General features: G+C 73.5%; 54 protein-coding genes, 5 pseudogenes and 1 riboswitch (2 of these 60 only partly in view). Of the genes and pseudogenes, 24 read left to right on the top strand and 35 right to left on the bottom strand.

All coding sequences use genetic code 11. The features are described from left to right. Positions 1 to 327, bottom strand: partial view of a TetR family transcriptional regulator gene (locus Q3W68_RS16660; protein WP_302906300.1) — the 5' portion only. 411 nt of this gene lie to the left of the window's left edge; 327 of the gene's 738 nt are visible here — the first part of the coding sequence; the start codon lies at positions 325 to 327; its stop codon lies off the left edge, out of view. Between the two features lie 47 nt (positions 328 to 374). Here Q3W68_RS16660 and Q3W68_RS16655 point away from each other — a divergent pair, with 47 nt between their 5' ends. The 5 genes from Q3W68_RS16655 (at position 375) to sigJ (ending at position 3,992) form a co-directional block, all read left to right on the top strand. Next, on the top strand, positions 375 to 1,274 hold the full coding sequence (locus Q3W68_RS16655) for an alpha/beta hydrolase (protein WP_302906299.1): 900 nt from the start codon (positions 375 to 377) through the stop codon (positions 1,272 to 1,274). Positions 1,275 to 1,400: 126 nt separating this feature from the next. Next, positions 1,401 to 1,679 carry a hypothetical protein gene (locus Q3W68_RS16650; RefSeq protein ID WP_302906298.1) on the top strand — a complete coding sequence of 93 codons (279 nt, stop codon included), beginning with the start codon at positions 1,401 to 1,403 and terminating at the stop codon, positions 1,677 to 1,679. A 291-nt stretch (positions 1,680 to 1,970) separates the two neighbouring features. Continuing rightward, the gene (locus Q3W68_RS16645; RefSeq protein WP_302906297.1) at positions 1,971 to 2,444 is read left to right on the top strand and encodes a carboxymuconolactone decarboxylase family protein; all 474 of its coding nucleotides are present in this window, start codon (positions 1,971 to 1,973) and stop codon (positions 2,442 to 2,444) included. A gap of 108 nt (positions 2,445 to 2,552) precedes the next feature. After that, positions 2,553 to 2,936, top strand: a complete 384-nt coding sequence (locus Q3W68_RS16640; protein WP_302906296.1) for a DoxX family protein — start codon at positions 2,553 to 2,555, stop codon at positions 2,934 to 2,936. Positions 2,937 to 3,071: 135 nt separating this feature from the next. Further along, the gene (sigJ, locus tag Q3W68_RS16635; RefSeq protein WP_302906295.1) at positions 3,072 to 3,992 is read left to right on the top strand and encodes an RNA polymerase sigma factor SigJ; all 921 of its coding nucleotides are present in this window, start codon (positions 3,072 to 3,074) and stop codon (positions 3,990 to 3,992) included. Positions 3,993 to 4,080: 88 nt separating this feature from the next. On the opposite strand, the pseudogene Q3W68_RS16630 reads toward sigJ, so the two are convergent. Continuing rightward, a pseudogene (locus Q3W68_RS16630) lies at positions 4,081 to 4,239 on the bottom strand (transposase); the annotation flags it as partial. Positions 4,240 to 4,243: 4 nt separating this feature from the next. On the opposite strand from Q3W68_RS16630, the pseudogene Q3W68_RS16625 reads away from it, so the two are divergent. From Q3W68_RS16625 to Q3W68_RS16605, 5 genes and pseudogenes are all read left to right on the top strand, one after another. After that, positions 4,244 to 4,417 (top strand): annotated as a pseudogene (locus Q3W68_RS16625) (response regulator transcription factor); the annotation flags it as partial. Positions 4,418 to 4,482: 65 nt separating this feature from the next. Then, positions 4,483 to 5,214: a histidine phosphatase family protein gene (locus Q3W68_RS16620; protein WP_302906294.1), complete on the top strand. Its 732-nt coding sequence runs from the start codon at positions 4,483 to 4,485 to the stop codon at positions 5,212 to 5,214. Beyond that, positions 5,198 to 6,061, top strand: coding sequence for an NAD(P)H-hydrate dehydratase (locus Q3W68_RS16615; protein ID WP_302906293.1), 864 nt, complete (start codon positions 5,198 to 5,200; stop codon positions 6,059 to 6,061). The genes Q3W68_RS16620 and Q3W68_RS16615 overlap by 17 nt, the downstream gene beginning before the upstream one ends. A gap of 147 nt (positions 6,062 to 6,208) precedes the next feature. After that, complete coding sequence (locus Q3W68_RS16610) at positions 6,209 to 7,693, top strand: S8 family serine peptidase (RefSeq protein ID WP_302906292.1); 1,485 nt, start codon at positions 6,209 to 6,211, stop codon at positions 7,691 to 7,693. 106 nt (positions 7,694 to 7,799) lie between these two features. After that, entirely contained in the window at positions 7,800 to 8,300 is a 501-nt protein-coding gene (locus tag Q3W68_RS16605) for a hemerythrin domain-containing protein (protein WP_302906291.1), read from the top strand. 66 nt (positions 8,301 to 8,366) lie between these two features. On the opposite strand, the gene Q3W68_RS16600 is transcribed toward Q3W68_RS16605, so the two are convergent. Beyond that, on the bottom strand, positions 8,367 to 9,173 hold the full coding sequence (locus Q3W68_RS16600; protein WP_302906290.1) for an SDR family oxidoreductase: 807 nt from the start codon (positions 9,171 to 9,173) through the stop codon (positions 8,367 to 8,369). Between the two features lie 105 nt (positions 9,174 to 9,278). Continuing rightward, a riboswitch (ZMP/ZTP riboswitch) is annotated at positions 9,279 to 9,368 on the top strand. An 18-nt stretch (positions 9,369 to 9,386) separates the two neighbouring features. Between Q3W68_RS16600 and Q3W68_RS16595 the strand changes: the two genes are divergently transcribed. After that, positions 9,387 to 10,823, top strand: a complete 1,437-nt coding sequence (locus tag Q3W68_RS16595; RefSeq protein ID WP_302906289.1) for a glycine hydroxymethyltransferase — start codon at positions 9,387 to 9,389, stop codon at positions 10,821 to 10,823. Between the two features lie 57 nt (positions 10,824 to 10,880). On the opposite strand, the gene Q3W68_RS16590 is transcribed toward Q3W68_RS16595, so the two are convergent. From Q3W68_RS16590 to Q3W68_RS16565, 6 genes and pseudogenes are all read right to left on the bottom strand, one after another. After that, entirely contained in the window at positions 10,881 to 11,132 is a 252-nt protein-coding gene (locus tag Q3W68_RS16590; protein WP_013286617.1) for a hypothetical protein, read from the bottom strand. Positions 11,133 to 11,159: 27 nt separating this feature from the next. After that, positions 11,160 to 12,503 (bottom strand): PLP-dependent aminotransferase family protein, encoded by a 1,344-nt coding sequence (locus tag Q3W68_RS16585; protein ID WP_302906288.1) that lies wholly within the window; start codon positions 12,501 to 12,503, stop codon positions 11,160 to 11,162. A 1-nt stretch (position 12,504) separates the two neighbouring features. Continuing rightward, a complete protein-coding gene (locus Q3W68_RS16580; protein WP_302906287.1) occupies positions 12,505 to 13,650 on the bottom strand; it encodes an alpha-hydroxy acid oxidase in 1,146 nt (381 codons plus the stop codon). A gap of 169 nt (positions 13,651 to 13,819) precedes the next feature. After that, positions 13,820 to 14,737, bottom strand: a pseudogene (locus Q3W68_RS16575) (alpha/beta hydrolase); the annotation flags it as partial. Next, positions 14,734 to 15,957 carry a cytochrome P450 gene (locus tag Q3W68_RS16570; protein ID WP_302906286.1) on the bottom strand — a complete coding sequence of 408 codons (1,224 nt, stop codon included), beginning with the start codon at positions 15,955 to 15,957 and terminating at the stop codon, positions 14,734 to 14,736. The gene Q3W68_RS16570 and the pseudogene Q3W68_RS16575, both read right to left, overlap by 4 nt. A gap of 66 nt (positions 15,958 to 16,023) precedes the next feature. Beyond that, positions 16,024 to 17,307, bottom strand: coding sequence for an SGNH/GDSL hydrolase family protein (locus Q3W68_RS16565; RefSeq protein WP_302906699.1), 1,284 nt, complete (start codon positions 17,305 to 17,307; stop codon positions 16,024 to 16,026). Between the two features lie 312 nt (positions 17,308 to 17,619). Between Q3W68_RS16565 and Q3W68_RS16560 the strand changes: the two genes are divergently transcribed. Genes Q3W68_RS16560 through Q3W68_RS16545 form a run of 4 tightly spaced genes read left to right on the top strand, consistent with a single transcriptional unit; the run spans position 17,620 to position 21,457 of the window. Next, entirely contained in the window at positions 17,620 to 19,182 is a 1,563-nt protein-coding gene (locus Q3W68_RS16560; RefSeq protein WP_302906285.1) for an AMP-binding protein, read from the top strand. Further along, entirely contained in the window at positions 19,179 to 20,399 is a 1,221-nt protein-coding gene (locus tag Q3W68_RS16555) for an MFS transporter (protein ID WP_302906284.1), read from the top strand. The genes Q3W68_RS16560 and Q3W68_RS16555 overlap by 4 nt, the downstream gene beginning before the upstream one ends. Before the next feature lie 36 nt (positions 20,400 to 20,435). Further along, entirely contained in the window at positions 20,436 to 20,828 is a 393-nt protein-coding gene (locus Q3W68_RS16550; RefSeq protein WP_302906283.1) for an MmcQ/YjbR family DNA-binding protein, read from the top strand. Continuing rightward, a complete protein-coding gene (locus Q3W68_RS16545; protein WP_302906282.1) occupies positions 20,825 to 21,457 on the top strand; it encodes an HAD family hydrolase in 633 nt (210 codons plus the stop codon). Before Q3W68_RS16550 ends, Q3W68_RS16545 begins: the two co-directional genes overlap by 4 nt. Here Q3W68_RS16545 and Q3W68_RS16540 read toward each other — a convergent pair. Then, a complete protein-coding gene (locus Q3W68_RS16540; RefSeq protein WP_302906281.1) occupies positions 21,414 to 21,917 on the bottom strand; it encodes a dethiobiotin synthetase in 504 nt (167 codons plus the stop codon). The genes Q3W68_RS16545 and Q3W68_RS16540 overlap by 44 nt on opposite strands. 109 nt (positions 21,918 to 22,026) lie before the next feature. Here Q3W68_RS16540 and Q3W68_RS16535 point away from each other — a divergent pair. Next, a pseudogene (locus Q3W68_RS16535) lies at positions 22,027 to 22,722 on the top strand (SGNH/GDSL hydrolase family protein). Positions 22,723 to 22,840: 118 nt separating this feature from the next. On the opposite strand, the gene Q3W68_RS16530 reads toward Q3W68_RS16535, so the two are convergent. The 13 genes from Q3W68_RS16530 to Q3W68_RS16470 all read right to left on the bottom strand — a co-directional run bounded on the left by Q3W68_RS16530 (position 22,841) and on the right by Q3W68_RS16470 (position 35,706). Beyond that, the gene (locus Q3W68_RS16530; protein WP_302906280.1) at positions 22,841 to 24,181 is read right to left on the bottom strand and encodes a hypothetical protein; all 1,341 of its coding nucleotides are present in this window, start codon (positions 24,179 to 24,181) and stop codon (positions 22,841 to 22,843) included. Positions 24,182 to 24,184: 3 nt separating this feature from the next. Continuing rightward, complete coding sequence (locus tag Q3W68_RS16525) at positions 24,185 to 25,150, bottom strand: alpha-ketoacid dehydrogenase subunit beta (RefSeq protein WP_302906279.1); 966 nt, start codon at positions 25,148 to 25,150, stop codon at positions 24,185 to 24,187. After that, entirely contained in the window at positions 25,150 to 26,121 is a 972-nt protein-coding gene (locus Q3W68_RS16520; RefSeq protein WP_302906278.1) for a thiamine pyrophosphate-dependent dehydrogenase E1 component subunit alpha, read from the bottom strand. Before Q3W68_RS16520 ends, Q3W68_RS16525 begins: the two co-directional genes overlap by 1 nt. Beyond that, on the bottom strand, positions 26,118 to 26,915 hold the full coding sequence (locus tag Q3W68_RS16515; RefSeq protein WP_302906277.1) for a DUF3050 domain-containing protein: 798 nt from the start codon (positions 26,913 to 26,915) through the stop codon (positions 26,118 to 26,120). The genes Q3W68_RS16520 and Q3W68_RS16515 overlap by 4 nt, the downstream gene beginning before the upstream one ends. 2 nt (positions 26,916 to 26,917) lie before the next feature. Then, positions 26,918 to 27,841, bottom strand: a complete 924-nt coding sequence (locus Q3W68_RS16510; RefSeq protein ID WP_302906698.1) for a phytanoyl-CoA dioxygenase family protein — start codon at positions 27,839 to 27,841, stop codon at positions 26,918 to 26,920. Positions 27,842 to 27,894: 53 nt separating this feature from the next. Beyond that, complete coding sequence (hppD, locus tag Q3W68_RS16505) at positions 27,895 to 28,995, bottom strand: 4-hydroxyphenylpyruvate dioxygenase (protein ID WP_302906276.1); 1,101 nt, start codon at positions 28,993 to 28,995, stop codon at positions 27,895 to 27,897. A 60-nt stretch (positions 28,996 to 29,055) separates the two neighbouring features. After that, entirely contained in the window at positions 29,056 to 30,318 is a 1,263-nt protein-coding gene (locus tag Q3W68_RS16500) for a beta-ketoacyl synthase (RefSeq protein ID WP_302906275.1), read from the bottom strand. Beyond that, entirely contained in the window at positions 30,315 to 31,934 is a 1,620-nt protein-coding gene (locus Q3W68_RS16495; RefSeq protein ID WP_302906274.1) for a class I adenylate-forming enzyme family protein, read from the bottom strand. The genes Q3W68_RS16500 and Q3W68_RS16495 overlap by 4 nt, the downstream gene beginning before the upstream one ends. Then, positions 31,931 to 32,431: a hypothetical protein gene (locus Q3W68_RS16490; protein WP_302906273.1), complete on the bottom strand. Its 501-nt coding sequence runs from the start codon at positions 32,429 to 32,431 to the stop codon at positions 31,931 to 31,933. Before Q3W68_RS16490 ends, Q3W68_RS16495 begins: the two co-directional genes overlap by 4 nt. Before the next feature lie 116 nt (positions 32,432 to 32,547). Beyond that, positions 32,548 to 33,678, bottom strand: coding sequence for a beta-ketoacyl synthase (locus tag Q3W68_RS16485; RefSeq protein WP_302906272.1), 1,131 nt, complete (start codon positions 33,676 to 33,678; stop codon positions 32,548 to 32,550). Further along, the gene (locus tag Q3W68_RS16480; RefSeq protein WP_120569630.1) at positions 33,671 to 33,916 is read right to left on the bottom strand and encodes an acyl carrier protein; all 246 of its coding nucleotides are present in this window, start codon (positions 33,914 to 33,916) and stop codon (positions 33,671 to 33,673) included. The genes Q3W68_RS16485 and Q3W68_RS16480 overlap by 8 nt, the downstream gene beginning before the upstream one ends. Further along, positions 33,916 to 34,179, bottom strand: a complete 264-nt coding sequence (locus tag Q3W68_RS16475) for an acyl carrier protein (RefSeq protein ID WP_018784085.1) — start codon at positions 34,177 to 34,179, stop codon at positions 33,916 to 33,918. Before Q3W68_RS16475 ends, Q3W68_RS16480 begins: the two co-directional genes overlap by 1 nt. Positions 34,180 to 34,359: 180 nt before the next feature. After that, positions 34,360 to 35,706 carry a class I adenylate-forming enzyme family protein gene (locus tag Q3W68_RS16470; protein ID WP_302906271.1) on the bottom strand — a complete coding sequence of 449 codons (1,347 nt, stop codon included), beginning with the start codon at positions 35,704 to 35,706 and terminating at the stop codon, positions 34,360 to 34,362. 309 nt (positions 35,707 to 36,015) lie between these two features. Between Q3W68_RS16470 and Q3W68_RS16465 the strand changes: the two genes are divergently transcribed. Then, positions 36,016 to 36,453: a GNAT family N-acetyltransferase gene (locus Q3W68_RS16465; RefSeq protein WP_302906270.1), complete on the top strand. Its 438-nt coding sequence runs from the start codon at positions 36,016 to 36,018 to the stop codon at positions 36,451 to 36,453. A 123-nt stretch (positions 36,454 to 36,576) separates the two neighbouring features. Further along, on the top strand, positions 36,577 to 36,705 hold the full coding sequence (locus Q3W68_RS16460; protein WP_256451508.1) for a hypothetical protein: 129 nt from the start codon (positions 36,577 to 36,579) through the stop codon (positions 36,703 to 36,705). 9 nt (positions 36,706 to 36,714) lie between these two features. On the opposite strand, the gene Q3W68_RS16455 is transcribed toward Q3W68_RS16460, so the two are convergent. Genes Q3W68_RS16455 through Q3W68_RS16420 form a run of 8 tightly spaced genes read right to left on the bottom strand, consistent with a single transcriptional unit; the run spans position 36,715 to position 44,470 of the window. After that, complete coding sequence (locus Q3W68_RS16455) at positions 36,715 to 37,962, bottom strand: beta-ketoacyl synthase N-terminal-like domain-containing protein (protein WP_302906269.1); 1,248 nt, start codon at positions 37,960 to 37,962, stop codon at positions 36,715 to 36,717. A 55-nt stretch (positions 37,963 to 38,017) separates the two neighbouring features. Next, positions 38,018 to 39,289 (bottom strand): beta-ketoacyl synthase, encoded by a 1,272-nt coding sequence (locus tag Q3W68_RS16450; RefSeq protein WP_302906268.1) that lies wholly within the window; start codon positions 39,287 to 39,289, stop codon positions 38,018 to 38,020. Beyond that, positions 39,286 to 39,696, bottom strand: a complete 411-nt coding sequence (locus tag Q3W68_RS16445; protein WP_018784080.1) for a cupin domain-containing protein — start codon at positions 39,694 to 39,696, stop codon at positions 39,286 to 39,288. Before Q3W68_RS16445 ends, Q3W68_RS16450 begins: the two co-directional genes overlap by 4 nt. Further along, positions 39,693 to 40,400, bottom strand: a complete 708-nt coding sequence (locus Q3W68_RS16440) for an SRPBCC family protein (RefSeq protein WP_302906267.1) — start codon at positions 40,398 to 40,400, stop codon at positions 39,693 to 39,695. Before Q3W68_RS16440 ends, Q3W68_RS16445 begins: the two co-directional genes overlap by 4 nt. After that, positions 40,397 to 41,905, bottom strand: a complete 1,509-nt coding sequence (locus Q3W68_RS16435) for an acetyl/propionyl/methylcrotonyl-CoA carboxylase subunit alpha (RefSeq protein WP_302906266.1) — start codon at positions 41,903 to 41,905, stop codon at positions 40,397 to 40,399. The genes Q3W68_RS16440 and Q3W68_RS16435 overlap by 4 nt, the downstream gene beginning before the upstream one ends. Then, a complete protein-coding gene (gene accB / locus Q3W68_RS16430; RefSeq protein ID WP_302906265.1) occupies positions 41,905 to 42,390 on the bottom strand; it encodes an acetyl-CoA carboxylase biotin carboxyl carrier protein in 486 nt (161 codons plus the stop codon). The genes Q3W68_RS16435 and accB overlap by 1 nt, the downstream gene beginning before the upstream one ends. Next, positions 42,390 to 44,120, bottom strand: a complete 1,731-nt coding sequence (locus Q3W68_RS16425) for an acetyl-CoA carboxylase carboxyltransferase subunit alpha (protein ID WP_302906264.1) — start codon at positions 44,118 to 44,120, stop codon at positions 42,390 to 42,392. Before Q3W68_RS16425 ends, accB begins: the two co-directional genes overlap by 1 nt. Next, positions 44,117 to 44,470: a TcmI family type II polyketide cyclase gene (locus Q3W68_RS16420; RefSeq protein ID WP_302906263.1), complete on the bottom strand. Its 354-nt coding sequence runs from the start codon at positions 44,468 to 44,470 to the stop codon at positions 44,117 to 44,119. The genes Q3W68_RS16425 and Q3W68_RS16420 overlap by 4 nt, the downstream gene beginning before the upstream one ends. Positions 44,471 to 44,882: 412 nt before the next feature. Between Q3W68_RS16420 and Q3W68_RS16415 the strand changes: the two genes are divergently transcribed. From Q3W68_RS16415 to Q3W68_RS16390, 6 genes and pseudogenes are all read left to right on the top strand, one after another. Next, positions 44,883 to 45,725, top strand: coding sequence for a BTAD domain-containing putative transcriptional regulator (locus Q3W68_RS16415; protein WP_302906262.1), 843 nt, complete (start codon positions 44,883 to 44,885; stop codon positions 45,723 to 45,725). A 62-nt stretch (positions 45,726 to 45,787) separates the two neighbouring features. Continuing rightward, positions 45,788 to 46,135, top strand: coding sequence for a TcmI family type II polyketide cyclase (locus Q3W68_RS16410; RefSeq protein ID WP_128139073.1), 348 nt, complete (start codon positions 45,788 to 45,790; stop codon positions 46,133 to 46,135). A gap of 1,068 nt (positions 46,136 to 47,203) precedes the next feature. Next, positions 47,204 to 47,446 (top strand): annotated as a pseudogene (locus Q3W68_RS16405) (DUF4332 domain-containing protein); the annotation flags it as partial. A 261-nt stretch (positions 47,447 to 47,707) separates the two neighbouring features. Further along, the gene (locus tag Q3W68_RS16400) at positions 47,708 to 48,910 is read left to right on the top strand and encodes a low temperature requirement protein A (protein WP_302906261.1); all 1,203 of its coding nucleotides are present in this window, start codon (positions 47,708 to 47,710) and stop codon (positions 48,908 to 48,910) included. A gap of 108 nt (positions 48,911 to 49,018) precedes the next feature. Next, positions 49,019 to 49,225 carry a hypothetical protein gene (locus Q3W68_RS16395; RefSeq protein ID WP_013286658.1) on the top strand — a complete coding sequence of 69 codons (207 nt, stop codon included), beginning with the start codon at positions 49,019 to 49,021 and terminating at the stop codon, positions 49,223 to 49,225. Between the two features lie 183 nt (positions 49,226 to 49,408). Next, the gene (locus Q3W68_RS16390) at positions 49,409 to 50,368 is read left to right on the top strand and encodes a TIGR03557 family F420-dependent LLM class oxidoreductase (RefSeq protein ID WP_302906260.1); all 960 of its coding nucleotides are present in this window, start codon (positions 49,409 to 49,411) and stop codon (positions 50,366 to 50,368) included. 58 nt (positions 50,369 to 50,426) lie between these two features. On the opposite strand, the gene Q3W68_RS16385 is transcribed toward Q3W68_RS16390, so the two are convergent. The 4 genes from Q3W68_RS16385 to Q3W68_RS16370 form a co-directional block, all read right to left on the bottom strand. Continuing rightward, positions 50,427 to 52,523: an amino acid transporter gene (locus Q3W68_RS16385; protein WP_302906259.1), complete on the bottom strand. Its 2,097-nt coding sequence runs from the start codon at positions 52,521 to 52,523 to the stop codon at positions 50,427 to 50,429. Between the two features lie 63 nt (positions 52,524 to 52,586). Beyond that, positions 52,587 to 53,024: a hypothetical protein gene (locus tag Q3W68_RS16380; protein ID WP_302906258.1), complete on the bottom strand. Its 438-nt coding sequence runs from the start codon at positions 53,022 to 53,024 to the stop codon at positions 52,587 to 52,589. Between the two features lie 96 nt (positions 53,025 to 53,120). Beyond that, positions 53,121 to 53,891 carry a DUF5995 family protein gene (locus tag Q3W68_RS16375; RefSeq protein ID WP_302906257.1) on the bottom strand — a complete coding sequence of 257 codons (771 nt, stop codon included), beginning with the start codon at positions 53,889 to 53,891 and terminating at the stop codon, positions 53,121 to 53,123. A gap of 114 nt (positions 53,892 to 54,005) precedes the next feature. Next, positions 54,006 to 55,035, bottom strand: the 3' portion of a protein-coding gene (locus Q3W68_RS16370; protein ID WP_302906256.1) for a helix-turn-helix transcriptional regulator. It continues 1,910 nt past the right edge of the window; only the last 1,030 of its 2,940 coding nucleotides appear in the window; the start codon falls outside the window, past its right edge — the gene reads right to left on this strand; its stop codon occupies positions 54,006 to 54,008.

Below are 55,035 nucleotides of genomic sequence, written 5' to 3'. Positions count from 1 at the left end.
CGGCGCCTGCACGAGCAGGGTCATGTCGCGGACCAGCATGAGCAGCGTGTCCCGGTGGCGCAGGTGCACGTCGAGGAACGCCTCGATCGCCCGCCAGCGCACCGTTTCCGCATCACCGGCGGCCTCCGCCTCATTCAACGCCTGCTCCAGTTCGTCGAGCACCGGACCGGTCAGCTCGTGGAGCACCTCCTCCTTGGCGGCGAAGTGGTAGTAGAGCGCGGCCTTCGTGATGCCGACCCGGTCGGCGATCTCCTGCATGGAGGTGGCCCGGTATCCGCGCTCGGCGAACAGCGCCGCCGCGACCGTCAGGATGCGCTGCCTCGTCATGCCACTGCTCCCTACCGCAGGTAAGTACGGTTGCTATCATACTGACCATGGGTCAGTTCACTGCGGTCGACCTGTCCTTCCTGAGCGACGGTGGCCGGCGAGGCGGTCGCCTGTACCGGCCGGAGGGGTCGCATCCGGTGCCGTGCGTGGTGATGTGCTCCGGCTTCGGCAGCACCATGGACCGGCTCCACACCTGGGCCGAGGTCTTCGCCGCCGCCGGACTGGCGGCGTTGGCTTTCGACTACGGCAGCTTCGGACGGAGCGAGGGCGATCCGCGCCAGGTCGTCGACATCGACGGCCAGCTCGCCGACGTGCGGGCGGCGGTGGCCTGTGCCCGGGCCGACCGGGGCGTCGACGCCGACCGGGTCGTCCTGTGGGGCAACTCCCTGGGCGGAGCCCACGCGATCACCGCGGCGGCCGGCGACCCGCGGATCGCCGCCGTGGTGGCGCAGATCCCGTTCAACGGGTTCCCGCGCCGCGCCGAGGGCCGATCGACGGCTCAGAGCCTGCGGCTCACGGCGGCCATCCTGTGGGACGCGCTCCGGGGCAGGCTCGGCCTGACACCGCACTACATTCCACTGGTCGGCGAACCGGGCGAGATCGCGATCACCAACGCGGCCGCGGCCAAGGAGCACATCCGCACCCTGTCCGGCGAGGACTCGCTGTGGCGCAACCAGGTGGCGCCCCGCGCGACCCTGCGGATGATGCGCTACCGCCCCGCGGACGCGGCCGCGCGGCTGGCCGTGCCATTGCTGGTCTGCCTCGCCACCGACGACGCGGAGACGCCCGTGGAGTTGAGCAGCCAGCTCGCCGAGCGCGCGCCGCACGGGACGCTCAAGCTCTATCCAGGTACGCACTTCTCCTTCTACACCGACCCGCGAACGCGGCGGATCGTCGCGTCGGACCAGATCGCCTTCATCAGGGAAGCGCTCGGTCTTGCGTCCTAGCCGTCCCCTCCGCCGCTGCGGACAGGCCCGTGGCCGGGGCATCGGCAGCGGCGACCGGATCCGTCCCGACGGACACCCGGAGCTGAGTCTGTCCATAGAGCACAGTCCGATCGTCAGGATCAACTCATGCGCGTCCTGATCGTCTCCGCGCCCCTGATCGGTCACGTCTTTCCGCTCGTCCCGCTGGCCGTCGCGCTGCGCGACGCCGAGCACGGCGTGCTGGGGGCCACGGCTGCCGAGGGGCTGGACGTGGCCCGCTCGGGGCTGCCGGTGCGCGACGTGGCGCCGGCGTTCGACTTCGGGCGCATCGCGCGGGGGCGATGCTGCGTCATCCGCTGCTGGCCCGCGCCGAACTGGCCGGCCGGGGCGGCACCCGGGGCGCCGGGGCCCTCTCCGGCACGGTGAAGGACCAGCTCGCCGACGGTTGCGCCGCAACGTGCGTCCGCACGACCAGGGTGTCTATGACGGCGATCTGGCGACGGCTTGCCCGGTCGAGGGTCATGGGTCCGTGTTGCCAGGCTCATGCGGCGATTGCGACGCGGTTGCGTGCGACGAGCGTTGACACCCCGTGCCGGCCCGGCCAGATGGTCGGCGCCGGCGAAGGCGAGGCGAGCGTCACACCTCGCCGCCGTCACAGGCTGGCGGGCTGCCCTGTCTTGGAGGGGTGACAGGAAATACAACTCTCAGGAGCGCACGATGGATGCTCGTCTGAACCTCTTCGGCAGCCCGGTCGCGGGCAAGTCCCTGAAACACATCATCGCGGCAGGTAAGGCGCTCGCGGATTCGACGCTGCCGGCCGCGACGCGCGAGCTGGTGATGCTGCGCGCCAGCCAGATCAACGGCTGCGCAGTCTGCATCGACATGCACAGCAAGGACGCCGCAGCCGCCGGGGAAACCGCCGTCCGTCTCCACCTGGTCGCCGCATGGCGCGAGGCCACGGTCTTCACCGAGGCCGAACGCGCCGCCCTGGAACTGACCGAGCAGGGTACCCGTGTCACCGACGCCGCAGGCGGCGTCACCGACGAGGTGTGGGCCATCGCCGCCAAGCACTACTCCGAGGACGAACTCGCCGCACTGGTCACGTTGATCGCCCTCATCAACGCCGTCAACCGCGTCAACGTCATCACCCGGCAGCCCGCCGGTGACTACCAGGCCAGCCAGCACGGATAACGATCAAGGCACAGCCGGATGTCGCCCGGCGTCGGTGACGCCGCCGGGCACCGATCGTCATTCCGGTCTGAGGACCGACTTCCCACAACCCCTCATGGAAGAGATCTCATGAACCTGGCTTTGTGGATTTGCGCCGGACTGCTGGCCGTCGTTCTCCTCATCGGTGGTGTCGGCAAGCTGATCGTGCCTCGGGAAAAGATGGCCGCCATGCGCAATGCGGGATGGACCGCGGATTTCAGCGTCCCGTTCCTGAAAGTCCTCGGGGCCATCGAGGTCCTGGGGGCGATTGGACTGATTCTGCCCGCCGTGACCGACATCGCGCCGCTTCTGGTGCCGATGGCGGCGGTCGGTGTGGTGGTGTTGATGGTCGGTGCGATGGTCACGCACCTGCGACGTGGTGAGGCCAGGTCGGCGGTGGGAAACCTGGTCTATCTCGCCTTGGCCGCGTTCGTGGCGTGGGGCCGCTTCGGCCCCGAGTCCTTCACCGGTTGACCGGGTGGAAGCGGGCGGTTGAACGTCGACGTCGTGGACGCGGGTGTGGCGGAATGGCCGCAAGGCCCAGCCGGGTCGCTCGGGCAGACAGGTGGGCTCCGCCGGGAGCCTCGGTAAGCGAGTGGGAAGGGTTCCATGCCGGGATCAACCGATGAGAGAAGGGCTGCCGGTTACCGGCCGCTGCTCTTCTCCATCGCCTACGGGATGACCGGGTCCGTGGGTGACGCCGAGGACCTCGTACAGGACGCGTTTCTCGGCCTGACTCGCGCCCGTCAGGAGGGAACCGAGATCGTCGATCCGAAGGCATACCTGACCACGGCGGTGACGCGGCTGGGGATCAACTACCTGCGTTCGGCGCGGGTGAGGCGGGAGACCTACGTGGGCAACTGGCTGCCCGAGCCGGTCGTCCTGCCCACCGACAGGCCCGGGCCGGCCGAGCACGCCGAGCTGGCCGACTCGCTGTCGATGGCGTTCCTGGTGTTGCTGGAGGCCCTCTCGCCGGTGGAGCGTGCGGTGTTCATGCTGCGCGAGGTGTTCGGGTACGGCTACGCCGAGGTGGCGAGGGCCACCGGCAAGACCGAGGCGAACTGTCGGCAGATCTTCGCCCGCGCCCGGCAGCGCGTCGCCGCCGGAGGGCAGATGATCGCCTTCCGCTCGTCGCCTCCGGAACGGCGAGCGGAAGGCGAGCAACTCGCCCGCAGGTTCTTCGCGGCCGCCGCGGGCGGCGACATGAACGCCCTGCTGGGCATGCTCGCACCCAACGTGGCGCTGCACGTCGACACTGGTGGCAAGGCGCAGGCCTTCGGAAAGCCGCTGGCCGGACGCCTGCCCGTGGTGCGGCTGCTCCTCGGCGTGTTCCGCCGGGCCGGGATCCTGGGAGTTTGCCTCCGGCCAGCCTGGGTCAACGGCCGACCGGGCGCCGTCAAGTTCGATGCCGACGGCAGCGTCACCGGCGTGATCGAGCTCGACATCACCGACGGTATGGTCCAAGCGATTCACTCGGTGGCGAACCCCGACAAACTCGCTCACATTCGGTTGAATCCAAACGAAGCGTGAGTTCGGAGGTGGGCTTCCCCTGAGATGTGGACACTCTCAGACTGGATGTTGGTCCCGAGGAAGGGGCGTCTTTACCACTTCGGTCTTCTGACACGTAGGCCAGAAACACCCCGACTTGGCGGTTCTCGACCCGTCCGGCGGTGCCGGTGTACTGCCGCTGGACACCGACCGAGCACACCCCTTCCTTGAGGAACCCCGTCTCGTCGGTGACCAGCACCGCGTCGGGGTGGCCGAGCTGCTCGATCAGCCCGCTGGCCGGCGGCCTGAGCAACGCCGAACTCGCCGAGGCGCTGCACCTGTCCGAGGCGACGGTGAAGACGCACGTCGCCCGCATCCTCGCCAAGCTCGGTCTGCGCGACCGGGTCCAGGCGGTGGTGGTCGCCTACGAGACGGGCCTCGTCAGTCCCGGTACGCCGGAGGGCTGACCGGTCGGGCAGCGCCACGCGTCCGGCGCGGTTATCCCCGGTCGAGCCCGGGTACCGGGAGCCGCATGGCGGAGTTGGCATCGCTCTGGATCGTCCGGCACGGCGAGAGCACGGCGAACGTCGCGGCCACGGCGGCCGAGACGTCCGGCGCCGAGCTGATCGACCTCACCCACCGCGACGCGGACGTGCCGCTGTCGTCCACCGGCGAGGAACAGGCTCGGGCGACCGGCCGCTGGCTGGCCGGGCTGCCGGACGCGCGGCGGCCGGACGTGGCGGTGGTGTCGCCGTACCTGCGGGCGGTGCGGACCGCCGAGCTGGCCCTCGGCGGCACCGGGATCCCGGCGAGCGTCGATGAGCGGCTGCGCGACCGGGAGCTGGGCATCCTCGACGGGCTCACCGGCCACGGCGTGACCCGGCGCTACCCGGAGGAGGCGCAGCGGCGTACCCGGCTCGGCAAGTTCTACTACCGGCCGCCCGGCGGCGAGTCCTGGACCGACGTGGCGCTGCGGCTGCGGGCGCTGCTGGGCGACCTGCGCCGCGACCACGAGGGGGGCCGGGTGCTGCTGTTCGGCCACGACGCCCTGGTCTTCCTGCTGCGCTACCTGGTGGAAGGGCTCACCGAGGCGGAGCTGATGGCGCTGACCCGCGAGCAGGTGATCGCCAACTGCTCGGTCACCGGCTGGCACGCCGACGACTCCGGCCGGCTCGTGCCGGACGTGTTCAACGACGTCGCCCACCTGCACCGCCAGGGGGCGACACCCACCAGGGAGGACGAGGTCCATGCCGAGCCGGTCTGACGTGATCACCCCCGGGCTGTTGCGGGACTGGGCGCTGCCGGTGCCCACCGGCGGCAAGGAGGCGCGCGGCACCGTGCTGGTGGTCGGCGGTTCCCGGTTCACCCCGGGCGCGGTGCTGCTCGCCGGGGTGGCCGCGCTGCGGGCCGGCGCCGGCGTGCTCCAGCTCGCCGCGGCCGAGTCGACCGCCGCGGCGCTGAGCATCCAGGTGCCCGAGGCGCTCGTGGTCGGCCTGCCGGAGACCGACGACGGCGCGGTACGAGGCGACCCGGGCGACCTGCTCGGCGGGCTGGTCGCCGAGGCGGACGTGGTGGCCGTCGGCCCCGGCCTGAAGGACATCGACGCCACCGGGGAGCTGCTGCGCCTGGTCCTGGACGCGGCCGGCCGGGAGACCGCGCTGGTGCTCGACGCGTACGCGCTCGGTGCGCTCAGCCACGCGCCGGACCTGCTGGCCGGGTCCGGCCGCAAGGTGGTGCTCACGCCCAACCTGACCGAGGCCCAGCACCTGCTGGGCCGCGATCCGGGCGAGGACCTGGACGCCGAAGCGGTGGAACTGGCCGGCCGGTACGACGCGGTCGTGTCGCTGTACGGGCACATCGCGACGCCGGACGGCCGGGCCTGGCGGGAGGAGAGCGGGGACGCCGGGCTGGGCACCTCGGGCAGCGGCGACGTGCGGGCCGGGCTGCTCGCGGGCCTGCTCTCCCGGGGTGCCGACCCGGCGCAGGCGGCCTGCTGGGCGGCGTTCGCGCACGCGGTGAGCGGGCAGCGCCTGGTCCCCCGGTACGGGCGGATCGGCTTCCTCGCCCGGGAGCTGCTGGACGAGATCCCGTACACGATCGCCACGGTCTGACGATCCACTTCACGGGTGTGCGGGACGTGTAACACCCGGGTGCGCTGCGGCGCTGGTCCGGGCGAGGCCGGTACTTCGCCGTGCCTCCGCCCGGACCGCAGCCCGTTCAGGGGTGCGGTCCACCCGCACGAACCCCTGGGAGTCTGTGTGAACAATCTCCGTCGCAAGACACTCGCCGCGGCGTCCGCAGTGACGCTCGGCGCCGGGCTCGCCCTCACCGGCGGCACGGCGCCGGTCGCGGCCGCCGGACCGGAGACCTCGTATCTGGTGCTCGCCCCGCAGGGCAACGGCACCGCCAAGGCCGCCGCCCGCGTGGCGGCCGCCGACGGCACCGTGGTGGCGGCGTACGACAAGATCGGCGTGCTGGTCGTGCGCTCGTCCGCCCCGGACTTCGTCACCCGGGTGGCGGGCGCCGGCGTCGAGTCGGTCGCCTCCACCGCCGGCCTGGGCACCGCCCTGGACGAGGGCGAGACGGTCGAGGTGCCGGCCGCCGCCGTCGCCGCGGCCACCGGCGACCCGACCGCCGAGCCGCTCTACGACCTGCAGTGGGACATGGACCAGATCCGCGTCCCGCAGGCGCACGCGGTGACCGGCGGCAGCCCGTCGGTCGTGGTGGGTGTGCTGGACAGCGGCATCTCCAGCAGCCACCCGGACCTGGCGACCCAGATCGCCAAGGACAAGAGCGCCTCCTGCGTGGGCGGCGCCCCGAACACCGCCGAGACCGCGTGGAACCCCACCACCAGCGACCACGGCACCCACGTGGCCGGCACCATCGCCGCCGCCGTCAACGGCGTCGGGGTCACCGGTGTCGCGCCGGGCGTGAAGGTCGCCGCCGTCAAGGTCGTCAACGACGACGGCTACATCTTCCCGGAGGCCGCCGTCTGCGGCTTCATGTGGGCCGCCGAGCACGGCTTCCAGCTCACCAACAACAGCTACTACATCGACCCGTGGGAGCTGAACTGCCGAAACGACGCGCGGCAGCGCCCGGTGTGGAAGGCCGTGCAGCGGGCCCTGCGCTACTCGCAGTCCCAGGGCGTGCTGCACGTCGCGTCCGCCGGTAACTCGAACTACGACCTGGCCCACAAGATCACCGACACCGGCAGCCCGAACAACGGCACGCCGGAGGAGCGCGAGAACCTCACAAACGCCTGCCTCGACCTGCCGGCCGAGGCGCCGGGCGTGGTGACGGTCGCCGCCGTCGGCCCGACCGGTGAGAAGAGCTACTACTCCTCGTACGGCCAGGGCGTGATCGACGTGACCGCGCCGGGTGGCGACACCCGGTTCCGGACCCAGGGCGCCCGCTCGACGTCCGCCGACGGCATCCTGTCCACCACCTTCAACACCGCCACCCGCACCAACGGGTGGGGCTACAAGCAGGGCACCTCGATGTCCAGCCCGCACGCCACCGGCGTCGCGGCGTTGGCGCTGTCCGCGCACCCGGGCATGAGCCCGGGCCAGCTGGCCTCGTTCCTGGAGCGCACGGCGGTGGCGAAGGCCTGCCCGTCGGGCGTCTACAACCCGGTGCCGCTGATCCCGGCGGGCCCGAACGCGTACGACGCGACCTGCTCCGGCGGGAACCGCAACGGGTTCTACGGCGCCGGCGTCGTGGACGCGTACAACGCGGTGAAGTAACTCCGACCCGCGTGGACCGGGCCCGGCGTTATCGCCGGGCCCGGTCTGTTTGTCCTGGTCGGGCGGCGGGTAGGGGGGCAGCGTCAGCCGACTTAGGAGGTAACCGGTGTCCACCGACGCGATCGTCCTGCTCAAGGAGGACCACAAGGAGATCCGTCGCCTGTTCAAGGCCTTCCAGGAGGCCGAGGAGGGGCCGGCGAGCAAGCGCGGGAAGATCGTCACGCAGATCCTCGAAGCTCTGACGGTGCACACCTACCTGGAGAACGAGGTGATGTACCCGGAGGTCCGCAAGCTGGTGCCCGACGTCGAGGACGACATCCTGGAGTCGTACGAGGAGCACCACGTCGCGGACGTGCTCTGCTTCGAGCTGTTCACCATGGACGCCGACGACGAGCGCTTCAACGCCAAGACGACGGTGCTGATCGAGAACGTGCTGCACCACGTCGAGGAGGAGGAGCAGGAGTGGTTCCCGAAGGTGCGCGAGGCGCTCGGCCGTAACCAGCTGCAGGAGATCGGTCAGCGGATGCTCGACCTGCGGCCGAAGGCGCCGAAGACGCCGACCGCCCCGAAGGCGCTGAAGAAGTCGCTGGACGCCGTGGTCGCCTGACACCGGCCGCACGACGCGAGCGGGACCGCCCCTTTCCCTCGGGGCGGTCCCGCTCACGTAGCGGGCTCAGTCGCCCGAGCCGGGCTCGGCCATCTTGCGGTGCTGCTCGGCCTTCAGCCGATCCGGGATGATCTTGCCGGCGGCCACCTGGATCTTGTTGACCAGCGAACCGGCGGCGACCTTGTGCTCCCCCTTCATCAGCGCCTCGAACGCGTCCTCGGCCACCTTGCGGGGGTCGTCCTTGGGCCCCTGGCCGACCCGCGTGTCCTCCATGTCGGCCCGGTCGAAGAACTCGGTGTCGGTCGGGCCGGGCATCAGCGAGGTCACCGTGACGCCGCTGTCCTTCAGCTCGTTGCGCACCCCCTCGGCGAAGGACTGCACGAACGACTTCGAGGCGTTGTAGACCGCCTGGTACGCCCCGGGCATGGTGGCGGCGATGGACGAGGTGAACAGCACCCGCCCGGCGCCCCGGCGGACCATGTCCGGCAGCAGCAGCTTGGCCAGGTGCACCGTCGAGCGGACGTTCAGGTCGATCACGGTCAGTTCGTCGGCCAGGTCGGTGCCGCCGACGAAGTCCCCGCCCGCGCCGCGCCCGGCGTTGAGCGCCAGCGCGTCGACCGGGCGGCCCAGGCCGGTCACCTCCCCGGCCAGCCGCTGTACGCCCTCGGGCGTGGCCAGGTCCACCTGGACCGGGTACACCTCCGGGCCGCCGTCGCGCCGCAGGTCGCCGGCCGCGCGCTCGATCGCCGCGTCCTCGGCGGCGACCACCACGTCGTACCCGTGCTCGGCGAACTGGACCGCGAGCTCGTACCCGATGCCGCTGGACGCGCCGGTCACCACGGCGAGCGGCCGTCCGGTGCTCGGTGTGGTCATGGTCGTGCCTCCTCTCCCCGGGCCGGGTCGGGGCCGGCCCTCCCCCACGGTGTGCCCCGGTACGGGCGGCCCAACCCCGCAGGTCCCGGCCGGGCCGGTAGGATCGGCACAGGCCGTGACTGGCGCGTGGAGATGGAGCACCATCGGGGAGCGGCCTCGTCATGAGGACGCATGCCGAGCGCCTGGGCCTTCCGCACGTCACCTGGAGGTCGCATGTCGCGCAACGCCGAGTCCACCGCCTTCCGCAGCGCGCTGGAGGTCGTCCGCGGCGTCGAGCCGCGGGTCGCCGACGCCATCGCCGCGGAACTGGCCGACCAGCGCGAGTCGCTCAAGCTCATCGCCAGCGAGAACTACGCCTCCCCCGCGACGCTGCTGGCGATGGGCAACTGGTTCAGCGACAAGTACGCCGAGGGCACCGTCGGGCGCCGCTTCTACGCCGGCTGCCAGAACGTCGACACCGTCGAGGCGCTCGCCGCCGAGCACGCCCGCGAACTGTTCGGCGCGTCCCACGCGTACGTGCAGCCGCACTCGGGCATCGACGCCAACCTGGTCGCGTTCTGGGCGGTCCTGGCCGACCGGGTCGAGTCCCCCGCGCTGCGCAAGGCACAGGCGCGGCAGGTGAACGACCTCACCGAGGCCGACTGGTTCGCGCTGCGCCGTGAGCTGGGCAACCAGCGGATGCTCGGCATGTCGCTGGACGCCGGCGGGCACCTCACCCACGGCTTCCGGCCGAACATCTCCGGCAAGATGTTCGACCAGCGCAGCTACGGCACCGACCCGGCCACCGGCCTGATCGACTACGACCGGGTGGCCGAGGCGGCCCGCGAGTTCAAGCCGCTGATCCTGGTCGCCGGTTACTCCGCGTACCCGCGGAAGGTCAACTTCCGGATCATGCGGGAGATCGCCGACTCGGTCGGCGCCACCTTCATGGTCGACATGGCCCACTTCGCCGGGCTGGTCGCCGGCAAGGTCTTCACCGGCGACTTCGACCCGGTGCCGCACGCGCACATCGTCACCACCACCACGCACAAGTCGCTGCGTGGCCCGCGCGGCGGCATGGTGCTCTGCGGGCCGGAGCTGGCCGACCAGGTCGACCGGGGCTGCCCGATGGTGCTCGGCGGGCCGCTGCCGCACGTGATGGCCGCCAAGGCGGTCGCGCTGGCCGAGGCGCGCCGCCCCGACTTCGCCGACTACGCCCAGCGGATCGTCTACAACGCGCAGGCGCTGGCCGACGGGCTGCTGCGCCGGGGCGCCACGCTGGTCACCGGCGGCACCGACAACCACCTGGTGCTCATCGACGTGTCCGGGTATGGCCTGACCGGCCGGCAGGCCGAGCAGGCGCTGCTCGACTCGGGCATCGTCACCAACCGCAACTCGGTGCCGCAGGACCCGAACGGCGCCTGGTACACCTCGGGTATCCGCATCGGCACCCCGGCGCTGACCACCCGGGGCCTCGGCACCGCCGAGATGGACGCCACGGCCGAGCTGATCCACACCGTGCTCAGCCAGACCACGCCCGGCACCGGCCCGGACGGCGCGCCGTCGAAGGCGAAGTACGTGCTGGACCCGGCCGTCGCCGAGTCCGTCGGCAAGCAGGCCGCCGACCTGCTCACGCCGTTCCCGCTCTACCCCGCCGTGGACCTGGGCTGACAGCAGTGACGGCGGCGCCCCGGGAGAACGATCTCCCGGGGCGCCGTTGTAAGCGGGTCAGCGCAGCGGGCGCTTCAGGTGGTAGCGGTGGACCTCGGTGCTGCCCTGCACGTTGTTCACGTCCTCGGCGGCGGAGACCAGCTCCCACCCCTCCCGGCCGACCCGGTTGAGGTGCGCGATCGCGGTGTCGCCGTACGCCGTCACGTCGGTGCGTGACCCGTCCGGGCCGTACCACACGAACGAGACGTGGAAATTGCGACCCTGACCCTGATACCGACGAACGAGCAACGCGTACTCCCAGGCAACCATTCGTCCATTATCAACAGAGCGACGGCGTCAGGAAACACGCACTGTGGCGGCACCCTGACACTCCGGCGTCGCATCGCTCGCCATGGCCTCCGTGACCAGCGCGGCGAGCCGGTCCAGGCCCAGATCGATGGACTCCGGTGTGACGGCGCTCACCGACAACCGCAGCGCATTCACCGGTGTGCCCGCGTCGTAGAAGTGCGCCATCGGGGTCCAGAGCACGCCGTACTCGCGCGCCGAGCGGTGCAGCAGCGCGTCGTCGACGGCGAACGGCACGCTCACCACCACGAAGAACCCGCCGGCCGGGACGGTCCAGGAGACCGGGCCGCCGGGCGGGAAGCGCCGGGCCAGGCCGTCGACCAGGTGGCGCAGGTTGCGGGCGTACGCGGCCCGCTCCCTGACGTTCGCGGCCACCAGCGAGCAGTCGTGCGCGAGCAGCGCGCCGCCGATCACCGCCTGGCTGATCGGCGACGTGTTCACGGTGACCATGCTCTTGATCTTCGCGAGGTGGTCGGCGAGCGGGACGACGGCGCCGTCCGCCTCGCCCACCCGCTGGTCGGCCACCACGTAGCCGACCCGGGCGCCGGGTAGCACGGTCTTGGCGAACGAGCCGAGGTAGACCACCCGGCGGGCGGTGTCCAGCGCCTTGAGCGTGGGCCGCCGCTCGGTGCCGTCGGCCGGGAACAGGCCGTACGGGTTGTCCTCGATCAGCAGCAGGTCCTCCTCGGCGGCCAGCTCCAGCAGCCGCCGACGCTGCGCGGTGTCCATGCTGACCCCGGACGGGTTGGCGAAGTCGGGCATCACGTAGCAGCCCCGGGGCCGCAGCCCCTCCGCGCGGGCCCGGCGCACCCCGGCGCGCAGGTCGTCCAGGTCGACGCCGCCGGGCCCGCCGGCCACCGGGCGTACCGGCAGGTCGACCAGGCGGGCCGCGCCGGTGAGCCCGACGTACGTGGGCGCCACCGCGAACAGCACGTCGGCCGGGCCGGCCCGCAGCGCGCGCAGCACCAGGAACATGGCCTCCTGGCAGCCGACGGTCACCACTATCGACTCCGGATCGACGGTGAGCCCCTCGTCCACGGCGAGGTGACGGGCGATCAGGTGGTGCACGATGCCCTTGGTGCGGCCGTACTGCAGCAGCGTCCGGTCCACACCGGCCCGGTCCAGCCCGACCTCCTCGGCCAGGTAGCGCCGGAAGCGGTCCAGGTGCGTGTGCAGCAGCGCGGAGTCGAAGAACTCCTCGTACGGCCGCCCGGCCGCCAGCGACACCGCGTCCGGGTAGTGCTGCGCCACCTCGTTGAGGAAGTTCATCGAGTTCAGTGCCGGGTCGCCGACGCTGCCGTGCAGCGCCGAGACGGCCAGGTCGAGCGGCTCCACGTCAGACTCCGATCCGGGTACGCAGCCGCCGGGCCGAGGCCGGGTCGGGGCAGCCGCTGAGGATGAGGGCGTCGCGCAGTTCCGCCGCGAGCAGCGCCAGCGCCGCCTCGGCGCCCGCCCGGCCACCGGCCGCGAGCGCCCAGAGCAGCGGCCGGCCCAGCAGCACGCCGTCCGCGCCGAGCGCCAGCGCGCGCAGCACGTCGACCCCGCTGCGGATGCCGCTGTCCAGCAGCACCGCGCACCGCTGCTCGACCGCCTCGACCACCTCTGGAAGCACGGCCGCGCTGGCCGGGGCCGCGTCGAGCTGCCGGCCGCCGTGGTTGGAGACCACGACGGCGTCGACGCCGGCGTCCGCCGCGCGGACCGCGTCGCGCGGGTCCAGGATGCCCTTGACCAGCAACGGCACCCGGGTACGCCCCCGTAGCCACTCCAGGTCCGCCCAGCTCAGCGCCGGGGCGAAGACCGCACCGGTGTGCACCGCCACCGCCGAGACGCCCGGCGTGCCCTGGTGCGCGAGGTCGTCCCGGCCGCCGGGCAGGTTCGCGGCGGTGACGTGCGGCGGCAGCGCGAAGCCGTTACGGGCGTCGCGCAGGCGCCGCCCGAGCACCGGCACGTCCACAGTGACCATCACCGCCGCGCAGCCGGCCGCCTCCGCCCGGTCGAGCAGGTCGGCCACCAGGGCCCGGTCGCGCAGCCAGTAGAGCTGGAACCACACCGTCGCCCCGGTCGCCGCGATCTCCTCGATCGGGGTGCTGGACAGTGTGCTCGCCACGTAGGGCACGCCCGCCGCGCGGGCCGCCGCCGCGAGCGCCGGCTCGCCGTCGGGGTGCAGCAGCCGCTGGTACGCCATCGGCGCCACAGCCACCGGCAGCGCGGCCCGGCCACCGGGCAGCGTCGCCTCGGTGGACGGGTCGTCCACGCCGGCCAGCATCCGGGGCAGCACCGCCACCCGGTCCAGCGCGGCCCGGTTCGCGGCAAGCGCGGTCTCGGTGCCGCTGCCACCGTCGACGAAGTCCCACACGTCGGCGGGAAGCACGGCCCGGGCCGGCGCGGCGAACTCGGCCAGGCTCGCCGGCGGCACGAACTCGTCGGTCGCGTCGCCGGGCGGCTGCGCGTCCCGCGCCGGGGTGGCGGCCGGGTCAGCCATGGCCGCCCGCGCCAACCCTGCTCCCGGCCGCGTCCACCGTGTTCCCGGCCGGGTCTGCCGTGCCCCCGGCCGGGTCTGCCGTGCCCCCGGCCGGGAACACGCCAGCAGCGGATTCGCCCGTGCCGGACGTCGCGCCGGCCGCGCCGGACGTGCCGTCGAGCCCGAACGCGCGGCGTAGGAAGGCGGCAGCCCGTTCCTGGGCCTGCCGTCCGGCGTCGAACACGCCGGGCATCGCGAAGAACCCGTGCACCATGCCCGGATAGTCGTCCGTCTCGGTGGGCACGCCCGCCTCGCGCAGCCGTTCCGCGTACCGCAGGCCCTCGGCGCGCAGCGGATCGTGCCCGGCGGTGACCACCAGTGCCGGGGGCAGGCCGGAGAGATGCTCCGCGAGCAGCGGCGAGGCCAGCGGGTGGGCCGCGTCGCCGGGGTCGGCCAGGTAGTGGCCGCGGTACCAGCCGACCGAGTGCCTGTTGAACAGCATCGGGTCCTCGTCGTCGCCGGGCCGGTGCCCCGGCCGCTGGTCGGTGTTCGGGTAGACCAGCAGCTGGGCGGCGAGCCGGGGACCGCCGTCGGCACGCGCCAGCAGCGTCACAGCGGCGGCCAGGTTCCCGCCCGCGCTGTCGCCGCCCACCGCCAGCCGTTCGGCGTCGACGCGGAACTCGGCGGCGTGCGCGGCGAGGTGCCGCAACGCTGCGTGGCAGTCCTCCACAGCGGCTGGGAACGGGTGCTCCGGGGCGAGCCGGTAGCCGACAGTCACGGTCTGGGCGCCGGTGAGGTTGACCAGCCGGCGGCAGATCCCGTCGGCCGTGTCGACGCTGCCGAGCGTCCAGCCGCCACCGAAGAAGTAGACGAGCGTGGGCAGCGGTCCGTCGCCGTCCGGCCGGTGGATCCGCACCGGCAGCGGCCCGGCCGGGCCGGGCACCGTCGTGTCGCGTACCTCGGCGACCGGCTCGACCGCGCCGGAGCCGGCGCGGATCGCGGCGAGGTCGGCGGCGCGGGCCTCGGCGAGGGTCTGGGTGTAGAGCGGCACGGTGCCGGCGGCGGCCCGCGCGGCCCGCCACGCGACCACCTGCGGATCGAGTGTCATCCGGCCTCCCCGGTGGTGACGAACAGTTTGTCGATACCGCGCAGGAACAGGCTCCCGCTGTACGTGTAGGGCTGGGTGACGGCGAGCCGGGGGAAGCGCGCGAACAGGCGCGGCAGCGCCAGGCGGCCCTCCAGCCGGGACACCGCCGAGCCGAGGCAGAAGTGCAGTCCGACGCCGAAGGCCAGCGACGGCGGGCCGTCGCGTCGCGGGTCGAAGCGGTCCGGGTCCGGGAACCGGGCCGGGTCGCGGTTGGCGGCGGCGATCAGCAGCAGCACGTTGTCGTCACGGTCGACCGGGACGCCGTCGAGGTCGACACCGGCCGGTGCGGAGCGGGCCAGGAAGTGCACCGGACTCTCCATCCGCAGCACCTCCTCCACGCAACCGCGGGCCAGCGCGTCGTCGCCGGGCAGCGCGGCGGTCACGTCCGGGTGGTCCAGCAGCAGCGGCAGGCCGTTGCTGAACATGTAGACGGTGGTCACGAAGCTGGCGTTGAACAGCACGATCAGGTTGCTGATCAACTCCTCCTCGGTGAGGTCGACGCCGCCCGCGTCGAGCACCTCGACCAGCCCGCTGATCAGGTCGTGGCCGGGTGCGCGGCGACGGTGGGCGATCAGGTCCCGGTAGTAGACGCGCAACTCCTCGGCGGCCTGGTTGGCCCGGGCCAGCCGCTCCGGCGTCTTGCCGGAGACGTCCATGTACTCGTCGATCCAGTCGACCCGCTGCCGGTACCAGGACAGGTCGGCCGCGGGCAGTCCGATGAACTCGGCCATCACCAGCGCCGGGACCGGGTACGCGAAGTCGGCCACGAAGTCCACCTCGTGGCCGTCCGCGCCCACCTCGGCCATGTGGTCGAGACGTTCGGCGACGATCCGCTCGATCACCGGCTCCAGTGCGCCGAGGCGACGAGGGGTGAACGTCCTGGCGAACACCGCCCGCATGCGGGTGTGGTCAGGCGGGTTGACGAACATCATCGAGGTGAGGAACGTGCGCAGGATCTCCTGCTCCTCCCAGCCGGGCGGGAAGCCCTTGTACCAGCCGGGGTCGCGCAGGATCCGGTCCACCACGTCGTACCCACTGGCGACCGCGCTGACGGTGCTGTGCTCGGCCCGGGCCGGAACGGCGTTTATCGGCCCGTGCTCGTGCAGGGCCGCGTAGAAGGGATAGGGGTTCTGCCGGCCCTGCTCGCTGTAGAGCCCGGTCAGGATCTCGCTGACGTCCACTGTCTCTTCCTCCCCAGGAAACGGCGGCGGGGGCGGCGTCGTGTCGACCGCCGCCCCCGCCCGGTGTCACAGTCCGAGCAGCTTCAGTGGCACGGCGTTCGCCATGGCCGCAGCGCCCGTGTCGTTCGGGTGGATGTGGTCACCCGAGTCGTACGCCGGCAGCAGCCGGCTCGGCTGGGCCGGGTCCCGCATCACCGCGTCGAAGTCGACGACGCCGTCGAACTCGGCCCGGCCGGGCCCGCGCAGCCAGGTGTTGACGGCCTGCCGGGTGGCGTCCTTCTCCGGGGTCCACACGCCCGGCCCGCCGTTGCCCTCGTACGGCATGAGCGTGCCGGCGATGCTGGTCAGGCCGCGTGCCTGGACCTGCCGGTTGAGCTGGCGCAGCGAGGCGATGATCGCCTCCGGGCTGTCGCCGTTCATCCAGATGTCGTTGATGCCCAGGTGGGTGATGACGGTACGCACCCCGGTCTGCGGGAACACGTCCTCGTTGAGCCGGGCCAGCGCGTTCGGGCCCAGCTCGTAGTAGCCGGGGAAACCGCCCGCGCCGGGCTCGGTGCCCTCGTGGTTGAGCCGGTTGCCTGCCAGGCTGAGGTTGAGCACACCCGGCGTACGCGGCTCCGGGCGGGCGTCGATCAGCCGCTCGGCCAGCAGGTCCGGCCAGCGGCGGTCGGCGTTGACGGTGCTGCCGTTGCCGTCGCCGATCGAGTCGCCCAGCACCACGACCGAGCCGGGCGTGACCTTGCGCTCCACGTCGATGCCGGACAGGAACATCCAGCAGCAGTTGGGCCGGATGGTGAACCCGGCGCCGTCGGCCGCGGAGGTGAGGTCGGTGGCGCCGATGAAGTTGGTGACCCGGGACTGGCCGTGGAACGTCACCGGCCCGGTGAGCACCGGGAAGTACAGGGTGACCACCAGGTCCTCCTGCTCGGCCACCGGGAAGGCCACCGGGTCGCTGAGCAGCTCGGCGCCCTTGTTGATGGTCGCCGACCCGGCGCCGGAGAACGTCAGCTGGCGGACGCTTGCCGGGACGATGTCGGACAGGTCGTCGGGGGTGGCGGTGTTCGGCCGGGCGATCGTGGCGCGGCCGACCTGGACGGCCTGCTGGCCGTACAGGTTGGTCAGCCGCACCCGCAGGCGCGGCCCGCCGACCGAGGTCTGCACTGTCATCCGGATGCTCTGGTTGTTCAGGCCGGTCTCGGTCAGGCCCACGTTGTTCCCGCGGGTCACCGCCGCGGCCCAGGTTCCGGCCCACTCGGCGCGCCCGTGCCCGGCGCGGTCGTTCCCGGTCGGGCCGGCGCTCGCGGTGACCGCCGGGGTGGCGGCGATCAGCAGCGTTACGGCGGAAGCTATGACGTGCCATCTCTTCGGGGTCGGCATCGATCCTCCATGGTCGGCAGCCCCGGGCGTGACGCGGTCGGCGGCACCGGCCCGGGCGATGGACCGGAAACTAGCTTCCGGCCGTGACGAGCGTCAATCAACCTGATCGACATGATCAAATGCCCGGGGGACGTGACGCAGCGACGATCGGCTCTGTCCGCCGTGGACCGCGGCTGCCTAGGCTCGGGGCTGGCGGCGGTGCGGTCGCCGACCCTGGCACCTGCCGTCTTGTCCCGGCCCTGACCTGGCCGGACGCCGCTTGCGGACCATGATGGGGGCTGCCCGATGACCGACCGGCCGAACTACGTGCACGAGGCGCTGGAGCTGTTCGCCGGGTTCGGCGACCGGGAGGCGCTCGTCGGCGGCGGACGCCGCCTCACCTACCCCCAGGTCGCCGCGCAGGTGCGCGGCCTGGCCGCCGCGTTGCGCCGTCACGGGGTACGCCCCGGCGCGGCGGTGCTGGTGATGCTCGGCAACACCGTGGAGGGTCCGCTGCTGCAACTGGCCCTGCACCTGCTGGGCTGCCGGAGCATGTGGGTCGCCCCGGTGACCTCCCGCCGGGAGGTCGACGAGTTCGTCGCGCTGTCCGCGCCGGAGGCGTTCGTGCACGACCCGCGTGACGCGCAGGCGGTGGAGGTCGCGGCGGGCCTGTCCGGCGTACCGGTGCTCTGCCTCGGCCCCGGCGGCGCCGGTCCGGACCTGACCGCCGAGGCCGCCGGGCCGGCGCCGGACCTGCCCGCCGAGGTGCCCGCGCCGGAGTCGTTCCTGCAGACCAGCGGCACCACCGGCACGCCGAAGCTGGTGCACCACCGGGAGAGCTTCTACCGGCAGGTGCTCGCGCTCGCCGCCGACTTCCGGGGCGCCGGTTTCCCGCTGCTGCGGCACCTGTCGCACTCCCCCATGTGGCTCGCCAGCGGCCAGATCACCACGCTGTTCAACCTGTTCACCGGCGGCGTGCTGTTCCTGCGCGAGCAGTGGGATCCGGCCGCGTTCATCGCCACTGTGCACACCGAGCGGCTCACCTCCACGTTCGTCACCCCGCCGATGCTCTACGAGGTGCTCGACCACCCCGACCTGCCGGGCGCCGACTTCTCCGCGATGTTCATGTTCAACGTGGGCGCCGGGCCCGCCGCGCCGGCCCGGCTGCGCCAGGCCATCGCCCGCTTCGGCCCGTGCCTGCGCATCGTGTACGGGCTCAGCGAAGCGGTGGTCATCTGCGCGCTACCAGGGCTCACCGAGGACCCGGAGCACCCGGAGCGGCTGCGTTCCTGCGGCCGCCCGTACGGCGACGTGTCGGTCCAGATCCGCGACGCCGGCGGGCGGGTGCTGCCGGCCGGCGAGGACGGTGAGGTGTGGGTACGCACCAAGCTGAGCTTCGCCGGCTACCACGGCCAGCCGGAACTGACCGCCGAGACGCTCGTCGACGGCTGGGTCCGCACCCGCGACATCGGTCACGTGGACACCGACGGCTACCTCTACCTGGTCGACCGGTTGCAGGACCGGATCCTCACCCGGCAGCGCAGCTGGCCGATCTACTCCCGCCCGATCGAGGACGTGCTCGCCGGCCACCCCGAGGTACGCGCCGCCGCGGTGATCGGCGTGCCGGACCCGGTGGCCGGGGAGCTGCCGCACGCGTACGTGGTGCCCGCGCCCGGCGCCTCGGTGACCGGTGAGGAGCTGATCGCGCTCGTGGTCCGGGAACTGAGCGAGACCTGGGCACCGGGCGCCGTGGAGTTCGTCGACGCGCTGCCGCTGAACCGGTCCGCGAAGGTGGACAAGCGGGCGCTGCGGGCCCGGTACGCCGCCACGCACCCGGCCGGCGCCGACCCGATCGGCAGCCCGGCGTGAACCCGCGCCGGGAGTTGTACACCCTGGTCGGCGCCGACCTGCTGTCCAACCTCGGCACGCGGATCTCGGTGGTGGCCATCCCCTGGCTGGTGCTGGAGACCACCGGCAGCCCCACCAAGATGGGACTCGTCGCGGCGGCGGAGACGCTTCCGTACATGCTCTCCAGCGCGCTGGCGACCCCGTGGGCGGACCGGTTCGGGGTACGCCGTACCTCGGTGTTCGTGGACGCGGCGAGCGCCGTCGCGATGGCCGTGGTGGCGCTGGCGCCCTGGCTCGGCTTCGGCACGCTGCTCGTGCTCGTGGCGGTCGCCGGCGGGCTGCGCGGCATCGGCGACCGGGTCAAGCACGTGCTGTTCAAACCGGCGGCCGAGCGGGCCGGGGTGCCGCTCATCCGGCTCACCAGCGCCTACGACGGCCTGGCCCGGGGCATGACGCTGTTCGGCGCGGTGCTCGGCGGGCTGCTCATCGACTGGGTCGGGCTGACCCGGGCCATCTGGATCGACGCGGCCACGTTCGCGGTCTGCGCGCTGCTGATCGGCGTGCTGGTCCGCCCGCCCGCACCGGCGCAGCCCGCGCCCCGGGAGCCGTACCTGCGGGCACTGCGCGGCGGCTTCGCGTACCTGCGCACCGACCGGACGTTGATGACCATGCTGATCGTGGTCTCGGTGTCGAACATGTTCGCCAACGCAAGCGTCGCGGTCTGGATCCCGCTGTGGGTCAACGAGGTGCTCGGCGACCCGGCCGGGTTCGGTCTGCTGCTCGGTGTCTTCTCGGCCGGCGCGCTGCTGGGCAACGTACTGTTCACCGTGGTCGGCACGCGGCTGCCCGCCGGGGCGACGTTCGCGCTGGGGCTGACGCTCAGCGGCGCGCCCCGGCTGCTCGCGCTGGCGCTCAGCGAGAACCTGGTCGTGGTGCTCGTGGTGACGTTCCTGTCCGGCATCGGCATCGCGGCGGTGAACCCGCTGCTCGGCGCCGCGCTCTACCAGCGGGTGCCGGGCGAGCTGCAGACCCGGGTGCTGGGCATCTCCGGATCGGTGGCGTTCCTCGGCCTGCCCGTCGGCGCGCTGCTCGGCGGCTGGTCGGTGGCGCTGCTCGACCTGACCCCGGCGCTGCTGGTGATGTCGGTGGTCTGCCTGGTGCTGACCGTCGGGCCGCTGCTGCTGAGCCGCGCGTCCCGGCGCCCGGCAACCGAACCGGCCACGCCCACGCCGGTGTGAGCCGTCGTGTCGGGGGCCGGCGGTAGGGTCGGTGCCATGGCGACCTGGGACGACGTGCGGCGCATCGCGCTGGCCCTGCCCGAGACCACCGAGCGGCCCACCTACGACCAGGCGCCCGCCTGGCGCGTACGCGACAAGTCGTTCGTCTGGGAACGGCCGCTGCGCCGCGGCGACCTCGACGTGCTCGGCGACGCCGCGCCCGACGGCCCGGTCCTCGGCGCGCGGGTGCCCGACCTGGGCGCCAAGGAGGCGCTGATCGCCGACGACCCGGCTGTCTACTTCACCACGCCGCACTTCGACGGCTACCCCGCGGTGCTGGTGCGGCTCGACCGGATCGACGTGGACGAGCTGACCGAGCTGATCACCGAGGCGTGGTACGCACGCGCACCGAAGCGGCTCGCCACGGCGCACCGGGCGGAGAACGCGTGACCGGCCCGGTGGACGCGATCGTGTTCGACATGGACGGCACGCTCGTCGAGTCCCACCCGGTGGTGCCCGCGGCGTACCGGGCGGCGGTGCGCGCCGGGGGCGGGCCCTCGTACACCGACGCCGAGGTCATCGCCGGCTACTCGATCGGCTCCCCGGCGGACCTGTTGACGCACCTGCTGCGGCGGCCGGCCTCCGGCGACGACCTGGACCGCTACCACGCCGAGCTGGACGCGCTCGCCGGGCGGGTACGCGTCTACCCCGGCGTCGCGGACGCGCTCGCCGAGATCGCCGCCCGGGTGCCCGTGGGCGTGTTCACCGGCGCGAGCCACCGGGCCGCCGAGATCCTGCTCGACCGGGCGGGCCTGCTCGGTCACTTCGAGGTCGTCCTCGGTGGAGACCAGGTCGAGCGCCCGAAACCGGCGCCCGACGGCGTGGAAGCGGCCTGCCGGCGGCTCGGCGTGCCGCCCGGCCGTGCCGCGTACGTGGGTGACTCACCGCTTGACGTACGCGCCGCCCGGCGCAGCGGCGCGGTCGCGGTGGCCGCCGCCTGGGGTCACCAGTACGACCCCGACGAGCCGGCCGACCTCAGCCTGACCCGGCCCGGGGAGCTGCTGGCCCTGCTGCCCTGAGCGCGGCGGCCACCGCCTCCTCGGGCGAACCGGCCCGGACCGGGCCGGGCACCGGGTCCCCGTGGGCGTCCAGGATCCGCCACCCGCCCAGCACCACCACCGGGATGCCACCGCGCCGCATGCCGAGGGCCACCTCGCTGAGCGTCCCCCAGGAACCGCCGATCCCGATCACCGCGTCCGCGCTCCACACCAGGACGGCGTTACGGGCCTGACCCATGTTCGTCACCACGGTCGCGGACACCTCCGCCGTGCCGGGGTAGGTGCCGTCGCCGGGGCTTATCCCGATCACCAGCCCGGAACGCGCCCGTGCGCCCGCCGCGACGGCAGCCATCACCCCGCCGCCTCCACCGCAGAGCACCGCGATCCCGCGCTCGGCCAGCAGTTCGCCCACCCGCCGCGCGGCCGCGGTCTCGTCCTCGGTCGCCGCCTCCGGACCACACACCGCCACCTGCATCCGCATCCCTCCATTCCGGACGCCTGAGCCGTCCAAGTCGCGCCACCACTTTGCCCCGTCTCGGGGCGCGGCCGAACCCTTTTCCCGCGCACCTGGCTCGGCTAGCCTGCCGGTCATGCCATCGACGTTGACCGAGGCGACCGACCCGTGGTGCCTGCGGCCGGGAGAGGCCGCCGACCTGCTGCGCGGGCACCCGTGGCGCCGGTTCGTGGTGCTGGGTGACAGCGTCGCGGAAGGGCTGTGCGAGCCCGTCGACGGCTACCCCGACGTCCAGTGGGCCGACCGGATCGCCGCCGAACTGCGCGCCGTCCGGCCGGAGCTGGCGTACCTGAAACCTGGCCGGCTACGCGTCATGAGGTCCGGGCCAAACCCAGCGCTCGCCGACGCGCTGGCCTTCCAACCGGACCTGGCCCTCGTGGGTGTGCGGCGGCAACGACGTGCCCGGTCCGGCTACGATCCGGACGCGGTCGACGCCGAGCTGACCGCCATGATCATCGCGCTGCGGAGGCCGGGGCGGACGTGATCACGGTGGGCATGTTCGACGTGTCGCACAGCCCGGCCGTGCCGGAGACGCTGCGCGCGGCGCTGGCGAGCGGAGGGGCGTGGCCGGGTCAGGCACACTCCGCGTGGCCGAGCGCCCGGGCGCCGCACGTCCACCTGACCGACCATCCGCTGGTGTCGCCGCCGACCCGTCGCTGCACAGCAGCGACGGCCGCACGGCAGCGCCCGCAGCGACGCGGTAGCCACCGCCGAAACCCTGAGGGTCCTCCACCCACCTCCCCACCCCGACCTGCCTGGATCCGTCCGTTGATCACATGAGTTCGTGTCGGTGACACGCCTCCGGAGGACGCAAACCCTTGATCAACGCGCCGGGTGGACGGGACGGAGGCGAGGGGCGGGGGGTGGGGTGGGTGGGGTGGGTCAGTCGGTCAGAGGATGCCGGTCAGGGAGACGCCTCGGGCCAGGTTGAGGACCTCGTCGCAACCCGGGTAACCGACCCGGGCCAGCGCGCCCGATTCGGTGCGGTCGAACAGGTACGGGGCGAGGCTGTACGGGACGTCGGCGGTGACCGTCTCACCGGTCTCGATCTGCACGAAGTCCATCGCCACCCGGTCCGCCTCGTGGTAGCGCTGCAGGATGTTGCCGCCCTCGGCGATGGCCGCGCGCACCCCGTCCGCCCACGCGACGGCTGTCATCTCCCGGCCGATCAGCACCCCGTGCCCGGCCGAGCCGCCGGCCGGCTTGGCGACCAGGTCGGCCTGTTCGGCGAGCGCCCGGTCGAGCTGGTCGGCGGTGAGCGCCACGGTGTGCGGCACGTACCGGCGGATCAGCGTCCGGTCGTCCTCCGGCAGCAGGTCCAGGTCCTCCCAGAGCCACGCGTAGTTCAGCTTGTTGCTGAGCAGCCAGGCGGCGCTGCTGACGAACATCGGCAGCGTGCCGGCGGCGAGCGCGCCCGCCACCGCGTCCAGCCCGGGGCTGGGCGTGACCCGGTTGGGCACGAACAGCCGGAACAGCGCGTCGACCGGGGCGCCGCCGACGACCAGCCGGTTCTGCGCGTCCAGCGTGGCGGTGGCGACCGGGGCGATGACCAGGTCGATGCCGAACGGGCGGGCCTGGTCGATCAGCGGGGACAGGATCCGGATGAACGTCTCCGGGTCGTCCAGTCCCGGATAGTCGGCGTCGAAGTCCATCAGCAGCGCCACCCGGGCGCCGTCGGGCAGGCCGAGCGTGTCCCGGATGGCCACGAACCGCTGGTCCAGCAGCGAGGGCGCGGGCCGCGCCCCGTCGAGCAGGTCGTGGGCGCGGTACAGCTCGGCGTACCGCTGGATCACCGTGTCGGCGTCGAAGCCGCCGCCGAGGCTGCTGTCGATGTTGTACTCCACGATGCACGGCACGCCGCCGGAGAACAGCACGTCCGGCCGGTACGCGGCGAGCAGCCCCTCGTGCAGTTCCTCGTCCGGGTCGAGCAGGCGGGTCTCCCCGTCCGGCACGTCGAGCAGCAGGCGCAGCTGACCGGCGGTGCGGGCGCGACGCCGGCACGCCTCCAGGATGAGCTGGGCGATGCGGTCGCACACCTCGTTCAGCTCGCGGAACGCGTCGGCGGTGAACACCGGCGGGCGGGCCAGCCGCCACTGCTTGTTGTACGTGGCCCGGCCGTGGAAGATCTTCTCCCACGCCGCGGCGCCGGTGGTCACCATCGCGGTGCGGGTGGACTCGGGCAGGTCGGTCCACGCCCGGCCGAGCGGCGGCCACGTGTAGTTCGGGTCCATCGTTCATCCGTCCTTGAGGGTCAGTTGGATGGCGGCGGTGAGCTGGTCGCGGCCCGGCTGCACGGCGCGGTCCAGGGCGGGCGCGAAGGGCAGCACCGCGCCGTCGGGGCGGGTGACGCGCCGGGGTGGCGCGGCCAGCCGGACCCGCTCGACCACCGTGGCGATGATCTCCCCGGCGATGCCGCAGGAGCGGTTGCCGTCGTCGACGACCACCAGCCGCCCGGTGCGGCTCACCGACTCGACGAGGCCGTCCCAGTCGAACGGGTAGAGCGTGCGGGGGTCGAAGACCTCCACCGACGCCTGGCCGGCGAGTTCGTCGGCGACGGCGAGCGCGTCGTGCACCAGGTGCCCGACCGCCACCACGGTCACGTCGGCGCCGCCGCGGCGGACGATTCCCCGGCCCAGCGGCACCGGCGCCGGGTCGGTGACGTCGGCGCGCAGGTCCAGGGCGCCGGCCGGGGCGAAGACCACCACCGGGTCGTCGCAGCGGATCGCGGAGACCAGCAGCCCGTACGCGTCGGCCGGGGTGGCCGGTACGACTGTGGTCACCCCGACGTGGGCGAACAACGCGTACGGGTGGTCGGAGTGCTGCCCGGCCCAGCCGGTGCGGGAGCCGGAGCCGGGCACCACGTAGGTGACCGGCACCGCGCACTGACCGCCGGTCATCAGCGGGAACTTGTGCGCGTGGTTGACGATCTGCTCGAAGACCAGGAACAGCAGCGACGGGATCTGGAACTCCACCACCGGGCGGGCCCCGGCCAGCGCCGCACCGGTGGCGAAGCTGGTGAACGCCTGCTCGGACAGCGGGGTGTCACGGACCCGTTCCGGGCCGAACTTCTTCAGCAGGCCGGTGGTGACGTTGGCGGCGGCCACCCGGATGTCCTCGCCGAGCACCACGACCGACTCGTCGCGGGTCATCTCGTCGGCCAGGGCCCGGGTGAGCGCCCTGCGGTAGGAGAGCCGGGGCATCAGCCACCTCCGGTCCGGGCGGTGAGCCCGCTGGCGTACAGGTGGTCCAGGGCGGTCGCCGGGTCGGGGTGCGGCCCGGCGAGCGCGTACTCGACGGCGGCGTCCAGTTCCGCCTCGACGGCGGCGTCCACCTCGGCCCGTACCGCCGGGTCGAGCCGCGCGCCGGCGATGTCGACCGGATCGCGGGACCGGCCCTCGGCCACCTCCTGCGGCGGCCGGTAGTCGAGGCGTACCTGATGTTCGAAGGTGTGGTGGGCGTCGAAGCGGTACGTGCGGGCCTCGACCAGTTCGGGTCCGCCGCCGGCGCGCATCCGCGCGACGGCGGCGGCGGCGACCTCGCGTACCGCCTCGGGGTCCTGCCCGTCGACGGCGGCCGCCGGCATGCCGAACGCGGCGGCCCGGCCGGCGATGGTGCCGGCGACCGCGCCGTCGACCGGCATGGTGGTGGCGTAGCCGTTGTTCTCGCAGACGAACAGCACCGGCACGCGCCAGAGCGCGGCCAGGTTGAACGCCTCCAGGAGCATGCCCTCGTTCACCGCGCCGTCGCCGAAGAAGGTGGCGCCGACGATGTCGGCGCCGCGCCGCCGGCGCTCCCACACCGCGCCGGTGAGGATCGCGCCGGCGGCTCCGACGATGGCGTTGGCGCCGAGGACGCCGACGCCGAAGTCGGCGGCGTGCATCGACCCGCCCCGGCCCCGGTTGAGCCCGGTGACCCGGCCGCACAGCTCGGCCAGCATCCGGGCCGGGTCGGCGCCCTTCGCGAGCACGTGCCCGTGCCCGCGGTGGGTGCCGGTGACCAGGTCCTCGGCGGAAAGGGCCGCGCAGACGCCGGCGGCGATCCCCTCCTGACCGAGGTACGGGTGGATGCCGCCGACGATCTCCCCGGCGCGGACCAGCTCGATCGCGCGCTCCTCGAAGCGGCGGATCAGCCGGACCGTCCGGTAGAGCCGGAGCGGGTCGGAGCCGGTCACGCCGGACGGCCCTCCTTGACGGCGGCGAGGATGTCGTCCCAGAGGCGGGCGCGGGCGGCGAGCGCGGCGTTCACCGTGTCGGCGCACTGCTGCCACTTGGTGTCGTCGTCGCCGCACAGGTCGGCCAGCATCTGCATGGCCATCGGGGTGTGCTGCTCGCCGTCGACCTCGATGTGCCGCTCCAGGTAGTCGACGAACTTGTTGAGCCGGTTGCTGCGCTCGTTGACGGCGACGACCTGGGTGAACATCTCCGGGATGAGGTCCTCGCGGCCGAACGCGAACGCCGCGGCCTGGCAGTGCACCGGGGTGGTCTCGATGATCCGCCAGGTGGTGCCGGCGAACGCGGCCGACGCCGCGGGGACGCCCGCCGCGCCGAGCGCCTCGGTGACCGGGGTGCCGTCGCGCAGCAGGTCGACCAGCTTGTTCACGGCGGTGGTGTCGGCACCGGCCTCGGTCATGCCCTGCACGTACAGCTCGAAGTGGCTGATGTAGCCGTCGCCGAGCTCGTCGCTCTCCTCGACCATGACGATGTCGTTGATCAGGCGGCGGCTGCCGGTCGGTCCGGTGGGGATCCACGGCACCGTGACGCAGGTGAGCTGCCGCTGCAGCGACTTCAGCAGCGACATGAAGTCCCAGACGGCGAAGACGTGGTGCTCCATGAACGTGACGAGCGCGTCGTGGGTGTCGAGGTTGGCGTAGAGGGGGTGCTTGACCACCACGTCGCGGCGCTCGGTCACCGCCCGCTCCAGCCGCTCGATGCCCGGGTGCGTCTTACCCCAGTCGTACCGTGACATTGTCAGCCTCCCTGCTGGGCGCGGTCGCGCCAGATGACCGGGCAGTAATCGGGGTCCGCGTAGTCCGGCCGGCCCTCGTGGGTGCGGCGGACCAGCACGTCGTGGTTGTACGCGGCGAGCGTGCCGTCGGAGAGCGGATACTCCCGCCAGGCGTTGTCGCCGTCCTGCAGGTGCAGCGAGACGGCCCGGCGAGGCCGCCCGCTGACGTTGGCGCCGCTGCCGTGGTAGGTGCGGCAGTGGTGGAAACTCATGTGTCCCTTGGGGATCACCATGGGGATCTTGCGGATCTCGGCGCCGTTGTAGGCCGCGTTCTCGGCCAGCATGGCTTCGAGCTGGTCGCGGTCCCGGTCGGCGAAGTGCCGCACCACGGTGTCGTCGGCGCCGATCTCCCGCCAGCGGTGGGAGCCGTCGACCATGGTGATGGTGCCCATCTCCTCGCCGCAGTCGTGGAACGGGATGAACGCGGTGAGCATGTTCTCCGACGACGAGGACGCCCAGTAGTGCTTGTCGAAGTGCCAGGGCACGATGTTCGACGGCTCACCGGCGATCGGCGGCTTCCAGATCAGCGTGGACTGGAAGATGCGGATCTCGGTGGCGCGGGCCAGCCGGGCGGCGACCGCACCGATCAGCGGCTTGCGCAGGATGCGGGCGATGCCGTCGTGCTCGTGGTGGACGTAGTCGTTGTGCCGCTGCACGTCACCCTTGGACGGCTCCCAGTAGGCCAGCTTCGGCGGCCGTACCGGCAGCCGCCGGTCGCGCTCCCCGGCGTAGTACCTGTCGGTGGCGGCGACGAGTTCGTCCACCTCGTCGTCGGTGAGCAGCTTCTTCGACAGGTACCAGCCGTGCTCGGCGTAGTGCCGGACGTCCTCGTCGGAGGGCAGCAGCGCCTCCTCCTCGGCGGTCAGCCCGGGATCAATGGTGGTCATGCCGTGCCGGCCGGGCATGGCCTCACGGCCCTCGCTTCGCTCGGTGCGTTCACTCATGCCTTAACCCCTCCGGCCGCGGCGGCGGGGATCGCCCCCGCAGCGGCCAGCTCGCGTTCCTTGGCCTCGTAGAGCGCCTTGATGTTGCCGCTGCCGAAGGTGCGCGCCCCGCGCCGCTCGATGAGTTCGAGGAACAGGGTGCGGCGCACGTGCATCGACTCGGTGAAGATCTGCAGCAGCTGCCCGTCGTGGTCGGAGTCGACCAGGATGCTCAGCTCGCGCAGCCGGTCCACCGGCGCGTCCAGCCGGCCGACCCGCTGCTCCAGGCCGTCGTAGTACGCGCCGGGCGTGCTGGCGAACCGCACCCCGCGCCCGGCGAGCGCCCCGACGGCTGTGACGATGTCGTCGGTGCGCAGGCCCAGGTGCTGCACCCCGGCGCCGGCGTGCCAGCGCAGGAAGTCCTCGATCTGCCCCGGCCGGGCGCCGGTGTCCGGCTCCAGCAGCACGAAGGTGACGGTCCCGGACGGGCTCTGCACCACCTTGGAGTTCATCGCCTGACCGGCGACCTCGATGTGCTCGGTGAAGATGTCGGCGAAGCCGAACACCTTCTCGTAGTGCGCGACGGTCTCGTCGAGCTGCCCCGGCGGCACGCAGATCGCCAGGTGGTCGACCTCGGCGAGCAGCGTGTCCGTGCCGTCCGGCGCGGTCACCGGCTCGATCGCGCCGGGCAGGAACACGCCCGGGTCGCCGCGGCGCTCGACCAGGCGGTGCACCACGTCGCCGAAGCCGCCGACCTCGGCGACCACCACCTCGGCGTCCGCGCCGGTGAAGGTGCGCGGCGGGCTCAGCGCCGTCGCGCCGCGGTCGACCAGCTCCGCGTACGCCCCGGCGGCGTCGTCGACGGCGAGCGCCACCACGGCGATGCCGTCGCCGTGCCGGTGCACGTAGGTGGCCGCCGGGTGCTCGGCGGACAGTCCGGTGGTCAGCAGCAGCCGGATGCCGGCCTGGGCCAGCAGCAGCGAGCGCTGCCCGTCCAGCCCGGTCTCCGGACCGCCCTGCCCGCACAGCCGGAAACCGACCGCGTTGTCGAAGTAGAAGGCCGCCTGCCGGGCGTCCCCCACGTACAGTTCGAGATGGTCTATCCCGTTGATGGTCATGGGCTTCCCCTGTTCCCCCCGTGATCGCGACCCGGACGGACGCCCGGGACTGGAGTCCGGTCAGCCCGCGGCCGGGGTGGCGGCCCGGCGGGCCGGCCCGGAGAGCCGGCGCAGGAGCAGACTGACGTTCTGGCCGCCGAACCCGAACGAGTTCGTCAGCGCGTGGTCGGCCCGGGTGGGCCGGGGCACGGCGCGGACGTGGTCCGCCTCGCACTCCGGGTCCGGGTCGTCCAGGTGGTAGGTGGGTGGCAGCAGGCCACCGTCGAGCGCCAGCGCGGTGGCGGCGGCCTCCAGCACCCCTGACGCGCCGAGCAGATGCCCGGTGAGCGCCTTGGTGGAGCTGACCGGCACGGCGCCGGTGCCGAACACCTCGGCCAACGCGATCGTCTCGGCGACGTCACCGAGCTTGGTGCCGGTGCCGTGGGCGTTGACGTACCCGACGTCGGCCGGCCCGACCCCGCCTGCCGCCAGGGCCCGGCGCATGCAGGCGGCCGCTCCCGCGCCGTCCGGCCGCGGCGCGGTCGGGTGGTACGCGTCGGTGTTCGCCCCGAAACCGGCGACCTCGGCGTAGCCGCGCACACCCCGGCCGTCGGCGTGCCCGGCGCGCTCCAGCACCAGCAGCGCCGCGCCCTCGGCCAGCACGAAACCGTTGCGCCGCTTGTCGAACGGGCGGCTCGCCTCGGTCGGTTCGTCCCAGCCCCGGGCCAGCGCCCGGGCGTTGCCGAACGTGTCGGCGAACGTGCCGAACAGCGGCGCCTCGCTCGCCCCGCACACCACCACGTCGGCCTCGCCCGAGCGGATGAGGCGTACCCCGTCGGCGACCGCCTGGGCGCCGGAGGCGCAGGCCGTGCCGACCGACGAGCTGTACCCGCGGATGCCGTGCGCGATGGCGATCCGCGCCGAGGGCATGTTCGGCAGGATGCCGGTGAGCAGGTACGGGCTGACCGCCGCCCGGCCCCGGGCGGCCCGCGCCAGCACCTGGCCCTCCAGCGTGGACATGCCGCCCACACCGCCGACGATCACCGCGATGCGCTCCGGGTCGACGTCGCGGCCCACCTCGATGCCGGCGTCGGCGAGCGCCTCGGCGGCGGTGATCAGGGCGAGCAGCACCACCCGGTCGAGCACCTTCGTCTCCGGTCCGGAGGCGACGCTGCGCGGGTCGATGTCCGGCAGCACGCCGGCCACCTCCAGGCTGCCCGCCGCCGGGTGCCCCTCGGGTGGGCGGCGCAGCCCGGACCGGCCGGAGATCAACGCGTCGAACGTGTCCGCGGCGCCGCGACCGGCCGGGGTGAACAGGCCCATGCCGGTGATGACGGCGCTCACGACGGCGCCTCGGTCAGGTAGCGCTCGCGCAGCGCCACCTTGCGCACCTTCCCGGTGACGGTGACCGGGATGTCGTCGGCGCGTACCGGGACGATCTTGCGGAGCGTGGCGGCCACGTCCGCGCCGAGCGCGGTACGGATCCGATCGGTGCGGTCCGCGTCCGGGTCGGCCCCGGCGGCCAGTTCCAGCAGCACGTCCGTGGTGACGGTGCCGTCGTCCGCCTTGACGATCACCACAGTGCAGTCGGTCACGTCGGGGCAGGCGGCGAGGATGCGTTCCTCGGACAGCGCGGTGAAGAACCGCTTCCCGTCGCCGGCCTCGACCGAGTCGACCGCCCGGTCCAGGTGGTAGTAGCGGCCGTCGTCGTCGGCGTACACCAGGTCGCCGGTGAGGTACCAGCCGCGCAGCCGGAACCGGTACGTGGTGACCGAGTCGTTCCAGTAGCCGCGGAACAGCGACGGCGAGTCGATGCCGAGCCAGCCGACCTGCCCGGGCGGCAGCTCGTTGCCGTCGGCGTCGAGCACCGCGACCTTCGTGAACCGGTACGGGCGGCCCACGCAGCGGCCGTACCGGTCGGTGTCGGTGGTGTGGGTGATGTGGAACATCGAGTGGCCCATCTCGCTGGAGCCGAGCCCGTCGATGAACACCGAGCCGGGTACGCGGGTCACGCCGCCGCGGGTCACCACGTCCCGGGAGCCGACCGCGACCAGCCGCCGTACGTGCGGCTCGTGCGAGCAGTCGCCGGTGTTGAACCACAGCCGCACCGAGTCCAGGTCGTAGCCGGACAGGTCGAAGCGAGCCAGTTCGGCCCAGGTGACCGAGAAGCCGAACACGCCGTCCGGGCGCCACCGCTGGATCGCGTCGAGCACCCGCTCGCCGCCCTGCTCGGAGAGCAGGAACATCTCCGCCCGGTTGCCGAGCGCCTGGTTGACCATGAGCACTGTGGCGGTGTGCGGGGCGGGCAGCGCGTTGAGGATGCGTGTGGTGCCCTGCGCCTGCGGCATGGACAGCAGGTGCCGGGTGGCGGCGAACAGGCTGGCGTGCGAGTGCAGCACCGCCTTCGGCACGCCTGTGGTGCCGGAGGTGTGGGTGATCACGATCGGGTCGTCCGGGTGGTGCCGGTAGTGCGCCGGCGCGGCATCCGGGTCGCCGGTCCCGGCCTGCGCCGGTTCGCCGATCATCGGGGCACCCAGGTCGTGCCCGGCCAGCGCCTCGGCGTGCGCGGCGTCCGCGAGCACACCGGCGGCGCGCAGCCGGCGGATGTACTCGGCGGCGATCTCGGGACGCAGCCTGCCGTTCATCAGCGCCGGGATGGCGCCGAGGCGGGTCAGCGCCAGGAACGACAGCACCATGTCGGCGGCCGTACCGGCCCAGACCGCGACCGGGTCGCGTGGTTTCACCCCGCGTTCGTGCAGCCACGCCGCCCGGGCGGCGACCATCCGGTCGAGCCCGCCCAGGGTCAGCGGGGTCTCGGCCGGGTGGCCGTCGATCTCGGTGTCGAACGTGAGCCCCGGCCCGTCCGGGTCGGCGCCGTGGGCCAGCACCCGGGCGAGCACGTTGCCCGCGCCCAGCTCCGCGTCGGCCGCGAGCGCGCCGCGCAGTCCCTTCGTCCTCATTGACGTGTTCCCTCCCCCAGCAGCACCGCGGTCGCCTCGCCCGGCGTACCGTCCGGTGCCAGTTCGATCAGGATCAGCAACGCCTGTGCGGCGTCGCCGTCGTACAGCAGCAGGTCCGCCTCGGCCTCCCCCTCGGCCCGCGCGTCGCCGGTCGGGCTCAGGCACACCACCGGCCCGTCCAGTCCCCAGCGCGCCGCGACGTGCCCGGCCACGCTGTTCGGCACCGACTGGAAGAAGAACAGCGGCCCGATCCGCCCGCCCGCGTCCACAGTGGCGCGTACGTACGCCGCCCCGGCGGTGTCCCCGCCCGCGCTGACCAGCACCACGGCCGTCCGGTTGCCCGGCGGCAGCGGCCCGTCGGGGTACCGCCGCGCGAGGCACCGCTGCGCCACCGCCGCGACCAGCGGCGCGAACCCCGAGTACACGAACCCCGGCACCCCGGCGGGCCCCGAACCCTCGTCCCCGTCCTCGGGCCACAGTGCCTCCGCGAGCACCACGACTCCCCCGTCGCGCGATCTTGCAGTTGGTGCCCCGGGTGTGGGCGTTGTGCCCGTTTCGCCGGGGCCGGAAGTGCAAGATCGCGGGGTGGGGTGGGGGGCGGGGGTGAAGGCGGTCATGAGGTGCTCACCAGTAGGGCGGTGTTGGCGCCGCCGAAGGCGGCGTTGAGGGTCAGGGCGTGTCCGGTGCGCGCGGGGCGGGGGGCGTCGCGGATGACGTCCAGCGGGCACTGCGGGTCGGGACCGAGCCAGCCGGCGGTGACCGGCAGCTTGCCGTGCCGCAGGGCCAGCACTGTGACCAGCAGTTCCAGCAGCCCGGACGCCTCCAGCGCGTGCCCGTGCACCGACTTGGTGGAGCTGACCGGCAGCCGCCCGGCGTCCTCGCCGAACACCCGGGTCAGCGCCGCCGCCTCGGAGGCGTCGCTGAACGGGGTGCCGGTGGCGTTCGCGTTGACGTAGCCGATCGCGTCCGGTGCCAGCCCGGCCCGGCGCAGCGCCGCCTCGACCGCCCGGGCCAGCCCGAGCCCGCCCGGGTGCGGCTGGCACGGGTGGTACGCGTCCCCCGCCCGGCCCCACCCGGCCACGCTCGCCAGCGTCTCGGCGCCCCGCCGGGCCGCGGCGCCCGCCGACTCCAGCACCACGGCGGCCACCCCGTCGCCCAGCAGCAGACCCTTGCGGCCGGCGCTGAACGGGCGTACCGCGCCGTCGGCGGCGAGCGCCCGGCCGGCGTCGAACAACGCGTACTGGTCCGGTTCGACCAGGTAACCGGCCGCGACCACGATCCGCTCCAGGTCGCCCCGGCGGATCAGCGCCGCCGCGTCGGCGACCGCGCTGCTCGCCGACACGCACGCAGTGGTGTAGATCCGGGTACGCCCGCCGAGGCCGCACCGCGCGGCCAGGTGACCGGCGAGCGCCGGCACCGTCGGCTCGTCCCACCCGTTCGGTACGGGCAGCGAGTACGGCCCGCCGTGGGTGGCCAGGAACAGCGCCGACTCCGCCCGCGCGGCCCGGTCCAGCCCGGCGGCCCGGGCAGCGGCGTCGATCGCGTCGGTCAGCTCACCGGCGAGCGTGCCGACGTCCGGCAGAGTGGCCGCCACCGTCACCCGGCGGCCGGTGGTGTCGAAACGGCGCACCGGCCCGAACGCCGGGGTGCCGGCGAGCACCCCGGCCAGCAGCGCGTCGGCGCCCCTGCCGAGGGCGCTGAGCGCGTACGTGCCGGTGATCCGTACGGTCTCCCGCTCAGCCATCTGCGGGAGCGGTCAGCGAGCCACGGAACACCGCGAGCGCGTCGTCGACGGTGCGGATGCCGGCGAGTTCGTCGTCGCTCAGGTCCAGCCGGCGGTCGTAGCGCTGCTCGACCATGTGCACCAGCCAGGCGAGCTCCATCGAGCCCAGCCGGTCCGGCACCTGGTCGGCGGGGCTCGCGGTCAGTTCGGCGAGCATGCTCACCAGGTCAGCTCGCCCCAGGTCGGGCTGACCGGACATCAGGACTTGTCGCTGTTCGCGGCCACCCGGTCGGCGACCATCGTGGTGAACTCGCCGACCGTCATGAGCGCCAGCTTCTCCGACTCGTCGTCGGCGAACTTCAGGCCGTAGCGATCCTCGACGCGGACCGCGAGGTCGGCCAGGGCCAGCGACTCCAGGTCGACGCCGGAGGGGCCGAGCGTGGTGTCGTCGTCGAGCTCCTCCACGTCGTAGTTCATGTCGGCGAGCTGTTCGACGACGAAGGTGCGGACCTCGTCTCGCATGGATTCAGACCTCTTCTCCGTGTACCGGCTGACGGTGCCCGGTCGGGACACCGCGTGCGTGTGGACCGGCCGGCTCGGGCGCGCGGGTGGCGCGCTGCCCGGCCGGGGCGGGTCGGGATTCGGGGTGGACCGGACGTCCGGCGGGCGTCCGGTGGGTGTGCGGCTCGTACAGCGGGCCGGTCACGACGCCGCGTCCCGCAGCACCGGTACGGACCGGACCAGCTTTCCGGTGGTGGTGCGGGGCATCTGGTCGAGCAGGCGCAGCGTGCGGGGGCGTTTGAAGCCGGCCAGCCGCTCGGCGATCAGCTTCTCGAGCGTCTCCTCGGTCAGCGAGCCGTCGGTCTGGACGTACGCGGTGATGCCGTCGTCCCAGACCACCACCGCGGCGGTGACGCCGGGCAGCCCGGCGACACTGGCCTCCACCTCGGTCAGGTCGACCTTCAGGCCGCCCACCGACACCTGCGAGTCCAGCCGGCCCTTGATGGTGACCAGGCCGGTTTCCGGGTCGACCACCCCGGCGTCGCGGGTGTGCAGCCAGCCGTCGGCCCACCGGGTCGGGTCGGCCAGCCCGACGTACGGGTTGGCCGGGCAGCTCACCCACAGCTCGCCGTCGCGCTCGCGTACCTCCATGCCGGGGGCGGGCGCGATGGCCGGGGGGTGCCGCCCGTACAGGTCGGTGCCGATGACGCCGACCTCGGTCATTCCGTACATGTTGCCCAGCGGCACGCCGTAGCGGTCGGTGAACGCGTTCGCCACGGCGGCGGGCACCAGCTCTCCGCCGGTGGTCATGCGCTTGAGCTGGGGCAGCGGCCCGGCCGGTGTGGTGGAGGCGAGCAGCCCGATGTGGAACGGGACGCCGAGCACGGTGGCCGGGGTGTCCTGGGCGGCGACGGCGGCGAGGATCGCGTCGCCGCTGAGCCGTTCCGGCGGGCACAGCTCGACGCCGGCGTGCAGCCCGTAGAGCAGGCCGCCGACCAGGCCGAGCACGTGCACCATGCTGGGCAGCAGGATGATCCGCTCGCCGGGCAGCGCGACACCGTCGATGCGGGTGTAGCGGTACACCTCGCCGACCAGGTCGGCGGCGGTGCGGCCGATCACCTTGGACGGTCCGGTGGAGCCCGAGCTGAGCTGGATCACCGCGTGCGGGCTGCCCGCCGGGCGGTCGGAGTAGGCACTGACCCCGGCGGTGACGTCGACGAAGATGCGCAGCGCGCCGCCGCCGGATCGCACCGGCGCGACCACCACCTGCGGGCTGAGCCGGCGCAGCGCCTGGTCGACCTCGTGGTCGGTGAGCCGGTGGTCGAGCAGCACCGCCTGGGCGCCGGTACGCCAGGTGGCGAGCAGATGAGCCACGTACGCCAGCGACGGCGGCAGGCGCAGCGCGGCCGCGCCTCCGGCGCGCAGCCCGGCCCCGGTCAGCCGGTCCTGGGCCTCGCCGACGAGCCGGCGCAGCGTGCCCTTGTCCACCGGTTCCGGCAGGCGCAGGCAGACGTCGGTGTCGCGGCCGGTGAACAGGATGTCGTCCACCCAGTCCACCGTTGTCGAGGCAGGATCTTCCGCCACGGGATGTGCAGTCACGACCAGCCACCGTTCCACTGAGGAACTGGGCGGATCCGCCCAGCGGGTACGTCGTTCGGGGTATGGCGGAACCCTACGACGGCCCTCTTCCGCATCGCCAGATGCAAATGGCTAGATCCAAAACAGCGGCTGGGTGGATTGCTCAGGCTCGATCGGACAGGCAGGATCGAGGCCACGCCGGCAAGGTAGTCCGCCGGCCGCCCGATGCTGTGCGCGCGCGGTACCCGCGCGGACGGCGGGGAAGGCTACGCTCACGGCATGTTCCGTGCGGCCCGTCCCGGCGACTTCCCGCAGGTCATCCGCCTCTACCGGCAGCTGAACCCGGACGACCCGCACCTGAGCGACGGCTCCGACGAACGGGCCTTCGCGCGGATCCTGACCACCGAGGGGCTGCACCTGTTCGTGCTGGAGGTGGACGGCGCGGTCGTCGCCACCACGTACCTCAACGTGATCCCCAACCTGAGCCGGTCGGCGTCGCCGTACGCGGTCGTCGAGAACGTGGTGGTCGACGAGTCCCGGCGCGGCACCGGCCTGGGCAAGCGGATCATGGCCGCCACACTTCAGGCCGCCTGGGACGCGGGCTGCTACAAGGCGATGCTCATGACCGGGTCGCGCTCGCCCGCGACCCACGCCTTCTACCTGGCCTGCGGGTTCTCCGGGGACGCGAAGACCGCGTACCTGGCCCGGCCGTCGTGACGGTCAGCGCTCACCCGCCCGCTGCCCGCTGCCCGCTGCCCGCAAAGGATTCACCGGCGCCGGCACCGGGCACAGAGGTGCCGGTGGACACCACCGGTCCGCCCCCGAACGAGCGGAGGCGTCATGCGCTGGCTCTACCTGGTCCTGCTCCTCGTGCTGATCCTGGTCCTCGTCGGGTTGCGGGTGTGGCTCCCCCGGCGCGCCTTCCGGGCCGGCCGCTCCCTCCGGCAGCGCATCGACGGACGCGACTGACCGGCTTCGTCAGCCCTCCCCCGCCGGTGGGGGCGCGGCGCCGCGCAGCACCAGCGCGCTGTTGAACCCGTCGAAGCCGCGCGCGCCGACGAGCGCGATCCGGCTGCGCGGCGGGCGGGGCTGCCGCAGGAACGTCAGCTCGCAGCCGGGCGCCGGCTCGTCCGGGCCGGCCGAGGCGGGCAGCATCCCGCGCCGGAACGCCAGCAGCGCGGTCCCCGCGTCCAGCGCGGACCCGCCCTGGTGCGCCCGCCCGGTCAGCGGCTTCTGCGTGGTCACCGGCGGGGTCCGGTCGCCGAACACGGCTCGCAGCGCCGCCGCCTCGGCCCGGTCGTACGCTGGTACGCCGAGCGCGTCCGGCCAGATCACGTCCACGTCGTGCGGGCGTACCCCGGCACGCTCCAGCGCCAGCCGCAGCGCACGGGCGTAGTGGACCGGGTCGGGGCCGGTGGCCGGGTCGGTGGGCGCGGCGTCGTGGGTGGCGGCCCAGCCGGTGACCTCCCCGTAGACCCGGGCTCCCCGGGCCAGCGCGTGGCCCAGCTCCTCCACCACGAAGACCGCTCCGCCCTCGGCCGGCACGTAACCGCTCGCCGCCACGTCGAACGGCCGGTACGCCCGCTCCGGGTCGGACACGTCGCTGAGCAGCCCGGAGCGGAGCTGGCAGGCCAGCGCGTACGGGCTCAGCGGGCACTCGGTGGCCCCGGCGATCACCACCGGGGTGCCCCGGCGGATGGTGCGCACCGCGTGCGCCAGGCTGTCCAGCCCGCCGGCCGACTCGGACACGGTCACCCCGGACGGTCCCTTGAACTGGTGGCGGATCGACAACTGCCCGACGCTCGCGGCGTAGAACCAGGCGATCGACTGGTACGCCCCGACGGTGCGGCTCGGCCCGCCCCAGAGCCGTTGCAGCTCCCGCTGCCCGAACAGGTTGCCGCCCGACGAGCTGGCGAGCGTGACCGCCCACTTGTACGGGTCGGGCGACACCTCGGGCAGCCCGGCGTCGGCCAGCGCCAGCCTGGTGGCGGCGAAGCCGAGATGCGTCCACCTGTCGGTCTGCACCCGCTGCCGGGTGTCGCTGAACCCGGCCGGGTCGAAGCCGGCCACCTCGCCGGCCACCCGGGTCGGGTAGCGCTCCGGGTCGAACAGCGTGATCGGCCCGGTGCGCCGGGTGCCGGCGAGCACTGTTGCCCAGTGCGCCTCGGCGCCGATGCCGCTGGGCGCGACCACGCCGATGCCGGTCACCACCGCTCGGGCCGTCATGGTGCTGTCCTTGGTCGCGACTGCGGGGCTCGCAAACCCGGCTCACTCCTCGCGCTCACGGTGCTGTCACCGCGAGCCGGCGGAACACCATCGCGGACTGGAAGCCGCCGAAGCCGCTGCCCACCGACAGCGCCACGTCCACCGGCACCTCCCGGGCCTCGTTCGGCACGTAGTCCAGGTCGCACTCCGGGTCGCGGGTGGTCCAGTTCGCCGTGGGCGGGACCACGCCGTACTCGATCGCCAGCGCGCAGGCGGCCATCTCGATCGAGCCGATGGCGCCCAGCGAGTGGCCGACCATCGACTTGATCGAGCTGATCGGGACCCGGTACGCCGTCTCCCCCAGCGCCCGTTTGAACGCGGCCGTCTCGTGCCTGTCGTTCTGGCGCGTGCCGGAGCCGTGCGCGCTGACGTACGACACGGCCGCCGGGGCGAGCCGGGCCTGCCGCAACGCGTCGCTGATGGCCACCGCCATCTCCGCGCCGTCCGGTCGCAGGCCGGTCATGTGGAAGCCGTTGCTGCGGCTGGCGTACCCGGCGACCTCGCAGTAGACGTGCGCGCCCCGGCGGCGGGCGTGCTCGGCCTCCTCCAGCACCAGCACGGCCGCGCCCTCGGCGAGGACGAACCCGTGCCGGTCGGCGTCGAACGGCCGGGAGGCGTGCTCCGGGTCGTCGTTGTCCGGGCTGGTCGCGCCGATGGCGTCGAACGAGGCGACGGTGACCGGGGAGATCGGTGAGTCGGCGGCACCGGCCAGCACCACGTCGGCCTCGCCGTCGGCGACGAGCTGGTGGGCGTACCCGATCGCGTCGATGCCGGAGGTGCAGCCCGTGGAGATCACCTGCGCCGGGCCGTGCAGGCCGTGCCGGCAGGCCACGTCGGCGGCCAGGCTGCTGGGCACGAGCGCCTGGTAGAGGTACGGGCCGCCGAGCGCGTGGTCGACCAGCCAGTGCCGGCCGGAGTCGCTGACCCGCACGTACTCCTGCTCCAGCGCCATGGTCCCGCCGACGGCGGTGCCGAGCACCACCCCGGCGCGTTCCCGCTGCGCGTCGGTGAGGGTGAGGCCGCTGTCGGCGAGCGCCTCGGCGGAGCAGGCGAGCGCGAACTGCACGTACCGGTCGGCGCGCTGCCGTTCGGCGAGCGTGATGCCGGCGGCGTCGGGGTCGAAGTCGCACTCGGCGGCGATCTGCGACCGGAACGGCGACGGGTCGAAGAAGCTGATCCGCCGCGTCGCGGTGCGCCCCTCGGTGATCGTCTTCCAGAACCGGTCCCGGGTGGCGCCGCCGGGTGCGACGACGCCGATGCCGGTGACCACCGTGCGCCGGCCGGTCACGACGGCTCCCGTGGCGGCGGGGCCGCGCTCTCGGTGTCGACGTGGCCGAGTTCCGGGCGCGGAGCGAGCGGTCCGAGGTGGAACACCACCTCGGCGGGCTCGTCGCCGGTGTTGCGCAGCCGGTGCCGCACGTCCTTCGGTACGTAGAGCGCCTCCCCGGCGGCGACCGGGACCGGCACGTCGTCCAGGTCGACGGTGATCGCGCCGCGGGCGACGTAGAGGAACTCCTCGCTGTACGGGTGGTAGTGCTCGGCGATCCGCTCCCCCGGCGCGAGCGTGGCGACGCCCATGAATCCGGAGGTGCTGCCGACCGTCTTCGGACCGAGCAGCACCCGCAGTTCCCCGCCGCGGCGGCGGTCGGCCGGTACGTCGTGGACGGAGACCCGGGCGGTGGTGGTGTCGGTCATCGCGCGCCTCCCGCGTGCGCCCGCTCGATCTTCTCCTTGATCACGGCGAGCTGGATCGAGCTGTTGGTGTTGATCCGGTTGGTCATGCCGGCGTTGTCGACCGGTGCGTCCGGTTTCATCGCGAAGTCCTGCGTCCAGGTCATCCGCGTGCCGCCGGGGATCTCGTCGTAGCGCCAGTGGATGCGCATGTACTCGAACGGGCCGGTCTCGACGCGCCGGGCGTGCACCTCGCGGGTGGCCGGGTCGGCGGTGCGTTCGCTGACCCAGCTCCACGCCACGCCGTTCTCGTCGGGGTCCATGGTGAGCCGGAAGCGCACGGTGTCGCCGTCGCGGTGCAGGATCTCCGCCGTCGCGTACTCGGTGAACAGGTCCGGCCACCGGGCCACGTCGTTGGTGATCTCCCAGACCAGCGGCAGCGGCGCGGCGATCTCCACGGCGTTCTCGGTGTGCCCGGGCGGGTCCGCCTTGCGGGCCACCAGGTCGGCGACGCCGGCGATGCTGAGCTGCCCGGCCTGTTCGGGGATCTTCACCCGCCACCTGTCGGCCACCACCGCTGACAGTTCGAGCAGGGCCAGCGAGTCCATGCCCAGCTCCTCCAGGCTCGCGGCGGGCGCGCCGGCGGCGGCGTCCGGGTCGAGGCCGCAGTGCGTGACCAGGATGTCGGTGATCTCGCGGGCGAGCGGGCGGTCGGGGGCGACGGTCATGGGTTCCTCCAGGTGGTCGGGCCGGCGGCGGGCACGGCGCTGACGGGGGTACGGCCGCCCGGCTCGGCGCGCGGGTCGGGCACGACGGCGCGCGCCGGGGCCGCTTCGGCCGCGCCGTCGGCGGGCGGGGCGTCGGTCGGCGGGGCGTCGTCGGCGGGCGGGGCGAGCAGGCGTTCCACCAGGGCGGTGGTGTGCCGTGCGGCGCGGAAGGCCGGGTCGCGCAGCACCCGCCGGGCGAACGGGATCGTGGTACGCACGCCGGGACCGGCCACGTCGAACTCGGCCAGCGCCCGGTCGAGCCGGTCCAGCGCGGCGTCCCGGTCCGGCGCCCACACCGCCACCTTCGCCAGCAGCGAGTCGTAGTGCGGGCTGACCAGGTAGCCGGCGTGCCCGTGGGTGTCGACCCGGGTGAACGGGCCACCCGGCGGCCGGAACCGGTCCAGCCGGCCGGGTGCGGGCGCGAAGTCGCGGTCCGGGTCCTCCACGTTGACCCGGCACTCGATCGCCACGCCGTTCAGCCGTACGTCGGACTGGCGCAGCCGCAGCGGGGTGCCGAACGCCACGTGCAGCTGTTCCTGCACGAGGTCGATGCCGGTGACCATCTCGGTGACCGGGTGTTCCACCTGGATCCGGCAGTTGATCTCCAGGAAGTGACAGCGTTCGGCCTCGTCGACCAGGAACTCCACGGTGCCCGCGCCGGTGAAGCCGACCGACAGCGCGCCGCGCAGCGCCACCTCGGCGACCGTGTCCAGGGTGGCCTGCCGCAGCGCGGGCGCGGGCGCCTCCTCGATCAGCTTCTGGTGCCGGCGCTGCACCGAGCAGTCCCGGGTGCCCAGGTGCACGCCGTTGCCGTGGCCGTCGCAGAGCACCTGCACCTCGACGTGGCGGGCGTCGGCGAGGTACCGCTCGACGTACACCCGGTCGTCGCCGAACGCGACCTGCGCGGCGGCACGGGTGCGGGCGTACGCGCGGGGCAGCTCGGCGGCCGAACGCACCACTGTCATGCCGCGCCCGCCACCGCCCGCCGCGGCCTTCACGATCACCGGGTAGCCCACCTCGGCGGCCACCTCCTGCGCCTCGCCGACTGTGGGCAGCGTCCGGACGCTGCCCGGCGGCAGCGGCAACCCGGCCCGGCTCATCAGCGCCCGCGCTGTCGACTTGTCCGCGAGCGCGGCCATCACCTGCGGCGGCGGGCCGACGAAGACCAGCCCGTTCTCGGCGCAGATCTCGGCGAAGTCGGCGTCCTCGGACAGGAACCCGTAGCCGGGGTGGACCGCCTGCGCGCCGGTCTGCCGGGCCGCCTCCACGATCGCCGCCGCGTTGAGGTAGCTGCGGCGGCTGGCCGCCGGGCCGATCCGTACCGCCTCGTCGGCGAGCCGCACCGGCAGCGAGTCGGCGTCGGCGCTGGAGTGCACCACCACCGTGCGCACGCCGAGTTCCCGGCAGGCGCGCAGCACCCGTAGCGCGATCTCGCCCCGGTTGGCGATCAGCACCTTGTCGAACATCAGGAGTCCTGTCCGGTGACCGGTTCCAGGGCGATCAGTGGCTGGTCGTACTCGACGGGCTTGCCGTCGTCGACGAGCACCTCGACCACCCGTCCGGCCTGGCCGGCGGTCACCTCGTTCATCAGCTTCATGGCCTCGACGATGCCGACCACCTGGCCCGGGCGGACCAGGTCGCCGACCGCGACGAACGGCATCGCCCCGGGTTCGGGAGCGCGGTAGAACGTGCCGACGACGGGCGAGCGCACGGCCGGCCGGTCGGTCGCCGGGGCCGCACGTGCGGCGGGCTCGGCGGCCCCCGCGGGCAACGCCTCGGCCGGTTCGGCGGCGCGCTGCGCCGGGGGCGCCGGGTCGTGCCACTCGACCTCCAGCACCGATCCGCCGCTGCGCAGCCGCACCCGGCGTACCGGCCCGGCCAGGTCGGCGACGAGCTTGCGGGCCTGCCGGCGCAGCCCGTCGAGCACCTGCTCGGCCTCGGAGTCGGCCATCACGCCACCTCCGCCCGGCCACCGGCCGGGCCGGCAGCCGGGGACGGGCCGGCGGCGGCCGAGCGGGCCGCGCCGAAGCGGCGGAAGCGCTGCCGGCGGCGGCGGACCAGGGTGGCCGGCGGGACGGTGAGCAGTGGGGCGAGGTTCGCCGCGACCGCCCGGCGCAGCAGCTCGGCCGCGCCGCCCGGGTCGGCGTGCGCGGCCGGTCGCGGCTCCGGCACCAGTTCGTCGACCACGCCGAGGCGGCACAGGTCGGCGCCGGTGAGCCGCAGCGCGCGGGCCGCCTGCGGGGCGGCCGAGCTGTCCGGCCAGAGGATCGCGGCGCAGCCCTCCGGGCTGATCACCGAGTAGACGGCGTGTTCCAGCATGAGCACCCGGTCGGCGACCGCGAGCGCGAGCGCGCCGCCGCTGCCGCCCTCCCCGGTGACCACCGCCACCACCGGCGTGGGCAGCACGGTGAGCGCGAGGATGTTCTCCGCGATCGCCGCCGCCTGGCCCTGCTGCTCGGCGCTCACCCCCGGGTCCGCGCCGGGCGTGTCCACGAGCGTCACCACCGGCAGCCGCAGCCGCGCCGCGAGACGCATCAACCGCAGCGCCTTGCGGTGCCCGGCCGGGCTGGCCATGCCGAAGTTGCGGGTCACCAGCTCGGCCGTGGTGTGTCCCTTCTGGTGGCCGATCACCATCACCGGCCGGCCGTCGAGGCGGGCGATGCCGCCGACGACCGCCGGGCAGTCCGCGCCGAGCCGGTCGCCGTGCAGCTCCACGAACCCGTCGAACGCCGTCTCCAGGTAGTCCAGTGTGGTCGGCCGGCCCGGGTGCCGCGCCGTGCGTACCGTCTCCCAGGGGTCGCGGTCCGGGCGCGCGGTCGCGGCCGGGGCGGTGGCCGGCGGGCGCGGCGCGGACGACGGGTTCTCCGGGGCGCGGCGGCCCGCCTCGGCGGCGGCGAGCAGCGCGGCGAGCCGGCCCCGCAGCGCGTGCCGGGGCACCACCATGTCCACCTGGCCGTGCCGCAGCAGGTACTCCGCGGTCTGGAAGCCCTCCGGCAGCTTCGCGCCGGTGACCTGGCGGATCACCCGGGGCCCGGCGAAGCCCAGCCGGGCGCCGCTCTCGGCGAGCACCAGGTCGGTGTTCGTGGCGAAGGAGGCGGCCACGCCGCCGTACGTGGGATCGGTGACCACGCTGACCGTGAGCAGGCCCGCCTCCCGCATCCCGGCGAGGGCCTGGCTGACGGTGGCCATCTGCATCAGCGACAGCGCGCCCTCCTGCATCCGCGCACCGCCGGACGCGGTCACCAGCACCAGCGGGATGCCGTCGGCGAGCGCCCGCTCGGCGGTCCTGGTGATCAGCTCACCGACCGCGCAGCCGAGGCTGCCGCCGAGGAAGCGGAAGTCCATCACCGCCAGCGCCACCGGGTGCCCGCCCAGCCGCGCGGTGCCGCAGAGCACCGCCTCGTCCAGGCCGGTCGCCGTGCGGGCCGCGCCGAGCCGGTGCGGGTACGGCAGCTTGTCGACGAACTCGATCGGGTCGACGCGTACCGCCCGGTCCGGCAGCGGGACGAACGAGTCCGGGTCGGCCAGCTGCGCCACCCGGTCCGGCGCGTCCAGCCTCGCGTGCGAACCGCACTCCGGGCAGACGTCCAGGTTGCGGCGCAGCCGCTTGCGGTAGAGCAGCGACGCGCACCCGTCGCACCTCGACCAGAGCTGCTCGTCGCGCGGTGCGGTCGTGGTCACTGGGGCCGCCCGGCGGCGTCGTACCGGTGGGCCGGCGCGTCGTAGCGGTAGAAGCAGTGCGCCATCGCGTCGCGCGGCGATCGCCAGGTCGGCAGGTACGGCGAGATGTACGGCCGCAGCCGCTCGCTGATCCGGACGAACTCCGGATGCCCGCGGTTGTCCTCCACCGCGCCCTGCGCCGGCGTCTCCGTCTCCAGCAGATGGACGTAGAGGTCGTGCAGCCGGTACAGCGAGCGGTGCCGGACCCCGACCAGGCCGGGCAGCTCGGTCGCGTCGGACTCGGCGAAGATCTCGGCCACCCGGTCCTCGGCCGTCGGCACCACCTTGGCGACGATGAGCGAACGGTCCATTCGCGCCTCCTGCACGTCCCGGTGCGCGGCGAACCGGTCGCGCCGCACGGATTGCCACACGGTCGCGCCGGCGGCGTCTACCGGGCGTCAACCGGGCCCCATCGCGCCACAAACATGGTGACGCTGCGTTGACGCAAGCTGTGCGCAAGCTATGCGAAGATCACCTTCCGCTTCCCGGGCGACGACACTTCTTCGCAGATCACAGGCGTATTACCAAGCCCACTACGGACAGTCGGGTGAACGACCGATCGTTGACTGAGAGTAACAGGCGTTGATATTCTCCGTCTCGGTCAGCCCGGCCACGGTGGAAGTTCCCAGCCGTGGCGGAGGCGTTCCGACACCGGCGTCGCGGGCGGCGGTCCGGGCAATGCGAAACGGTCGGGACGAGGGTTCCGGTGCTGGGGGGTGCGCCGTGTCGGGTGGATCGAAGATGCCGACGGCGGGCGAACCCGCCCCACGGGTGTCACTGCACCTGCTCGGCGGATTCCAGCTGCTGCACGACGGCGCACCGGTGGTCGTACCCCGGGGGTTGCAGCGCGTCATCGCCCTGATCGGCCTGCGCCCGGCCGCGACCCGCAGCCACCTCGCCGGGCTGCTCTGGCCCGACACGCCGGAGGAACGGGCACTGTCGTCGCTGCGTACCGCGCTGTGGCGGCTGCGGCAGGATCCGTGCTGCCCGCTGCGCACCGACGGCGACACCGTCCGCCTCGGACCCACGGTCCGCCTCGACGTCGACGACCTGGTGGAGACCGCGGCGCTGGTCCGCGAGGGCGCCGTCCCGCGCGGCGCCGCCGGCGCCGGACGCCACGACCTGCTCCCCGGCTGGTACGACGACTGGGTGCTGCTGGAACGCGAACGGCTGCGCCAGCTGCGCCTGCACATGCTCGAGGAACTCGCCGGCAACCACCTCGCCGCCGGCCGGCACGGCGAGGCGCTGGAGGCGGCGCTGGAGGCGATGGCCGCCGAGCCGCTGCGGGAGACCCCGCACCGCCTGGTGGTCCGCATCCACCTGGCCGAGGGCAACGCGTTCGAGGCGGTGCACTCCTTCTACGTCTACCGCGATCTGCTCCTGCGCGAGCTGCGGCTGGAACCGTCCCCGGCGATGACCGCGCTGCTCGACGACACCCTCGCGCCGATCCGCCGGGCCAGCCGCCCGGACCCGCCGCCACGGCGGGCGGACCGGACCGCCAAACCGCCGCCGCGCGCCCCCACCGCACCGCCGCCACCACCATCAATGCCCCGGCGTACGCGGTGACGGCCAGGTGACAGCGCGAACTGCACCGTGAGGCCAGCACCGCGGCGGCGAGAGGGGTCACGATGAGTCGACTGTTGGTGGTCAGCCGGATCGTGCCAGGCGCGCAGGGACGGGTGGCGCAGATCTTCGCCGAGGCCGACGCCACCGAGCTTCCCCACCTCACCGGCGTCCGGCACCGGTCGCTGTACTACCTGCACGACCTGTGCGTCCATCTGATGGAGACCGTCGACGTCGCCCCCGGGCTGACCGCGGAGCTGCGCGACAACCCGCTCTACGAGCAGGTCAACAAGCGGCTCTCCGCGCACACCTCCCCGTACCTGCCGACCTGGCACTCCCCCCGCGACGCGGTGGCCGGCTGCTTCTACAGCTGGGACGCCGCCGGCACGCCTGCGCCCGACCGGATCCACTGACCGGCCACGGGCGACGGACGGGACGCCCCGGAACCACGCACGGCACCCAGGTTCCGGGGCGTCTCCCTGCTCCGCGAAGCCGCTCGACCCCGCTTCCGGCACACGCACGGTCATCCTCCGGCCACCGGCGGACACCGCCGGTCCCACCGTCGCGGCCCGGCCCCGGGCTGCCTGTCGTGCGCCGCGCGCGTGTGCGAAGCTGCCCCGAGTCTTTCGCCACCGTCGTGCACGTACATAGTAAGGAGGTTGGCCATGCCGTCGAGCTTCGGGCAGTGGCTGTTCGTGATACTGGCCCTGCTCATCGGATTCGGCGTGGGCTGGGTGGTCGTCGGCCGTCGCCGGTCCGGCGCCCCGGCGACGCCCACGGTGGAGACCGCACCCGAGGTGACCGCCACCGTCGACGAGCCGCGCCCGGTCGCGGTGGTCGACGAGCCCCCGGCGACCGCCACGGTGGCCGAGCAGCCCGCGCCCACCGAGACGGCGACCGCCGAGCCGGCGGTCGCCACCGCCGCCCGTACCGCCGACGAGCCGGAGACGTCGTCGGCCACCGGGTCCGAGCCGGTGTCCTCCCCCGCCGTCTCCGAACCGGCTTCCTCTTCGGTCGCCGCCGAGCCGGTCGCCGCCGAGCCGGTGGCCGAGGCCCAGCCGGTCACCGTGGCCGCCGACCCTACGGTGGACGAGCCGGTGACGGCGTCCACGGCCGCCGTTGCGGACGAGCCCGCCGCCACCCCGGCCCCCACCGATGTGGACGAGCCGGTCGCCGCTCCGACGCTCGTCGCCGAGTCGGAGCCCCTCGCGGTGGAGCCGGAGCGCGCGCCCGTCGCCGTGCCGGCGCAGTCGCCGCCCGCCGACGAGCCGGAGGCTCCGGCAACGACGTCGACTGCTGTTCCGGCCACGGCGGAGGCGGCGCCGTCGCCGGTCGAGACCGCCGAGCCGGTCGCGCCGGTCGCGCCGGTGGAGGCGGTCGAGACCGCCGAGACCGCCGAGCCCGCCGCGGCCGAGCCGGTGGCCGCGGCCCCGGCCGTCGTGCCCGCGCCGCGCGCGTCGGCCGAGAACGACGCCGCCGGGGACGCGCCGGACGACTTCCGGCGCATCCAGGGCATCGGGCCGAAGATGGCCGCCGCGCTCCAGGACGCCGGGATCCGCACCTACCGGCAGCTCGCCGAGCTGGACGAGGCCGCGCTGCGGCAGACCGTGAAGGCCGCCGGGCTGCGCGCCGCGCCCGGTCTCGCCACCTGGCCGCAGCAGGCCAAGGTGCTGGCCGGTGTCCCGGCCGACGCCGAGCGGGTGCTGCCGGCGAGCGCCGAGTAGTAGAGCATCCCCGTTCCGGGCCGGTGGTGACAGTGGTCGCCACCGGCCCGGCGCGTTTCGCGGGGCCGAGCCCGGACGTGCCCCCGGCTCGGCCGCCCGTCGGACGGCGGGCGCCACAGCAACCCCGGCCCGACACGACGACAGAGGGTGACCGACAGAGGCGTTATGTCGGAAAACCGACCAGATGGACAGAGGCGTCGCTACCGTCGGTGAAGGGCCGGGACGGCCCGCCGCGCGTACCGCCACCCGCAGGAGCGTCTCGTGTCCACCGCAGTGCCGGAGCCCGCCGGCCGGCGACCGCCGGTCCGCGATCCGGAGGCGCCGCGCCGGGTGACGCTGCTCGAACTCTTCTTCGACCTGGTCTACGTGGTCGCGCTCGCGTTGATCTCGCGCAACCTGGTCGGGTCGGTGACCTGGGAGCGGGCCGCCGAGTCGCTGGTCATGCTGATGGCGATCTGGTGGACCTGGGCGATCACCACGCTGGTCACCGACATCTACGATCCGCAGCGCACCGAGATCAAGCTGCTGATCGTGGCGGTGATGTTCGGCGCGCTGCTGATGACCACCGCCATCCCGGAGGCGTTCGGCTCGCGAGGGCTGGTGTTCGCCGGCACGTACGTGGCGATCCATCTCGGACGTGGGCTGTTCCTCATGCCTGCCGTGCGGCGGCACACGCAGAGCAGCCGCCGGGCCATCCGCATCTTCGTCTGGTTCGCCGTGTCGGCGGTGCCCTGGTTGATCGGCGCGCTCGCCGCGCACGGCACCGCCCGTCTGTGGTTCTGGGCCGGCGCCCTGGCCATCGACTATCTCGGGTTCCGGCTGGCGTACCCGGTCCCCGGCCTGGGCGCGGTGCCGGAGTCCCAGCGCAACGTGACCGCCGAGCACCTGTCCGAGCGGTACCAGCAGTTCTTCATCATCGCGCTCGGCGACGCCGTGCTGGTCGCCGGCACCGTGTTCAGCGCGCACCACTCCGAGGCGGAGAACCTGGCCGCCTTCGCCACCGCCTTCGGCACCACGCTGCTGCTCTGGCGCATCTACGTGCACAAGTCAGGTGAGCTGCTGCCGCACGCCATCGCCCGGGCCGCCCAGCCGAGCCGGTTCCTCAACACCGCTCCGTACACCCATCTGCTGATGGTGGCCGGGGTGGTGACCACCGCGTCGGGCTTCGACCTGGTCCTGCTGGAACCGACCGGCCACACGCCGCCGGCGTGGCTGGCGGTGATCCTCGGCGGGCCGGCGCTGTTCCTGACCGGCCGGGGCGCCTTCGAGTACGAGGTGTTCAGCCGCGTCTCGGCGTCCCGGCCCGGCGGGGTGCTGGCGTTGCTCACGGTCGCCCCGGCCGGGTTGTACCTCGCGCCGGTCTACGCCTCGGCCGGGGCGATGCTGGTGCTGGCCGGGGTAGCGTTCGCCGACTACCGCCGCAGTCGAGGCCGCCCGCCGGAGGAGCCGATGCCACCGCACTGAGGTAATCGGAATCGGCCGTGCCGGCACCGTTGCGCCGTTTGGCGGATCACCCGCACGGGGTACATGGCCTCCACCTCGAATCCACCACAACCCCAGTGGAGGCAACTGATGCGCGGCACCTCGATAGTCGGCGTCCTGGTCGTCATCTGGCTCATCATCGGCGCCATCGCCGCCGGTCAGCGCGGCTACTACGGCAACGACGAAACCAACTGCGCGGAGGCGGGCACGATCCTGGTCACCATCGTGGCCGGCCCGCTGAACTACATCGGCGCCAACCCGAAGGTGGACTGCAAGCTCCCCGAGCCGTCGAAGTAGGCGGCCACCCCCGTACTTTCCCCTCCCGGCCCGCGCCCGCCCGGCGAGCGCGGGCCGTTCCGTGCCCGGGGCGCGGCCCGCCACCACCCCTGGGCCGTCCTAGGAGGCTGGGTTCCGCCTGGTTTGGCTGCGGAAACCGTGGGAACGGCAGCGGTTCGCCGACGACGGAACGGAGAACCGGGCATGCGGATCGGCTACAAGCTCGCCTCGGAGGCGTTCGGGCCCCAGGAGCTCATCCGGCAGGCGGTACGCGCCGAGGAGGCCGGCTTCGACTTCGTCGAGATGAGCGACCACTACCACCCCTGGCTGGAGGTGCAGGGCCACTCCTGTTTCACCTGGAGCGCGCTCGGCGCGATCGCCGCCCGCACCACCACCCTCGGCCTCGCCACCGGCGTCACCTGCCCGTCGGTCCGCTACCACCCGGCGATCGTCGCGCAGGCCGCAGCCACCATGGCGCTGATCTCCGACGGGCGGTTCACGCTCGGGGTGGGCGCCGGCGAGCGTCTCAACGAACACGTCGTCGGGCAGGGGTTCCCCAGTGTCCGGGGGCGGCACGAGCGGCTGCGCGAGGCGTTGGAGATCATCCGGCTGCTCTGGCAGGGCGGCTACCGGTCCTATCAGGGCCGGCACCTCCAGCTGGAGGACGCCCGGGTCTGGGACCTGCCCGAGCAGCCGCCGGTGATCGCCGTGGCGGCGAGCGGCCGGGAATCGGCCGGTCTCGCGGCCGAGCTGGGCACCGGCCTGTTCGCCACCGAGCCGAAGTCGTCGATCGTCGACCAGTACCGCAACGCCGGTGGCGGAGGGCCGCGCTACGCCGAGGTGCCGATGGCCTGGGCGACTGACGAGGAGTCGGCGGTACGCGCGGCGAAGGAAACCAGCCGCTGGGCGATCACCGGCTGGAAGGTGATGAGCGAGCTGCCCAACCCGGTGAACTTCGACGCCGCCACCGCCTGGGTCGAGGACCACCACATCCGGCAGCAGTTCTCCGTCGGCCCGGACGCGGCGCCGCACGTGGAGAAGGCGCGGACGTACGTCGAGGCGGGCTTCGACCACATCGTGCTGCAGAACGCCGGGCCGGACCCGGACGGGTTCCTGGACTTCTGCGCCCGCGACCTGCTCGCCCGGGTCCGCGCGCTCGGCTAGTCGTCCGTGTCCGGCCGGCCCCGCGCTGGGCCGTCCCCGCGCTCGGCCGGCCCGCGGCTCAGCCCCCGACGTGGATGCCGGGGCGGCGGGTCGGGTCCGGCTCGGACTTGCGGATGATCTCCCGCACCACGGGCGGGGTGTCACCCCGGCCGAGGATGAGGTAGCGCAGCAGGTGCGCGATCGGGTTCCCCTCCGACCACTCGAAGTGGCAGTGCGGGCGGACGCCCGTCGCGTCGCGCAGCGCCAGCAGGATCGCGGCTATCGCGTTCGGCGCGGCCGGGCTGCTGGCGCGCAGGATCCGGTATCCGCCGGACTCCACGCCGTGCACCCGCAGCACCTGGCTGAACTGGGACGGGTCGCTCACGTCGATCTCCAGGAACAGCACGTCGGCGGCGCCGGGCACCGGGTTCATCGACCGTTGCGCCCGTTCCTTGACCCGGTACTCCTTGACCGACCCGCGCTGCCGCTTGTTGGCGATCAGGTGCAGCCGCCCGTCCCGGGCGACGGATTCGTCGACGAAGCGGCGGGCGGCCTCGTCGAACTCGATCCGCTCGGCACGCAGCTCGGTGGTCCGGGTGACCCGGGAGATCAGCGACACCGCGACGATCCCGGCGATGAAGAACCCGGAGATGGTGATGCCGTCGGGCTTCTCCACCACGTTCTCCGCCAGCGCGTACAGCAGCACGGCGGTGAGCAGCGCGAAGCCGGCCCCGGCGGCGCGGCTGCGGGCGCGCAGCGCCGCGATGGTCACCGCTATCGCGGCGGAGACCATCATCGCGAGGATGCCGGTGGCGTACGCGCCGGCCTGGGCGTTCACGTCGGCGGAGAAGGCGATGGTGATGGCGATGCTGATGGCGGTGTAGACCAGCACCACCGGGCGCACCGCCCGCCCCCACTCCGGCGCCATGCCGTACGACGGCAGGTAGCGGGGCACGATGTTGATCAGCCCGGCCATCGCCGACGCGCCGGCGAACCAGAGGATGAGAACGCTGCTGATGTCGTAGACGGTGCCGAACGCCTCGCCGAGGTGCTCGTGGGCGAGGAACGCCAGCGCCCGGCCGTTGGCCGGCCCGCCGGGGGCGAACGCCTCGGGCGGGATCAGCACGGTGGTCACGAACGTGGTGGCGATCAGGTAGACCGACATGATCAGCGCGGCGGCGGTGAGCAGCCGGCGGGTGTTGCGGATCCGGGCGTCGAGCCGCCGTTGCGCGTCCTCGCCGTCGCCGCGCACCAGCGGCATCATGCTCACCCCGGTCTCGAACCCGGACAGGCCGAGCACCAGGAGCGGGAACGCGAGCACGCTCGTGGCCAGGACGTCGCCGGGCCCGCCGGCGTCGGCCAGCCGGCCGGTCCAGTCGCCGAGCAGGCCCGGGTCGGCGACGACCTCGGCCACCCCGGCGACCACCACCACCGCGTTCAACCCCAGGAACACCGCCACCAGCGGGATGGCGACCTGCACGGCCTCGCTGAACCCGAGCAGGAACACGCCGCCGAGCACGAGAAGCAGCGCCACTGTGACCAGCACCGCCGCGGTGCCGCCGTGCGGGAACGACGCGGGCAGCACCGGGTTCTCCAGCAGGTGCACGCTGGCGTCGGCGGCGGAGAGCGTGATCGTGATGATCCACGAGGTGGCGACGAAGCCGAGCAGCACCAGCACGAAGACCTTGCCGCGCCAGAACGGCAGCAGCCGCTCCAGCATGGCCACCGAGCCCTGCCCGTGCGGGCTCTCCCGGGCCACCCGGCGGTACATCGGCAGCATCCCCAGCAGGGTGAGCGCCACGATCAGCAGCGTCGCCAGCGGGCTGAGCGCGCCGGCCGCCACGGCGGCGATGCCGGGCAGGTAGGACAGCGTGGAGAAGTAGTCGACGCCGGTCAGGCACATCACCTGCCACCACGGGTGGGACCGGGTCTGGTGCTCGCGGACCTCCGGGCCGACCGGCTCGACGCGGTGCGCGAACAACCACCTGTGCAGCCGGCCCGCCGGGGGTGCCGGCCGCGCCGGGGCCGCCACCCGTTCCGGCAGCTCCCGTGCGGCACGGCCGGACCGTTCGGCGTGTTCGCCGTGCCGGCCGGCCCGGGCCGCCGCGGCCGCGTGCGCCTCCCGCCGCCGCTCCCGGGTACTCCTGGGCCGCTCCGCGTCCCCCGCCTGCCCCATCTGCTCCCCTTCGTCCCTATGAAGACGGTAGGGGTTGTCCCGGGCACGGCCCGGCCGAACCGGTCAAAGATCCGGTCCGCGGACCACCGCGTCGCGCACCGCCGCCGGGTCGGCCACTGTCACGGTGACCGCCGGGTGCCGCAGCCACGGGCCGGGCAACAGCGCCGGAACCGGTTCGGCGAAGCGCAGGCAGACGCCGCCGGCCAGGCCGGCGCCGAAGGTCACCCCGCCGTCGGCCGCCGACAGGTGCGGGCCGATCGCCCGCCACCAGCGGTACGGCCCGCTCAGCTCGGCCCCGGTCACGTTGCCCGGCGTGGTGCGCAGCAGCCAGGGACCGAACCGGACGACGAGCGCGTCCGGACCCCAGTCGAGCCAGGCCGTGGCGGGCCGTACCCCGATCAGCGCCAGCGGCAGCCGGAACGCCGGGTCGAAGCGGAACGGGAAGCGGCGGACCGGGCCCGGCGGGACCGCCCCGGGGCCGGCCGGTTCATCTCGCGGCACGTCGGCGACGTACCCGGTGCGGCGGACTCGACACCCGCGGACGGCGTTCCCGCGTCCCGCGCCCGGACGGCGGGACGCGGGAACCCCCCGTCCCGGCTACTGCAGGAACGCCCCGAGGGGTGACAGCAGCAGCCGGCCGAGCAGCGCGGCGTTGTCGTCCAGCCGCGTCCGCTCACACTCGCGGGCGTCCGGGTCGTGCCGGCAGCGCCAGATCTTCTGCGCGTTGCGCCAGGCCACGTTCCGGGTGTACTCCACCAGTTCGCCCTGGTACCAGTCGTCGATGTCGCCGTTCACCATGTCGATCATGAGTTGCCAGTTGTCCAGGTAGCCGCGGCGCAGTTCCGGGATCCGCTCGGCGAAGATCTTGTTGATCTCCAGGTAGTCGCGGTGCTGGTCGCTGCCGTCGATCGGCTCGGACTCCAGGCTGTCGAACGTGGTCACCAGCGCGAACGGCAGATCGTAGTTGATGTGCGCGTTGACCCCCGCGGCGGCCGACGGCAGCGGCCGGGCGTCCGGGCCGCGCATCCGCTTGAACAGGCACGACCATGCCTTCGGAACGCTCGGGCTGGAGTCGCTCCAGAACCGCAGCGCCTCGAAGTAGCGGGCCGCGAACTCCACGTCCAGCCGGGCCAGGAACGCCGGATCGCAGAACCGGTCGTCGTACAGGCCGTCGAGCACGGTGCTGGTGATGACCAGGTAGAGCTTGTTGAAGTCGGCGAGCGGGCAGCTCTCCTCCAGCGGCGGCAGCCGGACCAGCAGATCCTGGAGCTTGGTCAGATGGTCCACGACCGCCGGCACGTCGGCGGGGTGGTCGGCCAGCAGCCCGACGATGTCCTGGTGCACAGGCCCCCAGACCGGTTCGGTCATCTCTCCTCCACAACGGCCGGCGCCCCCACGACGCCACCACCCCTGTTCCGCGGGACAGCCTGCCAGCCGCCGTCCACACGCGGATCCGTCGAACGACGTATTGCCGGCGTACGCCTACTCCGCGCCGTTGCGCAGGAAGATGGCGCTGGCCTGCACGCGCGTGCGGACCTGGAGCTTGTCGAAGATGTGCGAGACGTGGACGCCGATGGTCCGCTCGCTGATGAACAGCCGCTGGCCGATCTCCCGGTTGGTCAGCCCCTCGGCCACGGCGGCCAGCACCTCCCGCTCCCGCGCGGTCAGCGTCGCCAGCTCGTCCACCGCCGGACCGGCGGGCGCCGCCGCCCGCTGCCGGGGCACCGGCGCCGGGTCCGGCGCGGCGTCCACTGTCACCCGGGCCCGCGAGGCGATGGTACGGATCTCCGCGGTCAGCGGCACCGCGCCGAGCGACTGGGCCATCGCGTACGCACGGTGCAGCAGCTTGCCCGCGGTGGCCACCCGGCTGCGGCGGGCCAGCAGCGCCTCGGCCTGCCGCAACCGCGAGTACGCGGCCGGGTAGGGGTGGTTGCGCCGGTCCCACTCGAGCGCGGAGCGCTCCCACAGCGCGGGGTCGCCGCGGCCGTCGTCGAGCCGGCTCAGCTCGGCGTCGCACAGCGCCAGGAAGCCCTCGGCGACGTACCGCACCGGTGCGCCCGCCTTGGCGCTCTTGCCGGTCACCCGGTCCACCACCTCGCGCAGCCGGCGTACCGCGTTCGGGTCGACCTCGATCGTGCGGCTGGCCGCCGCCTCGGCCTCCGCGCGCAGCCCGTGCCAGGCCAGCGTGGCCAGCACGATCACGTCGTCGGAGCGGCTCTCGGTCAGGCCCCGCTGCACCGCCTGCCGGGCCACGTCGTGCCGGCCCTGCCACATGGCCAGGCCGGCCCGCAGGATGAGCATCGGCAGCACGTGCCGGGCGCCGCCACCGGCCAGCACTGTGGCGACCGCCTCCAGGTCGCGGTCGGACGCCTCGACGTCGCCGTACCCGACCGACAACCGGCACCGGGCCAGCAGCAGCTCGACCGCGTCGGCCCCGGACGGGCGGTGCCGCAGCGCGGCGGCGACGACCTTCTCCGCCTCGGCCCACTGCCCCACCCGGAACAGCCCGTTC

Source organism: Micromonospora sp. C28ISP2-4 (assembly GCF_030519385.1).
Lineage (GTDB): Bacteria > Actinomycetota > Actinomycetes > Mycobacteriales > Micromonosporaceae > Micromonospora > Micromonospora tulbaghiae.
Note: the sequence above shows the minus strand (reverse complement) of the source record. Positions and strands in the feature narration are given on the sequence as shown.

Coding starts and splice junctions, on each gene's coding strand:
- Q3W68_RS16655 (WP_302906299.1), top strand. CDS start 375: ATGGGTCAGTTCACTGCGGTCGACCTGTCCTTCCTGAGCGACGGTGGC.
- Q3W68_RS16650 (WP_302906298.1), top strand. CDS start 1,401: ATGCGCGTCCTGATCGTCTCCGCGCCCCTGATCGGTCACGTCTTTCCG.
- Q3W68_RS16645 (WP_302906297.1), top strand. CDS start 1,971: ATGGATGCTCGTCTGAACCTCTTCGGCAGCCCGGTCGCGGGCAAGTCC.
- Q3W68_RS16640 (WP_302906296.1), top strand. CDS start 2,553: ATGAACCTGGCTTTGTGGATTTGCGCCGGACTGCTGGCCGTCGTTCTC.
- sigJ (WP_302906295.1), top strand. CDS start 3,072: ATGCCGGGATCAACCGATGAGAGAAGGGCTGCCGGTTACCGGCCGCTG.
- Q3W68_RS16620 (WP_302906294.1), top strand. CDS start 4,483: ATGGCGGAGTTGGCATCGCTCTGGATCGTCCGGCACGGCGAGAGCACG.
- Q3W68_RS16615 (WP_302906293.1), top strand. CDS start 5,198: ATGCCGAGCCGGTCTGACGTGATCACCCCCGGGCTGTTGCGGGACTGG.
- Q3W68_RS16600 (WP_302906290.1), bottom strand. CDS start 9,173: ATGACCACACCGAGCACCGGACGGCCGCTCGCCGTGGTGACCGGCGCG.
- Q3W68_RS16595 (WP_302906289.1), top strand. CDS start 9,387: ATGTCGCGCAACGCCGAGTCCACCGCCTTCCGCAGCGCGCTGGAGGTC.
- Q3W68_RS16590 (WP_013286617.1), bottom strand. CDS start 11,132: ATGGTTGCCTGGGAGTACGCGTTGCTCGTTCGTCGGTATCAGGGTCAG.
- Q3W68_RS16580 (WP_302906287.1), bottom strand. CDS start 13,650: ATGGCTGACCCGGCCGCCACCCCGGCGCGGGACGCGCAGCCGCCCGGC.
- Q3W68_RS16560 (WP_302906285.1), top strand. CDS start 17,620: ATGACCGACCGGCCGAACTACGTGCACGAGGCGCTGGAGCTGTTCGCC.
- Q3W68_RS16550 (WP_302906283.1), top strand. CDS start 20,436: ATGGCGACCTGGGACGACGTGCGGCGCATCGCGCTGGCCCTGCCCGAG.
- Q3W68_RS16540 (WP_302906281.1), bottom strand. CDS start 21,917: ATGCGGATGCAGGTGGCGGTGTGTGGTCCGGAGGCGGCGACCGAGGAC.
- Q3W68_RS16530 (WP_302906280.1), bottom strand. CDS start 24,181: ATGGACCCGAACTACACGTGGCCGCCGCTCGGCCGGGCGTGGACCGAC.
- Q3W68_RS16525 (WP_302906279.1), bottom strand. CDS start 25,150: ATGCCCCGGCTCTCCTACCGCAGGGCGCTCACCCGGGCCCTGGCCGAC.
- Q3W68_RS16515 (WP_302906277.1), bottom strand. CDS start 26,915: ATGTCACGGTACGACTGGGGTAAGACGCACCCGGGCATCGAGCGGCTG.
- Q3W68_RS16510 (WP_302906698.1), bottom strand. CDS start 27,841: ATGACCACCATTGATCCCGGGCTGACCGCCGAGGAGGAGGCGCTGCTG.
- hppD (WP_302906276.1), bottom strand. CDS start 28,995: ATGACCATCAACGGGATAGACCATCTCGAACTGTACGTGGGGGACGCC.
- Q3W68_RS16495 (WP_302906274.1), bottom strand. CDS start 31,934: ATGAGGACGAAGGGACTGCGCGGCGCGCTCGCGGCCGACGCGGAGCTG.
- Q3W68_RS16485 (WP_302906272.1), bottom strand. CDS start 33,678: ATGGCTGAGCGGGAGACCGTACGGATCACCGGCACGTACGCGCTCAGC.
- Q3W68_RS16480 (WP_120569630.1), bottom strand. CDS start 33,916: ATGTCCGGTCAGCCCGACCTGGGGCGAGCTGACCTGGTGAGCATGCTC.
- Q3W68_RS16475 (WP_018784085.1), bottom strand. CDS start 34,179: ATGCGAGACGAGGTCCGCACCTTCGTCGTCGAACAGCTCGCCGACATG.
- Q3W68_RS16465 (WP_302906270.1), top strand. CDS start 36,016: ATGTTCCGTGCGGCCCGTCCCGGCGACTTCCCGCAGGTCATCCGCCTC.
- Q3W68_RS16460 (WP_256451508.1), top strand. CDS start 36,577: ATGCGCTGGCTCTACCTGGTCCTGCTCCTCGTGCTGATCCTGGTCCTC.
- Q3W68_RS16455 (WP_302906269.1), bottom strand. CDS start 37,962: ATGACGGCCCGAGCGGTGGTGACCGGCATCGGCGTGGTCGCGCCCAGC.
- Q3W68_RS16445 (WP_018784080.1), bottom strand. CDS start 39,696: ATGACCGACACCACCACCGCCCGGGTCTCCGTCCACGACGTACCGGCC.
- Q3W68_RS16440 (WP_302906267.1), bottom strand. CDS start 40,400: ATGACCGTCGCCCCCGACCGCCCGCTCGCCCGCGAGATCACCGACATC.
- Q3W68_RS16435 (WP_302906266.1), bottom strand. CDS start 41,905: ATGTTCGACAAGGTGCTGATCGCCAACCGGGGCGAGATCGCGCTACGG.
- accB (WP_302906265.1), bottom strand. CDS start 42,390: ATGGCCGACTCCGAGGCCGAGCAGGTGCTCGACGGGCTGCGCCGGCAG.
- Q3W68_RS16420 (WP_302906263.1), bottom strand. CDS start 44,470: ATGGACCGTTCGCTCATCGTCGCCAAGGTGGTGCCGACGGCCGAGGAC.
- Q3W68_RS16410 (WP_128139073.1), top strand. CDS start 45,788: ATGAGTCGACTGTTGGTGGTCAGCCGGATCGTGCCAGGCGCGCAGGGA.
- Q3W68_RS16395 (WP_013286658.1), top strand. CDS start 49,019: ATGCGCGGCACCTCGATAGTCGGCGTCCTGGTCGTCATCTGGCTCATC.
- Q3W68_RS16390 (WP_302906260.1), top strand. CDS start 49,409: ATGCGGATCGGCTACAAGCTCGCCTCGGAGGCGTTCGGGCCCCAGGAG.
- Q3W68_RS16385 (WP_302906259.1), bottom strand. CDS start 52,523: ATGGGGCAGGCGGGGGACGCGGAGCGGCCCAGGAGTACCCGGGAGCGG.
- Q3W68_RS16375 (WP_302906257.1), bottom strand. CDS start 53,891: ATGACCGAACCGGTCTGGGGGCCTGTGCACCAGGACATCGTCGGGCTG.